50 protein-coding genes and 3 pseudogenes (1 of these 53 running past the window's edge) are annotated in these 57,671 nt (G+C 56.1%); 32 read left to right on the top strand and 21 right to left on the bottom strand.

Going from position 1 to position 57,671, the window contains the following annotated elements:
- Positions 1-280: 280 nt before the first annotated feature.
- The 4 genes from H7K56_RS07625 to H7K56_RS07610 all read left to right on the top strand — a co-directional run bounded on the left by H7K56_RS07625 (position 281) and on the right by H7K56_RS07610 (position 4,442).
- Positions 281-841, top strand: coding sequence for a non-canonical purine NTP pyrophosphatase (locus H7K56_RS07625; RefSeq protein ID WP_010618047.1), 561 nt, complete (start codon positions 281-283; stop codon positions 839-841).
- Positions 838-1,632 (top strand): SIR2 family protein, encoded by a 795-nt coding sequence (locus H7K56_RS07620; RefSeq protein ID WP_182688983.1) that lies wholly within the window; start codon positions 838-840, stop codon positions 1,630-1,632. The genes H7K56_RS07625 and H7K56_RS07620 overlap by 4 nt, the downstream gene beginning before the upstream one ends.
- A gap of 76 nt (positions 1,633-1,708) precedes the next feature.
- On the top strand, positions 1,709-2,038 hold the full coding sequence (locus H7K56_RS07615) for a YebG family protein (protein ID WP_021509064.1): 330 nt from the start codon (positions 1,709-1,711) through the stop codon (positions 2,036-2,038).
- A 463-nt stretch (positions 2,039-2,501) separates the two neighbouring features.
- Positions 2,502-4,442 carry a methyl-accepting chemotaxis protein gene (locus H7K56_RS07610; protein WP_021509066.1) on the top strand — a complete coding sequence of 647 codons (1,941 nt, stop codon included), beginning with the start codon at positions 2,502-2,504 and terminating at the stop codon, positions 4,440-4,442.
- 72 nt (positions 4,443-4,514) lie between these two features.
- Here the strand turns inward: H7K56_RS07610 and cybB are convergent, their stop codons facing one another.
- Together cybB and H7K56_RS07600 are read right to left on the bottom strand one after the other, a co-directional pair.
- Positions 4,515-5,054: a cytochrome b561 gene (gene cybB, locus H7K56_RS07605; RefSeq protein WP_031280003.1), complete on the bottom strand. Its 540-nt coding sequence runs from the start codon at positions 5,052-5,054 to the stop codon at positions 4,515-4,517.
- Positions 5,055-5,141: 87 nt separating this feature from the next.
- Positions 5,142-5,630, bottom strand: coding sequence for a MarR family winged helix-turn-helix transcriptional regulator (locus tag H7K56_RS07600; RefSeq protein ID WP_150360317.1), 489 nt, complete (start codon positions 5,628-5,630; stop codon positions 5,142-5,144).
- A gap of 110 nt (positions 5,631-5,740) precedes the next feature.
- Here H7K56_RS07600 and H7K56_RS07595 point away from each other — a divergent pair, with 110 nt between their 5' ends.
- Both H7K56_RS07595 and H7K56_RS07590 read left to right on the top strand, forming a co-directional pair.
- Positions 5,741-6,889: an MFS transporter gene (locus tag H7K56_RS07595; protein WP_150360316.1), complete on the top strand. Its 1,149-nt coding sequence runs from the start codon at positions 5,741-5,743 to the stop codon at positions 6,887-6,889.
- An 80-nt stretch (positions 6,890-6,969) separates the two neighbouring features.
- Positions 6,970-7,398, top strand: a complete 429-nt coding sequence (locus H7K56_RS07590; RefSeq protein WP_182688997.1) for a nucleotide triphosphate diphosphatase NUDT15 — start codon at positions 6,970-6,972, stop codon at positions 7,396-7,398.
- Here H7K56_RS07590 and H7K56_RS07585 read toward each other — a convergent pair.
- A complete protein-coding gene (locus H7K56_RS07585; RefSeq protein ID WP_021509071.1) occupies positions 7,395-8,141 on the bottom strand; it encodes an SDR family oxidoreductase in 747 nt (248 codons plus the stop codon). The genes H7K56_RS07590 and H7K56_RS07585 overlap by 4 nt on opposite strands.
- Before the next feature lie 99 nt (positions 8,142-8,240).
- On the opposite strand from H7K56_RS07585, the gene H7K56_RS07580 reads away from it, so the two are divergent.
- Entirely contained in the window at positions 8,241-9,185 is a 945-nt protein-coding gene (locus H7K56_RS07580) for an AraC family transcriptional regulator (RefSeq protein WP_150360314.1), read from the top strand.
- A gap of 345 nt (positions 9,186-9,530) precedes the next feature.
- Here the strand turns inward: H7K56_RS07580 and H7K56_RS07575 are convergent, their stop codons facing one another.
- The 3 genes from H7K56_RS07575 to H7K56_RS07565 all read right to left on the bottom strand — a co-directional run bounded on the left by H7K56_RS07575 (position 9,531) and on the right by H7K56_RS07565 (position 11,292).
- The gene (locus H7K56_RS07575) at positions 9,531-9,902 is read right to left on the bottom strand and encodes a RidA family protein (protein ID WP_021509073.1); all 372 of its coding nucleotides are present in this window, start codon (positions 9,900-9,902) and stop codon (positions 9,531-9,533) included.
- A gap of 10 nt (positions 9,903-9,912) precedes the next feature.
- Entirely contained in the window at positions 9,913-10,323 is a 411-nt protein-coding gene (locus H7K56_RS07570; RefSeq protein ID WP_249042702.1) for a GNAT family N-acetyltransferase, read from the bottom strand.
- A gap of 168 nt (positions 10,324-10,491) precedes the next feature.
- Positions 10,492-11,292: an SGNH/GDSL hydrolase family protein gene (locus H7K56_RS07565; RefSeq protein ID WP_150360312.1), complete on the bottom strand. Its 801-nt coding sequence runs from the start codon at positions 11,290-11,292 to the stop codon at positions 10,492-10,494.
- Positions 11,293-11,862: 570 nt separating this feature from the next.
- Here H7K56_RS07565 and H7K56_RS07560 point away from each other — a divergent pair.
- Positions 11,863-12,990 (top strand): acyltransferase family protein, encoded by a 1,128-nt coding sequence (locus H7K56_RS07560; protein WP_150058972.1) that lies wholly within the window; start codon positions 11,863-11,865, stop codon positions 12,988-12,990.
- A gap of 300 nt (positions 12,991-13,290) precedes the next feature.
- Positions 13,291-19,269, top strand: coding sequence for an autotransporter outer membrane beta-barrel domain-containing protein (locus H7K56_RS07555; RefSeq protein WP_150360311.1), 5,979 nt, complete (start codon positions 13,291-13,293; stop codon positions 19,267-19,269).
- Positions 19,270-19,285: 16 nt separating this feature from the next.
- Here H7K56_RS07555 and H7K56_RS07550 read toward each other — a convergent pair whose 3' ends face one another.
- From H7K56_RS07550 to H7K56_RS07515, 9 genes are all read right to left on the bottom strand, one after another.
- A complete protein-coding gene (locus tag H7K56_RS07550) occupies positions 19,286-20,353 on the bottom strand; it encodes an ABC transporter ATP-binding protein (protein WP_021509078.1) in 1,068 nt (355 codons plus the stop codon).
- A gap of 3 nt (positions 20,354-20,356) precedes the next feature.
- Complete coding sequence (locus H7K56_RS07545; protein ID WP_104187407.1) at positions 20,357-21,181, bottom strand: carbohydrate ABC transporter permease; 825 nt, start codon at positions 21,179-21,181, stop codon at positions 20,357-20,359.
- A 9-nt stretch (positions 21,182-21,190) separates the two neighbouring features.
- Positions 21,191-21,682, bottom strand: a complete 492-nt coding sequence (locus H7K56_RS23340; protein ID WP_249042701.1) for a carbohydrate ABC transporter permease — start codon at positions 21,680-21,682, stop codon at positions 21,191-21,193.
- The gene (locus H7K56_RS23335) at positions 21,633-22,100 is read right to left on the bottom strand and encodes a carbohydrate ABC transporter permease (protein ID WP_249042700.1); all 468 of its coding nucleotides are present in this window, start codon (positions 22,098-22,100) and stop codon (positions 21,633-21,635) included. Before H7K56_RS23335 ends, H7K56_RS23340 begins: the two co-directional genes overlap by 50 nt.
- Before the next feature lie 24 nt (positions 22,101-22,124).
- Positions 22,125-23,396 (bottom strand): ABC transporter substrate-binding protein, encoded by a 1,272-nt coding sequence (locus H7K56_RS07535; RefSeq protein ID WP_059011244.1) that lies wholly within the window; start codon positions 23,394-23,396, stop codon positions 22,125-22,127.
- 21 nt (positions 23,397-23,417) lie between these two features.
- Entirely contained in the window at positions 23,418-24,584 is a 1,167-nt protein-coding gene (locus H7K56_RS07530; protein WP_150360310.1) for a PLP-dependent transferase, read from the bottom strand.
- Complete coding sequence (locus H7K56_RS07525; protein ID WP_021509083.1) at positions 24,571-25,281, bottom strand: FadR/GntR family transcriptional regulator; 711 nt, start codon at positions 25,279-25,281, stop codon at positions 24,571-24,573. The genes H7K56_RS07530 and H7K56_RS07525 overlap by 14 nt, the downstream gene beginning before the upstream one ends.
- Before the next feature lie 334 nt (positions 25,282-25,615).
- Complete coding sequence (locus H7K56_RS07520; RefSeq protein WP_150360309.1) at positions 25,616-26,401, bottom strand: SDR family oxidoreductase; 786 nt, start codon at positions 26,399-26,401, stop codon at positions 25,616-25,618.
- A gap of 52 nt (positions 26,402-26,453) precedes the next feature.
- A complete protein-coding gene (locus tag H7K56_RS07515; RefSeq protein ID WP_150360308.1) occupies positions 26,454-27,350 on the bottom strand; it encodes a GntR family transcriptional regulator in 897 nt (298 codons plus the stop codon).
- Between the two features lie 250 nt (positions 27,351-27,600).
- Between H7K56_RS07515 and H7K56_RS07510 the strand changes: the two genes are divergently transcribed.
- The 7 genes from H7K56_RS07510 to H7K56_RS07480 are packed head-to-tail and all read left to right on the top strand — an operon-like array spanning position 27,601 to position 34,247.
- Positions 27,601-28,353, top strand: coding sequence for an ABC transporter substrate-binding protein (locus H7K56_RS07510; RefSeq protein WP_369974301.1), 753 nt, complete (start codon positions 27,601-27,603; stop codon positions 28,351-28,353).
- A gap of 20 nt (positions 28,354-28,373) precedes the next feature.
- Positions 28,374-29,108, top strand: a complete 735-nt coding sequence (locus H7K56_RS07505) for an amino acid ABC transporter permease (protein WP_058775911.1) — start codon at positions 28,374-28,376, stop codon at positions 29,106-29,108.
- Positions 29,105-29,851: an amino acid ABC transporter ATP-binding protein gene (locus tag H7K56_RS07500; protein ID WP_150360307.1), complete on the top strand. Its 747-nt coding sequence runs from the start codon at positions 29,105-29,107 to the stop codon at positions 29,849-29,851. Before H7K56_RS07505 ends, H7K56_RS07500 begins: the two co-directional genes overlap by 4 nt.
- 13 nt (positions 29,852-29,864) lie before the next feature.
- Positions 29,865-31,040, top strand: a complete 1,176-nt coding sequence (locus H7K56_RS07495; protein WP_150360306.1) for a M20 family metallopeptidase — start codon at positions 29,865-29,867, stop codon at positions 31,038-31,040.
- The gene (locus tag H7K56_RS07490) at positions 31,037-32,140 is read left to right on the top strand and encodes a mandelate racemase/muconate lactonizing enzyme family protein (protein WP_150360305.1); all 1,104 of its coding nucleotides are present in this window, start codon (positions 31,037-31,039) and stop codon (positions 32,138-32,140) included. The genes H7K56_RS07495 and H7K56_RS07490 overlap by 4 nt, the downstream gene beginning before the upstream one ends.
- The gene (locus H7K56_RS07485) at positions 32,124-33,293 is read left to right on the top strand and encodes a M24 family metallopeptidase (protein WP_150360304.1); all 1,170 of its coding nucleotides are present in this window, start codon (positions 32,124-32,126) and stop codon (positions 33,291-33,293) included. Before H7K56_RS07490 ends, H7K56_RS07485 begins: the two co-directional genes overlap by 17 nt.
- A 9-nt stretch (positions 33,294-33,302) precedes the next feature.
- Positions 33,303-34,247, top strand: a complete 945-nt coding sequence (locus H7K56_RS07480; protein ID WP_104093320.1) for a dihydrodipicolinate synthase family protein — start codon at positions 33,303-33,305, stop codon at positions 34,245-34,247.
- Here H7K56_RS07480 and H7K56_RS07475 read toward each other — a convergent pair.
- The gene (locus tag H7K56_RS07475; protein ID WP_150360303.1) at positions 34,210-35,271 is read right to left on the bottom strand and encodes a glutamine amidotransferase-related protein; all 1,062 of its coding nucleotides are present in this window, start codon (positions 35,269-35,271) and stop codon (positions 34,210-34,212) included. The genes H7K56_RS07480 and H7K56_RS07475 overlap by 38 nt on opposite strands.
- A gap of 68 nt (positions 35,272-35,339) precedes the next feature.
- On the opposite strand from H7K56_RS07475, the gene H7K56_RS07470 reads away from it, so the two are divergent.
- The 5 genes from H7K56_RS07470 (at position 35,340) to H7K56_RS07445 (ending at position 50,326) form a co-directional block, all read left to right on the top strand.
- Complete coding sequence (locus H7K56_RS07470; protein WP_150360302.1) at positions 35,340-36,548, top strand: pyridoxal phosphate-dependent aminotransferase; 1,209 nt, start codon at positions 35,340-35,342, stop codon at positions 36,546-36,548.
- 431 nt (positions 36,549-36,979) lie between these two features.
- A complete protein-coding gene (locus tag H7K56_RS07465) occupies positions 36,980-38,644 on the top strand; it encodes a ShlB/FhaC/HecB family hemolysin secretion/activation protein (RefSeq protein ID WP_150360301.1) in 1,665 nt (554 codons plus the stop codon).
- 12 nt (positions 38,645-38,656) lie between these two features.
- Positions 38,657-49,366, top strand: coding sequence for a hemagglutinin repeat-containing protein (locus tag H7K56_RS07460; protein ID WP_170264733.1), 10,710 nt, complete (start codon positions 38,657-38,659; stop codon positions 49,364-49,366).
- Complete coding sequence (locus tag H7K56_RS07455; RefSeq protein WP_058775901.1) at positions 49,366-49,698, top strand: hypothetical protein; 333 nt, start codon at positions 49,366-49,368, stop codon at positions 49,696-49,698. The genes H7K56_RS07460 and H7K56_RS07455 overlap by 1 nt, the downstream gene beginning before the upstream one ends.
- Before the next feature lie 325 nt (positions 49,699-50,023).
- Complete coding sequence (locus H7K56_RS07445; RefSeq protein WP_310736060.1) at positions 50,024-50,326, top strand: colicin immunity domain-containing protein; 303 nt, start codon at positions 50,024-50,026, stop codon at positions 50,324-50,326.
- Between the two features lie 38 nt (positions 50,327-50,364).
- On the opposite strand, the gene H7K56_RS07440 is transcribed toward H7K56_RS07445, so the two are convergent.
- On the bottom strand, positions 50,365-50,583 hold the full coding sequence (locus H7K56_RS07440) for a SymE family type I addiction module toxin (protein ID WP_058775900.1): 219 nt from the start codon (positions 50,581-50,583) through the stop codon (positions 50,365-50,367).
- 137 nt (positions 50,584-50,720) lie between these two features.
- Between H7K56_RS07440 and H7K56_RS07435 the strand changes: the two genes are divergently transcribed.
- Entirely contained in the window at positions 50,721-51,554 is an 834-nt protein-coding gene (locus tag H7K56_RS07435) for a VENN motif pre-toxin domain-containing protein (RefSeq protein ID WP_104093315.1), read from the top strand.
- Positions 51,555-51,857: 303 nt separating this feature from the next.
- On the opposite strand, the gene H7K56_RS07430 is transcribed toward H7K56_RS07435, so the two are convergent.
- A complete protein-coding gene (locus H7K56_RS07430) occupies positions 51,858-52,070 on the bottom strand; it encodes a SymE family type I addiction module toxin (RefSeq protein WP_220496543.1) in 213 nt (70 codons plus the stop codon).
- Positions 52,071-52,252: 182 nt separating this feature from the next.
- On the opposite strand from H7K56_RS07430, the pseudogene H7K56_RS23490 reads away from it, so the two are divergent.
- The 5 genes and pseudogenes from H7K56_RS23490 to H7K56_RS07405 all read left to right on the top strand — a co-directional run.
- Positions 52,253-52,513 (top strand): annotated as a pseudogene (locus H7K56_RS23490) (VENN motif pre-toxin domain-containing protein); the annotation flags it as partial.
- Between the two features lie 506 nt (positions 52,514-53,019).
- Positions 53,020-53,238 (top strand): hypothetical protein, encoded by a 219-nt coding sequence (locus H7K56_RS23510; RefSeq protein ID WP_338131965.1) that lies wholly within the window; start codon positions 53,020-53,022, stop codon positions 53,236-53,238.
- A gap of 10 nt (positions 53,239-53,248) precedes the next feature.
- Positions 53,249-53,500 carry a MafI family immunity protein gene (locus H7K56_RS07415; RefSeq protein ID WP_072208572.1) on the top strand — a complete coding sequence of 84 codons (252 nt, stop codon included), beginning with the start codon at positions 53,249-53,251 and terminating at the stop codon, positions 53,498-53,500.
- A 276-nt stretch (positions 53,501-53,776) separates the two neighbouring features.
- Entirely contained in the window at positions 53,777-54,067 is a 291-nt protein-coding gene (locus H7K56_RS23325) for a hypothetical protein (RefSeq protein ID WP_249042699.1), read from the top strand.
- 302 nt (positions 54,068-54,369) lie between these two features.
- Complete coding sequence (locus tag H7K56_RS07405) at positions 54,370-54,570, top strand: hypothetical protein (RefSeq protein ID WP_058777973.1); 201 nt, start codon at positions 54,370-54,372, stop codon at positions 54,568-54,570.
- A 39-nt stretch (positions 54,571-54,609) separates the two neighbouring features.
- Here the strand turns inward: H7K56_RS07405 and H7K56_RS07400 are convergent, their stop codons facing one another.
- A complete protein-coding gene (locus H7K56_RS07400; protein ID WP_058776388.1) occupies positions 54,610-54,828 on the bottom strand; it encodes a SymE family type I addiction module toxin in 219 nt (72 codons plus the stop codon).
- Between the two features lie 81 nt (positions 54,829-54,909).
- Positions 54,910-55,122 carry a hypothetical protein gene (locus tag H7K56_RS07395; protein ID WP_058776387.1) on the bottom strand — a complete coding sequence of 71 codons (213 nt, stop codon included), beginning with the start codon at positions 55,120-55,122 and terminating at the stop codon, positions 54,910-54,912.
- Between H7K56_RS07395 and H7K56_RS07390 the strand changes: the two genes are divergently transcribed.
- From H7K56_RS07390 to H7K56_RS07380, 3 genes and pseudogenes are all read left to right on the top strand, one after another.
- On the top strand, positions 55,117-55,911 hold the full coding sequence (locus H7K56_RS07390; RefSeq protein ID WP_104093313.1) for a VENN motif pre-toxin domain-containing protein: 795 nt from the start codon (positions 55,117-55,119) through the stop codon (positions 55,909-55,911). The genes H7K56_RS07395 and H7K56_RS07390 overlap by 6 nt on opposite strands.
- Before the next feature lie 38 nt (positions 55,912-55,949).
- Positions 55,950-56,216: pseudogene (locus H7K56_RS23505) on the top strand (TNT domain-containing protein); the annotation flags it as partial.
- A 1-nt stretch (position 56,217) separates the two neighbouring features.
- A complete protein-coding gene (locus H7K56_RS07380) occupies positions 56,218-56,634 on the top strand; it encodes an Imm63 family immunity protein (RefSeq protein WP_072208604.1) in 417 nt (138 codons plus the stop codon).
- Positions 56,635-56,691: 57 nt separating this feature from the next.
- Here H7K56_RS07380 and H7K56_RS07375 read toward each other — a convergent pair whose 3' ends face one another.
- Positions 56,692-56,925 carry a SymE family type I addiction module toxin gene (locus H7K56_RS07375; protein ID WP_058776385.1) on the bottom strand — a complete coding sequence of 78 codons (234 nt, stop codon included), beginning with the start codon at positions 56,923-56,925 and terminating at the stop codon, positions 56,692-56,694.
- Positions 56,926-57,293: 368 nt separating this feature from the next.
- Here H7K56_RS07375 and H7K56_RS23600 point away from each other — a divergent pair.
- A pseudogene (locus H7K56_RS23600) lies at positions 57,294-57,566 on the top strand (VENN motif pre-toxin domain-containing protein); the annotation flags it as partial.
- Positions 57,549-57,671, top strand: partial view of a tRNase toxin domain-containing protein gene (locus H7K56_RS23320; RefSeq protein WP_497816657.1) — the 5' end (the start) only. It continues 540 nt past the right edge of the window; 123 of the gene's 663 nt are visible here — the first part of the coding sequence; it begins with the start codon at positions 57,549-57,551; its stop codon lies off the right edge, out of view. The pseudogene H7K56_RS23600 and the gene H7K56_RS23320, both read left to right, overlap by 18 nt.

Raw genomic sequence — 57,671 nt, 5'->3', positions numbered from 1 at the left:
TATTTGCGCGTTAAGCGCGGATTTTTATATTTGACATAAGCGGCGTCAAATAGCGCTATTAACGCATTCAGGTGCAATATTTAACGCCGCCAGCGATAAGCGATGCGCTATACCGGCGAAGGCGCGCGCAGCGCGACCCGATTGTTCCTCGCCAGTGACGTCGCCGCAGAGTAGAATGACCACGCGGCGCGGCGACAGCGTGCCGGACAATAACAGCCGGAACCGCAGCCGGACACGCGTCACCAGGTTGGACTAACCCACTTTCAACATACTGATTGCAATGAAAATTCGTTTCTTATCTGCTAATGAACTCAAGCTGGCCGAGGTGCGTACCATCCTTGAGCCGGTGGGTGTCGAAGTGGTGCCCATTGCGCGCCGTATTGAAGAGATTCAGACCGAAAATGAGGTGGAGCTGGTTCGTGACAAACTGACTAAAGCCTTTTCAATCATTGGCCGCCCGCTGTTTGTCGAGCATACCGGTCTGTATCTGGATGGGCTCAATGGCCTGCCCGCCGGTCTGACGCGCATCTTCTGGAGCCGGCTGAACGCGGAACGCTTTACCAAACTGGTGAACGGGCTGGACAGCCCGGGCGTGACCGCCAAAACCGTCCTCGGCTACTGTGACGGGCGCAAAATGTACCAGTTTGAAGGCCAGCTGCGCGGCACCATTGCCCGGGAGCCGGCGGGGCCACGCGAATTTCAGTGGGACTGCGTGTTTATCCCGGAAGGGCACACCCAGACATTCGCTGAAATGGGCGAACTGAAAAACGAAATCTCGATGCGCCGCCTGGCGCTGGATCGCTTTGCCACCTTTCTGAAAACTTCGCGGGGACTGGCATGAAACCGGAACTCAAACGCGCTTACGATGCCGGCAAACTGATTCTGTTCGCCGGTGCGGGCATCTCACGCAATCTCGGACTGCCGGAGTGGCACGAGCTGATTGCACATCTGGCTAATGAGCTGGGCTACGATCCGAAGATCTTCAATACCTACGGCACCCATTTGTCGCTGGCGGAGTATTACAAACAGCGCAAAGGCTCGCTCGGCCCGCTGCGCAGCTGGATGGATCGCGAGTGGCACCGTCCGGATATCGACGTGCGCAGCTCTGAAATTCACACCATGATCACCCAGGGCAATTTCTCGCGCATCTATACCACCAATTACGACCGCTGGCTGGAGATGGCGCATGAAGCGCACAACGTGCCGTACAGCAAGGTCGCTAACGCCGCCGATCTGGTGTCGCTGACTGAAGATAAGCGCCATATTATTAAACTTCATGGCGATTTTGACGATGATACCTCCATCGTGCTGGATGAGAGCAGCTACTTTGAGCGGCTCTATTTTGAATCGCCGCTGGATATCAAACTGACCCATGACGTCATGGGTAACTCCGTGCTGTTTGTTGGCTACAGCATCAGCGATTTCAATATCCGCCTGCTGTTTTATCGCCTGACCAAAATGTGGGGCCGCACCGGGCTGGCGACCGCACGGCCTAAATCCTACCTGTTCACCAACCGTAATAATCCGGTGGCGAAAGAGGTACTGGGGCAGTGGGGCATTGAAATGATCGTGTCTGAAGAGGACGATCCGCGCAAAGCGCTGGCAACCTTCCTCGAAGAGCTGCTGGCTTAAACGGCAAGCAGAAAATCGTTGGCTAAAAAAGCTGAATGAAATATACTGTATATAAACACAGTAAATGAGGTGCATCATGGCAGTCGAAACCAAATATGTTGTGGTCAGAAAGGGTGAAGAGAAGATGACGTTTGCCAATAAAAAAGACGCAGATGCATGGGACAAGATGCTCGATATGGCCGACGCGTTCACCGACTGGCTGCAGCAACATCAGCCAGCGATGGATGAGGCCCAGGCCGAAGCGCTGGGTATGCTGCTGGCCGAACAGAAAGACGCGGTGCAACACATTCTGCGCACCAGCAAACTGCCGGACGCGGTGAAAGACAGCGGCGAAACCGCTGCTGACGACAGCGATACGGCTGTGCCGGAAAAAGAGAAGAAGGTGCGTGCGGTCAAAGCCGCCTGAGGAACCGCGCGTTCGCTTTGTACTGCTGCTGAATCCGGGCCAGCCTCTGTGCTGGCCTGGGATCCATGCAAAGGATCAGTGCGTGAAAAGAGAGAAGGTGCCTGAGTAGTAACTGACCATCCACGCCACATACACCAGCCAGACCACCATTAACCCTGCCAGACTCAATTTACCTGCCATGTTGCATTCCTCTTGTTATGCGGCGCGTTACGCCCGTACGCAATAACCTGACAGCACAACGAAGTGGCGATCTTGCGCCAGATCAAATTCCCTCTTTTTTACTGCATCGTCTTAGCGTTTTTAATGGCGACTCAACGCCGCAACAGCGGTTGATGGTTTTCTGATCTGACCTGCCAGGCCATCAAGTTCCCGGATTGTGCGCCGATAGAGTGATTACAGGGATGCAGGTGCACAGGGCGTGATTCTTTTTCAGTAATAAAGTGTCAACACCAGGAGCGCCGACATGGCCACAACCGTATCTAATAAGAAAAAAATGAGCACCCGCACACAAATGCTGCTGACGGGCGCCTTAACCATCACCCTCGGCTTCGCCGTGACTATCGGCGTGCTCAGCTGGCAGTCCAGCAATGAGCAAAAATCGCTGGCGGAAAGTTACTTACAGCAGATTGCGCAGAGTCAGGCGCTGCAAATCCAGCAGGAGCTGAGTTACGCACGCGATGTCGCACACAACCTCGGCCACAGTCTGATTGCCCTGCCGGCTGCCGGCGTGCAGGACCGCAAAGTGGCCGATAAGCTGCTGGTCTCTGCACTGCGTGATAATCCGGACTATCTCTCTATTTCGGTCATCTTCGAAGAAAACGCGTTTGACGGACGCGATGCTGAGTTTGCCTCTCAGGCTGGCGCGGCACCTAAAGGACGTTACGCCTATTTCGTCGATCGCGACCAGGGCGGCAATTTTGCCCTGCATCCGCTGACCTCAATCTTTACGCCTGGCCAGGGCGATTACTATCTGCTGCCGCAGAAAAGCCAGAAAGATACGCTGATCGAACCTTATAGCTATGCCTATAACGGTGTGCCAACGCTGCTGACCTCGGTGGCCGCGCCAATTATCAGCCAGGGCAAACTGTGGGGAGTGGTGACATCCGATATCTCACTGGCGTCACTGCAGGAAAAAGTGAACAGCATCAAACCGTGGGAAGGCAGCGGTTACGCCATGCTGCTCTCCAGCGCGGGCAATGTGGTGTCTTATCCGGACAAAAGCCAGACCAGCAAAGCCTGGAAGGGCGACACACATAATTTCAGCAGTACGGTCACCGAACAGCATGACGCTATTCTGGGCGAGGATGCGCTGGTGGCCTGGCGGCCGGTGGTGATCGGTAACAGCGATCAGAAATGGTATCTCGGCGTGGTGGCCCCGGTGAGCAAGGTGATGGAAGCGGCGCACCGTCAGCTGATTAACGCGGTGATTTTAATGGTGATCAGTATCCTGGTGGTGTGCGCACTGCTTGGGCTGGTATTTAGTCGCAAAGTGCTGAAGCCGATTGGCGGTGAGCCACTGACCGCAGCCACCATTGCGCTGGCGGTGGCCGATGGCAAACTGGATAACGCTATCCCGCTGAAAGCGCGCGACAGCAGCAGTCTGTTCTTCGCCTTGCACACTATGCAAAATCAGCTGCGCGAGATTGTCGGGCAGATTCAGGATGCCAGCGCGTCGGTACGCCAGGGCGCAGGTGAAATCGCCAGCGGCAACCTCAACCTCGCGTCACGTACCGAAGAGCAGGCGGCCGCACTGGAACAAACTGCCGCCAGCATGGAGCAGATTACCGCGACGGTAAAACACAACGCTGCTAACGCGCATCAGGCGACGACGCTGACCGATAACGCGACGCACATCGCCAGCCGCGGTGAGTCACTGGTGGGCCAGGTGGTGCAGACCATGGCGCAAATCGACGACAGCGCGAAGAAAATCGGCGACATCACTGCCATTATCAACAGCATCGCCTTCCAGACCAACATTCTGGCGCTCAACGCCGCGGTTGAAGCGGCGCGCGCCGGGGAACAGGGACGCGGTTTTGCCGTGGTGGCGTCGGAAGTGCGTAATCTGGCACAGCGCAGCGCCAATGCGGTGAAGGATATCGCTGCGCTGATTGAAGAGTCCGGGCAGCGTGTCGGCAGCGGTGTGCAGCTGGTGCAGGATGCCGGTAAAACCATGCAGGAGATGACGCAGGCGGTGAACTCGGTGCGCACCATTATCGGCGAGATTGTTACCGCGTCAGACGAGCAGGCGCGCGGCATCAGCCAGGTAACGATCGCGGTAAACGAGATGGATGGCACCACCCAGCAGAACGCCGCGCTGGTCCAGCAGATGTCAGCCGCCGCCAGTTCGCTGGAAGACCAGGCGGCACAGCTGGCGCATACCGTGGGACGTTTTCACCTCAGCTGAGGTCGGTGACCGATCGCCGGCACGCTGCGTAAATCAGGACGGTCGCCACGTCAGGCGACCGTCTTATTCCTTTCATCCGTTTCGCCGTGACGGCATCATGCGCAGCAACGTATTGTCTTTAATCAGATAATGATGCACCAGCGCGGCCGCCGCGTGCAGACCAATCAGCCAGTAGCCGTATGGCGCGAGGGTTTCGTGCCAGTCGCTCAGCATATCGGCAAAGTCGGGATCCGGGCTGGCGCTGACCGGCATCGGAATCGCAAAAATCCACCAGTTACGGCCCATGTAGAAGCGCGAAAGGATGCCGAGAATCGGCAGTACGATAAAGAACAGATAGATCGCCAGATGCATCAGATGCGCCAGTCCGGTTTGCCAGTGCGGCGGCTGGGGTTCGATTTTCGGGCTGCGATGGCGAAAACGCAGCACAATGCGTGACAGCATCAGCAACAGCACACAACTGCCGGCGCTGAAATGTCCGACGATCATGGTATAACCTTGCCAGGATCCGCGCGTGAATAAGCCGCGAAACTCCATGGTGCAGTAAGCGGTGGCCACCAGTACCAGCGTCAGCCAGTGAATAAAGATTTGCGCAGGGGCATATTTGTTACGCATAGCCAGTCCGAAAATTAGCGGTGTGGGATGCTTAACATAGCGAAAAACGCGCTGAATTAATTCATTTTTTGCCACATCCCGTTCGGCTTACTGTTCGGCTGCCTGCAACAGCTGACGCAGCAGGGCGGCAAGCTGCTGCGTCTGCCGATCGTCCAGCGTGGCCAGCAGCGCGTTCTGCGTTTGCGTATGCACCTGCAGCGCCTGCTCAATCTTTGCCAGGCCGGCCGGCGTCAGCATCACCAGCGTGCTGCGCTTATCATCGGCATCGGCAACACGCGCAATCAATCCCTCTTCTTCCAGCCGGTTAAGCCGGTTGGTCATGGCACCGGAGGTGACCAGCAGCGATTTGTAGAGCTGCGTGGGCGACAGCCGGTAAGGTGCGCCGGCACGCCGCAGCGTCGCCAGCACATCAAATTCGCCGTCGCGAAAACCAAAGGGCGCCAGCGCCTCAGCGCGCTTTTTCGCCAGAAGCTTCATCAGGCGCAGCATGCGGCCAAAAATCGCCATGGAAGAGGCGTCCAGCTCCGGCATGGCGCTGGCCCATTGCGTAACGACAAAATCTACGTGGTCAGTCATGTTAATTCTCATCAGTTCACGGCGGGCAATGTGTCGCTTTGTGCGCACCCGCTATCGTTCTTCCGCAAAGTATCTTAACGTTAAGATACTTTGGCGTATGGAGACAGAATGTGAATCGTACCTTACCTGCTATTGGCATGTTTGCTTTACTGGTTTTTGTGGTGGCGCTGAATTTGCGTCCGGTGATGGCGGCCATCGGACCGCTGTTCCTGCAACTGCAACACGATGCAGGGCTCAGTGCCACACAGCTGAGCCTGCTGACGACGCTGCCGGTCATTATGATGGGGCTGGCGGCGCTGGCCGGGCCGCTGCTGCTGCGCAGGCTGGGTGAAGCGCGCGGCATTACCGCTGGCCTGATAGTGCTGGTGCTCGCGGGTGGCGCGCGTGGCGTTGATCACAGTGCCACCATGCTAACCGCCAGCGCGCTGCTGGCCGGCTGCGGCATCGGGCTGATCCAGGCGCTGATGCCCGCGCTCATCAAACGTCACTTCGCCTCGCGTGCCGGTACGTTAATGGCACTGTTCACCACCGGTATTATGGCCGGAGCTGCAGTGGCCGCAGCCAGCGCCGCACCGCTCGCCAGCCATGCCGGACTGACGATCGCCCTGATGCTGCCGTCGCTACCGGCGCTGATCGCATTGATACTGTGGCTGCGCCTGCAGCCTGTGACCACGAGGGTAAACACGCCACCGGCCGGCGGCGTACACCGCACGCCGCGCGCCTGGCTGTTGATGCTGTTTTTTGGCATCGGCACCGGTGCTTACACGCTGGTGCTGGCGTGGCTGCCGCCATTTTACATGCAACACGGCTGGCTGCCGGCGCAGAGCGGCTACGTGCTGGGCGCATTAACCCTGACCGAAGTCGCCGCCGGATTTATGCTCTCCGCGCTGATTCATCGCTGCCGCGATCGCCGCTGGCCGCTGCTGGTGGTGCTGGCTTCCATCCTGCTGGGGCTGTTCGCACTGCTGTGGCTGGGCGGCGAACGCGCCTGGTTGCCGACGCTGCTGCTGGGTTTAGGGATCGGTGCGCTGTTTCCGCTATCGCTGATCGTCACACTTGATCATGCCCGTACGCCGGAAGAAGCCACTGCGCTGCTGTCGTTTGTGCAGGGCGGCGGCTATATGCTGGACGCGCTGATGCCGCTGATGGCGGGCATTGTGCGCGATCGCGCGGCATCACTCGACAGTGCGTGGCAAATCATGGCGGCGGGCGTGTTGCTACTGATGCTGATGGCGCTGCGACTTAAACCCCAGCGATAACGGCAGGAAACCATTGTCAGACGGAATACGCTGTTTTATAAACCGTGCAGAGTGAGAGTATCGATAAATCAGGAGCAATGATGTCCCCGCAGGTCGGTGTTGGCGTATTAATTTTCCGCGATGGCAAGCTGTTGCTCGGCCAGCGTAAAGGCAGCCACGGTGCCGGTGACTGGTCGGCGCCGGGCGGCCATCTGGAGTTTGGTGAATCACCGGAAGCCTGTGCACGGCGGGAAGTGCTGGAGGAGACCGGTTTACTGCTGCACAGCGTACACAACGGCGCCTTCGTCAGCGATGTGTTTCCGGCGGTCAACCGCCACTATATCACGCTGTTGATGGTAGCGCCGGACGCCAGCGGTGAGCCGCAGCTGCGGGAACCGGATAAGTGCGCAGGCTGGCACTGGTTCGCGCCTGAGGAGCTGCCTGAACCGTTGTTTGCGCCGCTGCAAAGCTGGCTGGCGCGCGACGGTCTGGCGGCACTGCAGGCGCTGGCCCAGCGTAAAGATCGCTAACCGTATTGCTTCATCGAGGCTTCGGCATCTTCTCCGGCCGGGATGCGCATCGGTGCGGCGGGATCGGTCGCGGCACGCCACACGGCAGCGGCAACGTCCTGTGCTTTAGTGGTTGGCTGGGGCTGCTGCATGCCGGCGATGATGCCATCAAACATCGGCTGGTAAGGTTCAAGCAAGGTGTTTTCCATGCGCGGCCGGGCGTTTTTGCCAAAGTCGGTGGTGGGTGCCAGCCCGGGCAATACCAGTCTCACCTGAACATTAAAGGGTTGCAGTTCCAGCGCCAGCGACTCGGTAAAGGCGTTGACTGCCGCTTTGCTGCCGGTATAAACCGCCAGCAGCGGCAGGGATTTCAGCGTCACCGTCGAGGTCACATTGATCACCATGCCACTGTTTTTCGCACGGAACTGCGGGATGACCGCCTGCGTCATGGCGATGGTGCCCAGCGTGTTGGTTTCGAACACTTCCCGCACCGAGGACATCGGCGCGCCTTCCAGCGAGGTTAATAATCCGATGCCGGCATTGTTGACCAGCACATCAATCTCTCCTGCTTCAGCCAGCGTTTGCCTGATGCTGGCGGCATCGGTGACATCCAGTGGCAGCAGGCGCAGATGGGCGGATTCGGGAAACAGTTCGGCGCGCGGGGTGCGCATGGTGGCGATGACTTTCCAGCCGCGCTCCAGAAACCAGAGCGCGGTAGCATGACCAAAACCAGAAGAGCAGCCGGTGATTAAAATTGTTTTCATGGTTCACTCCTGCATTGCGTTGGGTAAGAGCTCACTATAGAGTGCCACTACCGGACTCACTACAACGTACAGTCCTGGTTTCATTTGCAGGAGTCCATTATGATCGATCCGCTCGCCGAAATGGTGTCACTGTTACAGCCCGGGGCGGCTTATTCCAAACGCGCGCGTGCCAATGGATTATGGCGTGTGCAGCGCAGTGAGACCGGCCAGCCGTTTTACTGCGTGGTGCTGGAGGGGCGCACCCGACTAGAAATGAAAGGTCATCCTCCGGTTGCGCTTGAGCAGGGGGATTTTGTCCTGATTCCGGCTGCGTGGGAGTTTTGCATGACCAGCGAGCAGCCACCGGCCGCAGATGCGCCTGATTCGATGCCGGAGATGCTTGCGCCGGGCGAAGTGTGGCTTGGCGATCGGCAGCAGCCAGCCGAGGTTCAGACGCTGATTGGTTACTGCCAGTTTGCCGCACCCGACGCGGAATTGATTGTCTCGTTACTGCCACAGTTTATTCATGTGCGTGGCGTATCGCGCCTGACCACGCTGGTGCAGCTGGTCAGGGATGAGTGCCGTGCACAGCGTCCGGCACGGCAGATCGTGCTGGAACGTTTGCTGGAATTACTGCTGATCGAGGCGCTGCGCGCAATGCCCGCGGCGAATGCATCGCCTGGCGTGATGCGGGGACTGGCCGATGAGCGGCTGGCCGGGGCGATTCGCGCCATCCACGCCAGGCCAGCCCATGGCTGGACGGTGCCCCAGCTGGCGAAACACGCGGCGCTATCGCGCTCGGCGTTTTTCGTACGTTTTCGCGATGCAGTGGGCATGGCGCCGATGGCGTATCTGCTGACGTGGCGCATGGCGCTGGCTAAAAATCTGCTGCGCAGCAGTCGCCTGTCAGTAGCCGACGTGGCTGAACGGGTGGGTTACCGCTCGGCCAGCGCCTTCAGCATCGCTTTTACCCGCTTCACCGGCCAGACGCCGAGCGGCTTCGCTGGCGCGGAACGGCGCAGCGGCACCGCAGAAGCTGAGCCAGCAATCGCCCGGGTAAGTTAACCACGCCCGGAGCAGCGGCCAGCGTAAGACGTGTCGCCATAAAACGTGCAATGCCGTTCAGTTCAAAAATACCCTGTTAATGCCGGTGCGCATCAATGCGCACTCTACAAAACAGTGCCATACCCTGTCAGGTCACCATTTATGGTGACCTAAAACACGTTACAAAACTGTGCCGTTACCGCCAGGATTGCCATTTATGGTGACGTAAAACACATTACAAAACCGTGCAATTACCCTGTAGGGTCGCCATTTATGGCGACCAGGGAATACTTGTGTAGGCAACAGGTAACCATACAAGAATCGTTTTAAATCAAAGCATCGTTAAAACAAAGAATTACAACTTCATCACAGAGCAATAATTGCTTCAATTTCGATTTTCAGATCGGGGCAAAACAGCTGGCTAATCTGCACCAGTGAACTGGCGGGCAGGTGTTCGCCATAATGCCGGTAAAGCACGTCGCGCAATGCATTTATATCGGTGAAGGAGGTGACAAAGATTGTCACTTTTATCAGGTTTTTCAGTGATGTGTTTTCCTGCGCAGCCAGTGTATGTAGTTGCTGAAAAATCACTTCTGCCTGCGCAGCAATATCCGCCTGCTGCGCCGTTGTTGCGAAGGCAGTCAGACCCGAAACGTAAAGCGTGTCGCCATGCTTCACGGCGTGCACGTAAGGCGCTTTTACTTCGCCCAGCTCTGGATAGTTTTTACGTACCAACACCTTCTTTTCCTTAAAAGATTTCCCTTCGCATCACGCTAACCTGTTCTGACGACACGATGCGCTGCTCGATTTCCTGCCAGCCATAGCGACGGTAAAATGCCTGCTGATCCGGCGTATACAGCCACAACTCTGGCATGTGGCGCTGGCGAGCTTCTTCAATTAAACGCAATACCAGAGCAGAGGCCACGCCTTTACCGCGGTGTGCCGCGACAGTCAGTACTTCGCCCATCCAGAACTGGCGTTCATGGATGTCATCAAGCTCGTGAAGAATCGTGCTGGCAGTGGCAAGCACTTCATTTTCTGCATTCAACGCGACCAGCGTAAACGTTTTTGCCGGATGCGCGTTGCGCATCAGCAGGCGTTGACGTATGGCGCTCCGGTCGCGCCAGTGAGAAAACCCGGACCACTCCTGATGAAGCATAGTTGCCACCGTATCCAGCAACTGCGGGCACTGGCTCAGTAAACTGATATTCATTGTTATCCCTCCGCGACAACCCGAGGGATAACACAGCGTGGTGGTAAAGACTACCGTTAATATGTCGCTACACTATCGCGTTAAGCCGTTTTCACCGGTCAGCCAATCACCGGCTTAGCGTTTCGCCACCTGCTCGCCATCCGGGGTTTTGCCATGCCCGGCAGCAGCCAGCTCGGTATTAAAGTGGGAGACCAGCACCGAAAAAGTTTCCTCTGCTTTCATGCGGTACAGCTGTTCGGACGGATGAATACAGTCGGGTGACATCAGCGACTGCCAGTCTTTCATCTGCAGGATGCGCTGATACTGACGCGCCAGCGGCACCGATTCTGCTTTAGCCAGCGCGTCCAGTTTGGTGACGTAAGGTGCAACGTGCCATTTCTCCGCGCGGCCACAAATCGGGTGCGGCTCCTGTAATATCACCTGCTTACCCTCTTCACGGGCAATAGTAATCAGCTGTGTCATCACCTGGGTATATTTATCCGGGCTAACCTGGTAATCCTTTTCTATATCGCGGAAATGGAAATGGCGTGCATCGTTGGTGGCAAAATTCAGCAAAATGATTTTGGCCGGCGATTTCTTCATCTCTTCGCGCCAGCTTTTATTATTCTTGTAGAAATATTTGCCATTTAACAGGTCCATGGCCTGCGATGAGGACGCGCCTTTATTCACTACGCGAATGCCATCGCCATACTTCTCCTGTAGCCACTGGTTAATCAGAGCAATCTCATTGTCTTTAATATAAATTGCGCGCAATTTGCCATTTTCCTTTATCGCCATGGCACCGCGCGTACTGGAACCGCCATAGGCTTCAATAATAAAGTTATTATCGGGCTTGCCGCTTTCGGCGAATGCGTTATTGCACAGACAGGCTGTGGTAATCAGCAAAGTGACGATGCCAGATAGCGCTCGTTGCATAACAAATTTCCGCCTTTTGATACTCAAGGTTACATGGAGAATCGATTGTTTACTGTAAGTGAATTACCTTAACAGGGGAGATTGCGGGTCAACAATCCGAAAGCACGGTTGCGGGGTGAAAATTAGGTCAACTCTGAGACAAAAGCTGCCCGCTGAATAAAAGTCATTTAAATACAGTTACATAAAATCAAACCTTACCCAACAGTCACTCTTCAGCCAGAAAATCCCGCATTGACGCCTGCTTAAAACATCATGGTTGCTTCAGGACATAACGCCGTTTGATTAGCGAATTTTCGCACTGCGAGTCGAACTGGATAATCCACAACCTGTTGTAAAGTAGCGGGTTTTCGCTGTTTATCCGGCGGTTAGCAGCGAATAGGCGCTGCCTGACGATAACTTTTACCATCAGAACATTCTGGCTTAAGCTTTATGGCCATTGCACAGTGACATTCTTTACACTATGGCGAAATTCCGAAACGTTTCTAAACATAATGTATACAGATTAATCCGGTGTTAGCATTCTGACTGAATCATTATGATTGCGTTACAACTCATTTCAGGATGTGCAATGTGAAAACAGAATCCTTTTTATCCAGCCGCAATATTGGCCTGGATCTGCTGCGTGCCGGCCTAATTCTGGAAGGGGTGTTATTACACGCCTCACGGAGTTTACCGGGTGAGAATGGCTGGTATTATGTCGCGCAGCGCGATCCCTCGGAAATATTCACGGCACTGCTGAGCATGGTGCACACCTTCAGGATGGAAGTGTTCTTCTTTCTTTCGGGCATGTTCTCCGCGCTGATTATTTTGCGCAAAGGGCAGAAATTCTTTACGGATAATCGCCGTAAGCGCGTCCTGATTCCGCTGATATCAGCCTATCTGTTTATTCCGCCGCTGATGTATTTTATCGCGGGACAGATGAATAACACCCCGCTGAGTCTCGAAGGCTGGCTAAACAGCTATACCATGATGCACCACCTGTGGTTCCTCGTGTCGCTGTCGGTGATGTCGCTGCTGGTACCCGGCGCGTTCTATCAGTGGAGCGCCCGTCAGCTGGGCAAAATGTCGTTGCCAATGCTGATCGCCACGCTGGTGGTTCTCGGTAACGCCTGCTTCGTGCTGAAGTTTCTGGTGAAAGGCCGCGGTGAATTTGTCGAGCTCATCCCGGTGACCGCACGCTTCCTCGTCTACTACACCGCCGGTTTTGCGTTATACGTCAACCGCGAGAAAATTGCCCGGTACGCCAACAGTAAACTGATGAATGGCTGGCTGGTGGCCGCGCTGGTGCTGGCGGTGTGGGCCGCCTGCTATGTCGTCGCGCACAACCACATCACCGGGGTGATGAAATATGTGCCGGTGATGCTGGGCAGCGTGCTGTCGGTGATGCTGTCCTACTGGCTGGTGTTTAGCTTCGAACGTATCAACGTGAAAGAGAGTCGCATTCTGACGGCGATTGTGGATTCCGCGCTGATCATCTATTTGCTGCACTATCCGGTGGTGATCATTTTCTCATGGCTGCTGGATGTCTGGTTACCGGATAACCTGTCAGTCCTGTATGTCCTGATCGATTTTGCCCTCGGCATTGCGCTGAGCGCGGTGTGTTACGCCATCGTCAAACGTTCACGCTTCGCCTCGTTCATGTTTGGCCTCAAGCCGAAAGATAAAAAGGTGGCGGTGCCGGTCGAAGCGCGACTGTAATTGTCATCATGCCCGGCCGCCACTGGCGTGCCGGGTATTATTTCCCGCCATCTGATTTTTGCCATTTTCCGCATTTTTAGTTCCAGATAATTATCTCAGGCCGTTAGCGCAATTCCTAAAGCTTATCGCCGTCATCACAATTCCTTAAGTCAAACTGGACGTTTTAAGCTGATCGCGGTAATACTCATTTCAACGGATTTCCAGCCGTAACCTATTACGACAATATATTTCGCTTCGCTATTTTCCCGCACTGCGCATTCGCTGTGCGGCATTTGTCTTTTCTCTGGTGAGGACAATAGTGTGTTTAAATTAAATCCCTTGTTACTAAGCCTGCTTGCTGCGCAGGGCTTAATGCTGCCTGCCACACCGGTATCGGCGGTGGTATTAAAACCTTTCACTCCCGAGCGCAACGACAATAAAGTTGGCGCTTATTGCTTATGTAATGGTTCCACCCAGACGCTGAGCGGCGTGCCGCGCTTTACCGCTGGAGAAAGTGGCATGAGCAGCGTCACGCTGGGTGAACTACAAAAGGTTGGGCGTATTATTAATGACAATTTAATCGGCGAGCCCCGCCTGCAACTCGGTGCACAAAATTATGCTATTGGTATTCCGGATGAAGAAACAGGCAGTTATCGTGTCTATCAGGTTTATAACAGTGCGGAAATGATTGCGCCGGCGGAAATTAATGGCGCTACGGTAGTGCCAGATTATTATGATGTGAACGATAAACAATATATTGATGCGCGCGTGGCGACAGTCACTAATGGCCGGTTAAATATCAATATTGGTCAGCAAGGCGCAGCCGCTAACGCCAGCACCAATCGCTGGTCAATGGCGGCCAAACAGAGTCAGTTATTTGCCAGCAGTAATAACGGCCAGATTAACTGGGACAGTAATAACCGCATCCGCTTTACCGCCGCCACGCCGCCGTACGGTGGCGATCGGCTGGCATTTGATGCCGGAGGCGTGGTGACCTACGCCGGTCTGTTTGATGTCACGCTTAAGGATGGCAGCAGCAACGCCTATTACGTCAGTAACCTCAATGAATTGCGTAACTATAACGACTGGCTGATTGACCAGATTAGCGGCGGCAACCTGAGCCCGGAAAGTTATAACGCCGCGCTGAACCAGGCGTTCAGCCTGCGCGACGGTCGTGTGGTTTACCGCATGAGCACCGGTAATTACGATGATGAAGTGGCTGCCGCACTCGGCGATCAGGTGGTGCTGAGCGCCGATGGCGCGAAAGCCAGTGTGAAAATCAATCGCGGCAAAACGCTGGAAGTGGCCAACAGCGCCAGCGCCGTGATGCGCGCCAGCAACGGTGCAACGGCGATTATCGCCGGAAAACTGGCGACCAGTAACGCGCTCTCATCCGAAGCGGGCGCGCTGGAGCTGATCAGCGGCGCGCGCGGTATCAATAATGGTGTCATCAACAGCGGTTTTTTCAACGCCGCCAATGGACGCGGCGTGGCGGAGGATTCTCTCGGCTATGCGGGCACAGCGGTGTCCGCGATTTATGACAGTGAGTTCCGCAATAATGGCGTGCTCAATGTGCATATCGGTGATGCGCCGTGGGGCACCGCCGGCTTATTCCTCGGCAGCAGCAGCGCGGTCAACCACGGCAATATTAACATCGGCATTCACAATGTAGCGAACGGCTCCTCAGCAGCGGCGGTGAGTTTCAGCGGCGAGGGCAGCTTCGTCAACGCGCGCGATGGCACGATTTACCTCGGCCGCACGCCGCAAAATCACAAGGGCGACGTCACGCAGGATGTCGCGGTCAGCCTCGGCGGTGGCATCAGCGCCATTTCCGGTCTGCTGGATTCCCGCGCCATCAATAATGGTCGCATTGTTATTGGCTCAAAAGTCGAAAACGCCGTTGGCATGCGCATCGAGGCCGGGCCCAACGCGGTATCCCTGAATAACGGTGTTATCGACGTCAACGGTATGGCGCAGGCGCTGCCGCGTGAAAATATCGCCATGCTGGCGATGGATTCCGGCAGCGGCGGCCAGGTGGGCAACCGCGGTACCCTCAATCTGAATGGCTATAACAGCACCGGCCTGAAAGTGATCGCCACGGCGGGCAATCAGGCGCACGCCTTCTCCAGCGGCGCGATCAACGTGGCGGGTGACGCCGACCGCTTTGGCGGCACCAACAATACGGCGGTGTGGGTAACTGGCGAACCGGGCGGTCACGCCAGTGCCGATATCACCGGCCCAATCCGGCTCAGCGGCAAAGCGGGCATCGGGATTCGTGCTGAAGGCCAGGCAACGGTCAACGTTAGCGCCCGCGCCATTCCCACCTCTTACGGCAGCGACAGCATGCTGGATAGCGGACAGATCAGTTTCTACCGTATCGGCCCGGATGCACGCATTAATCTGCCGGCCAACGGCCGCTACAGCGCCTCCGTGTGGAACGGCACGATTTTTCGCGTCGAGCAGGGAGCGGATTTTGACGGGCGCGGCCTGACTTTGTCGATGAACAGCCCTTTTGCGACCGGTGTGTACGGCAGCGGTGCCGGCACTGACATTAATACCCACGGCGCGACGCTGAACATCGCCAGCTTTGCCAGCGGGCTGACCATTACTGATGGCGCCCGCGCCACCATTGATGCCGCAACGCGTATTCACCTCAACGGGTCTGATGCCCGCGTCGCCATCGCTGACGGTAATCGCTATACGCTGCAGGGTAACGTTGTTAACCCTAATACGCAGTTCGATCCGAACACTTTACTGATCAATCAGGCAGCGATAGACGGCCGCGCCAATAACCAGCAGCCGTTTACCGTGATGAATCATGCGCGGCTGGTGAATCGCGGCGCTATCTCCCTGCGGGGGGAAGGCGTAACGGGTATCTACGCGCAGTATGGCGCAACGGTCGACAACCGCGGCGATATCAACATTTTGCGTAACGGCCGGGCGCTGTTCGCCGATGGTTATCCAGGCGCCGGCGACGGCAAAACCCTGACGGAGATTAACAATAGCGGCACGCTTAATCTCTACAGCGGTCAGAGCACCCAGCAAACCACCACCTTCGGTGCGGTCTCGTATCACCAGCTGGGGCGGATTAACCAGAACGGCACAATTAATCTGTACGGTGATAACGTGGTCGGCGCGAAAGCCTTTGCCGGCGGTCGTATTACGCTGGGCGCGAACAGCCGTGTGGTGTTCCACGACGCACAGCAGATCGGCTATCAGGCTTTTGATCCCGGCTCACGCCTGATCGTCAACGGCAGCCCGATTGATGTCAGCAGTCGTAACTCGACGCTGTATGAAATCCGCAACGGCGCGTGGCTGTACAACCAGGGCTTTGGCAACGTCACGCTGAGCGGCAGTGACAGCACCGGCATCGTGGCCAGCGGGACGGATGCGCTGGTATCCAGCACCGATGTTTATCAGGTCACCGGTAAGGGTGCCACCGTGCTGCGCGCCAGCGATCGCGCGCAGGGGATTATTACCAGCCTAATCGCGCTGAACGGCAAAAACACCCTCGGCGCGCAGGCGTCGGGCGATGGCACCGAGGTCTACGCCGCCTCGCTCATCACCGGCACCGGGCACAACGCCACGGCGTTTGATGTCAGCGGCGACGCGCGCCTGTTTAATCAGCAGCAGGGCGTAGTGGATTTGCGTGGCCGCAACAGTACCGGGGCCCGGGTGCACGATGGCGGTAACTTTATCAACCGAGGCACGGTTAGCGTCGCCAGCGGCACCGGCGTGGATGTCAGCAGCGGTTATGGCCAGTATGTACCGGTCGACAGTACCTTACGTGTGAATGACGGCACCGCCGCGCTGCGCGTGGGCTCCGGCGGCGCGATGAAAATTTACGGCGACGGGCAGGGGGCCAGCACGCTGGCGGCTTACGGCAAAGCCGATGGTTTGCTGCTCGACAGCGGTGCGCAGCGCTTTGAAGCCAACGACATCATCATCGGCGCTTACGGCAGCGGCACTGCGCTGAACAATCGCGCCGGCATCAGTGATATTTCGCTGAGTAATGTGCGCTTCGAGGCTAACGGTGGCACCGGCATTCGCTCTGCCACCTCGTTCGATCCGGCGGGTAGCGCGCAGATTCACGTCGGCGCAGGCGGTACCGGCTATCGTTTTGAAAACGCAGATGGATCGACCACGGGCAACGATTTAGTGATTGGGCGCGACTACCGCATTGAAGTCAACGGCAGCGGCACCGGCGTGCGTGCCAACACCCGTGGACGGGTGATTGCTCAAGGCCTGATTGATATCCGCGATGCTGATGGCGGTTCGGCGATTGTCACCCGCAGCGCCAGCCAGGTGATCAACCAGGGCACCATCCGCTCACAAAGCCGCGTCGCACCGCTCATTGATTTGCGCGGCGGCGAGACGGTGTTTATCAACCAGGGCACGCTGGATGCGCCGTACGCCGATCAGGTGGTAGTGGCAGGCGGCGCGACCCGTGATGTGGTGGCACTGCTGGCGGGCAACGTCACGGGCGAAGTGAACACCGGTAACGGCAGCGATACGCTGCTGGTCACGGGCGGCACGCTGGATGGCGGCCTGAGTATGGGCGACGGCAGTGCGAATCAGGCGACGGTGCAGGCTATCAGTCTGAACCAGACCCGTCATATCACCAGCGGCGGCGCGGATAGCACGCTGAATCTTAGCCAGCTCAATGCGCGCGGCGGTTCGTTCCGGCAGGACGACCTCACCAAAGGCACCAACCTCGGCGCGGGCTGGAGCACGCTGAACTTCATCGATACGCAGTGGACGCTGAGCGACAACATTAAACTGGCGCACAGCACCATTAATATCGATGCCGGATCCACACTGTTCGCCGGCGATGGCGTCAACGCGCGGCTGCAGGGGGCCAGCAATGATTCGCTGGTGGTAAATAATGCCGGCACGCTCGACCTGACCAACGGTGGCAATGTGGCGGCAAATACCCTGACCGTCGAAGGTAGTCTGGCCTCCGCGCAGGGCCGTCTGAAACTCAATTCGACAGCCACCCACAGCGACGTGCTACGTGTTAACGGTAACGCCAGCGGCACCATCTGGGTAGATGACCGCCTGCAGGGCGGCGGGCTGCTGGACAGCAATCGCGACAATGTCATCGCGGCCAGCGAAGGCGTCTCGCTGGTGCAGGTGACCGGCAGCGCCAGCGCCGACAGCTTCAGGCTGAGCAATGGCTATGTGGCAGCCGGGCCGTGGCAGTATGGTCTGTACAGCTTTGCACCGGGCAGTAGCGCAGGCGGCAACGTATGGGACTATCGTCTGGCAAACAACTTCATCTGCAGCGATGGCTCGCTGTGCCAGCCGCAGGCGGGCAGTGCGGTTAAGGCGGTGCGTCCGGCGGTTACGCCGCAGGTACCGTCCTGGATCTCCGCACCGGTCGGGCTGGCGTACTACTCGCTGGCAGTCACTGACGATCTGCATAAGCGTCTCGGCGAACTGCGCCAGCAGCCTGAGGACAACGCAGAGATGTTTATCCGTTACCTTGGCTCGGATTTACAGTATCACAGCAATCGCGGCCTGGACGCCTGGGGATATGATTTCGACCTCAACTACAGCGCCGTTCAGATCGGCGGCAACCTGCTGCGCGCCGATGGCGCTGAAGACAGCGTGCGCGGCGGTGTCGCCTATACGCGCGGTAACACGCGTATTCGCCCGCATGCCGCTGACGGTTACAGCTCCACCAGCTTTGATAGCGATACGTTGTCACTTTATGGCACCTGGCTGCGCAGCAGTGGCTGGTATGTGGATGGTTCGCTGAGCTGGAGCGACTACCGTGGCGAAACCGACATTGCGCGGCAGAAAGCGGTCGCCAAACCCAAAGGGCACGGCTGGACGGCGTCAGTCGAGTCTGGCTATCCGCTGATGCTGGCGGGTGATGTGCGCCTGGAACCGCAGGCACAGGTTAGCTGGCTGCGTATGAACATGGACAGTTTTACCGATGCTGACGGCGCGCGCGTCTCCTATAACGATTACGATCAAACCATTGGCCGGCTCGGCGCACGTGTGGCGCGCAGCTGGCAGGACAGCAGTCAGAACCAGTACACGCCGTATCTGCGCGCTAACTATTATCGCGGGTGGGGCGGTACGGCGCAGGTCAGGGTCGGCGCCAGCGACAGCGACCTGAGCCAGAGCTTCAGCAGCGGCAAATTTGGCCAGATGTGGGACGTCGGCCTCGGCGGCACGGCGACGCTGATCAACAACGTGGCGCTGTATGCCGAGGCGGATTACCGCAAAGAGATTGCCGGCAACGGCGTCAAAGGCTGGCGCTACAATGCCGGGGTACGCTGGTCGTTTTGATCGCTTAAACGTGCAATTACAGGCGGCGCTGTGATGCGGCGTCGAACAGCATCGCACGTTCGCTGTCCAGCGTGACCGGTAAAATATCACCGGCACGCGCGCCGGAACGCTGGGTGGTAAACAGCATAACCGGGTGGCCAAACAGCGAACCGTGAATCAGTTCGGACAGGCCGGTCGGCTCCACCAGCGACACTTCAAGAGGCAGCGCATGCTGCTCACCCGGCTGCGCCAGACTGATGTTTTCCGGCCGGATGCCGTAAATAACGTCGCGGCCAGCGGCCTGTGCCGCCCAGTGCGTATTCAGGGGCAACTGTGCGCTGTCGCTGATACGCACGCCGCTGGGGGTCATCACGCCGTTGATAAAATTCATCGACGGGGACCCGATAAAACTGGCGACAAACTTATTGGCCGGTGTGTCGTACAGCTCCAGCGGTGTGCCCACCTGCTGAATGACGCCGTGGTTGAGCACCACGATGCGGTCAGCCAGCGTCATGGCCTCAACCTGATCGTGGGTAACATAAACGATGGTGTTGTGCATTTGCTGATGCAGTTTTTTGATCTCCACGCGCATCTGGCCGCGCAGTTGCGCATCGAGGTTGGAAAGCGGCTCATCAAACAGAAATACCTGCGGCTGACGCACAATGGCGCGGCCCATCGCCACGCGCTGCCGTTGTCCACCCGACAGCTCTTTTGGCCGGCGATCAAGCAGGTGTGTCAGGCTGAGAATCTCCGCCGCTCGCCGGACTTTCTCCTCAATCTCAGCACGCGGTCGTTTCTGAATTTCAAGGCTGAAGCCCATGTTGCGTGCGACCGTCAGATGCGGATAGAGCGCATAGCTCTGGAACACCATCGAGATATCGCGGTCTTTCGGCGCCACCTCGTTCATCAGCTGACTGCCGATATGGATATTGCCGCCCGTCGCTAATTCCAGGCCGGCAATGGTGCGCAACAGGGTGGATTTACCGCAGCCGGACGGGCCGACCAGCACCACGAACTCACCATCTTTAATGGTCAGATTGATGTCGCGCAGAACCTCAACGTTGCCATAGCGCTTTTCAATTTGCGCCAGCGTAATTTCAGCCATTATTTACCCCTTAACCGCACCGGCGGTGAGTCCCTGAACCAGGTAGCGTTGAATGAAAGCGAAGAACAGACAGGCTGGAATTAACGCCAGCACGGCGGCAGCCATCATTTCGCCCCACGAAACGGCGAATTTGGAGACGAAACTGAGCAGCCCGACCGGAAAGGTCATGACTTCGTTTTTGTTGATCAGCATCAGTGAGAACAGCAACTCACTCCACGCGGCGGTGAAAACGAAGCCGAGCGTTGCCGCCATGCCCGGCAGCGTCAGCGGCATCAGCACGCGGTACAGCGCCTGAAAGCGGGTGCAGCCTTCCAGCATGGCGGACTCTTCGAGATCTTTCGGGATGGCATCAAAAAATGACTGCATCAGGAAGGTAGCGAACGGGACATTGAAGGCGCTGTAAATCAGAATCAGCCCCAGCAGACTATTCGTCAGTCCCAGCGGGGCCATCACCCGGTAAATCGGCGCAATGATCATCACCAGCGGAAACATCTGCGTAAACAGCAGCAGGGCCGCCATCACCATCTTGCCGCGAAACTGAAAGCGGGAAAAGGCATAGCCGGCACCCGCAGCAATCAAGGTGGTGAGCGCGGCAGTGCTGCAGGAGACAATGAGACTGTTAATAAAAAACGTGGGGAAATCACTGTCGGTCAATACCTTCGCAAAGTGGCTCAGGGTGAAACCGCCAGGTAACAGCGTCACGCCCTGACTGAACAGTAACCTGTCCGGCGTGACGGCAATTTTAATGATCCAGTACAACGGAAACAGCGCAAACAGCAAATAGGCGGCGATGCTGAGACGATGACCGATCAACGGTAACAGGCGCATGCAGACTCCTTACTTAAGTAACTGATGGCGGATGCGCAGCAGTACCAGCGCATAGCAGGTCATCAGCAGTAACAGACACACCGCCATCGCCGAGGCATAACCAAAATCCAGTTTGCGATAAGCGGTGGTGAAGATGTAACTGGAAAGAATTGAGGTTGAACCGGCCGGACCGCCGTCGGTCATCACCACGATCAAATCGGCAAAGTTAGCGATCCAGATGGTACGCAGCATCACGGTAATGGCGATCATCGGGGCGAGAAACGGCAGGGTGACTCGGCGAAACTGCTGCCAGCCGCTGGCACCGTCAATGGCTGCTGCTTCATACAAATCTTTGGGAATCGACTGCAGTGCCGCCAGTAAGGTGATGGCAAAAAACGGGATGCCAAACCAGACGTTAGCAATCACCGGCCCCCACATCGCCAGTTGCGGATCGGAAAGAATATTGTAGGGTTCACTGAGAATGCCCACGTCGCTGAGCCACTGTGGCAGCGGACCCACCACCGGGTTGAGCAGCCAGGCCGGAAAGAAACGCCGGCACCGCCCACGGTAAAAACACCAGCGCCTGCACCCAGCGGCGAAAGCGAAACTCGCGGTTAAGCAGCAGCGCCAGCGCGAGGCCGAAAAAGAACTGCAGCAGCAGTGAACTCAGCGTCCAGTTAAGGGTATGGCCGAGCGCGCGAAAGAAGCGGCGATCGTCGAGCATCTGCGCAAAGTTCGCCCAGCCAACCCAGCCGCTCTCCAGCGGATTGAGCAGGTTCATGCTCTGAAAAGCGTAAGAAATGCCGATCGCCATCGGCACGAAGATGAACAGGGCGATCAGCAACAGGCCCGGTGACAGATACCACCATGGCTCAGCAAGCCGGGTCCAGCGCCAGCGGCGACGTGCCGGGCTGGCAGGAAGAGAGATTTCAGGCATCATTTCAGGGCTCCGGTTTACGCGGGATTACTGGCTGGCGAGCCAGGCTTTTTGCTCTTTACTCAGATAGCTGGCCCAGTCCTGCACCATATCTTTGGTGTCGTTTTCGCCCAGTAACGTCTCCTGGCTGCTCTCTTTCACGATCACTGAATTGAAATAGCCCCAGCCTTTGAGATGGGTCGGCATGGTGAGCGGCACATAATTTGGATCGTTCAGCTCCTTAAACCAGCCGGCAAACTGCGGCGTCTGATAGAACGGGTCCTGTTCCGCACCTTTATAGATGGGTAGCGTGCCGACAAACTTCGCCCACGCCAGGTTGTTGGTTTTATTACTGAGGAAGGTAATCAGCGGCCAGGCGACATCGTTTTGTTTACCCTGTTTGAACATCGCCCAGCCGGTATAGCCGATGGTCGGGAAGGCTTTACCGGACGGCCCGACCGGCATGGGCGCCACGGCAAAATCCTCAGCCGCCATGCTATTTTTAATCGCGATCAGCGCGTCCGGATCCTGATCGAGCATCGCGCATTTGCCGGAATAAAAGCCCGAGACAATCTCGTTAAAGCCCCAGTTCACGCTGTCTTTAGGCGCGCCGCCTTGCTGATACAAATCGACCAGCAGTTGTGCCCCCTTTATCGCCCCCGGCTGGGTTAAGGTACTGTTGCCGTCTTTATCAAAGAAGGCAGGCGAGCCATTCATCGCCGCCATAAACATCATCCACGCATTGGTTCCTCCGACACCGCCGCGCATGCAGTAGCCGCTGATACCGTTACCTGACTGACTAATACGCTTCGCGTCGCTGGCAAACTCGTCCATGGTTTTCGGCGGCTCACTCAGTCCTGCCTGCTTAAACAGCTTTTTATTCCAGAACAGCGCCCGCAGGTAAAAACCGTACGGTACCATGGTGGCTTTGCCGTTCGCGGCCCGCGCCATTGCCAGCGTTTTGTCCGTCAGCTGGGCGCTTTCAGGCCAGCTTTTCAGGCGGGGTTCCAGATCCTCCAGCATATTGTTGCTGGCGTATAAGCCTTGCCAGGTATCGGGCATCTCCACCACATCCGGAACCTGTCCGCTCTGTAACATGGTGCCCAGTTTTTCAAATGCCTGACCCCACGGCAGCGAAATCAGCTCAATCTCGGTACCAGGATGCTGCGTCTTGTATTCGTCGAGCATTTTTTGCAGAAGCGCGGTACGTGGCGGGCTGGTAATAACTTCCACCACGGTGAGTTTGGCGGCGAGGCTGCAAAAGGCGCTGCCTAAACCCACGGCGAGTACCAGGGCTTTCAGGGCGAAACGTGTTGTCATGGCTGGTTCTCCGGAGCGTGATTAACGGTGAGTGGCGGCAGCAAGTGCCTGATTCAGATCGGTCCAAAGATCGTCGGTCTCTTCGAGGCCAACAGAGATACGGATCAGGCGCGGCGAGACACCAAAATCCTGGGCTGAATTAAATTCACTGGCCTGATTAATGACCGAAATCGCCGGCATCACCAGGCTCTCGAAACCTCCCCAGCTAACGCCCATGTGGAACAGTTGCAGGGCGTTGCAGAATTGCGGTATGTCGACCTGTTCGGTCACGGCAAAGGAAAACAGCCCGCTGTAACCGCGCAGCGTGGACCATTCAGGAGGATTGAGCCCGGGATGGTAAACCGCGCTGACCTGCGGATGGTCACGCAGCTTTTCCGCCAGCTGCAGGGCGCTTTGCTGATGTTGCTTCATGCGCAGCGGCAGCGTGCGCAGGCCACGCATCAGCAAAGACGCTTCGTTCGCAGACAGTTTGCCGCCAAGGAACGGACTAATGTGACGGGCAATGTTGTTGATGTGCTGGTGGCTGGCAATCACCAGGCCGGCCACTACATCGCTGTGGCCGCTGATGTACTTCGAGGCGGAGTGCACCACGATGTCGATACCACACAGCAGCGGCTGCTGGAAAATGGGCGAAGCCCAGCTGTTATCAATCAACGTGACGACGCCCGCATCGCGCGCCAGCGTGGCCAACTGCCGCAGGTTCTGTTCACTCATCACCCAACTGGAGGGACTTTCCAGATAGAGCAGGCTGGCACCGGGCAGCGCGGCGGCCATCGCCGCTTCATCGTCGCCATCAACAAACTGCGTCGTGATACCGAAACGCTGACAAAAGCCGCGCAAAAAGCGGTAAGTATCGGGATAGACATGATTAACGCAGACCACTTTCGCACCTGGCTGAACCACACTCAAAATCGCGTTGCTGATGGCGGCCATGCCGCTGGCAAAGGCGAGGCAGGCGTCACCGCCTTCCAGCGCGGCAACTTTATCCTGTAGCGCTTTGACCGTCGGATTATCAACGCGGGAATAGAGCGGCTGGTCGCTCTCACCGCGAAAGCGGGCGATCATGCTGTCGTAATCGCTGAAGGTAAACAGCGAGGACTGATAAATCGGTGGCGTTACGGCGCCCTGTTCGTGGCGCTGGTCGTGGGTCAGCAGTGTTTGTTGCGCAATAGGTTTAGCGTTTGGCATGGATCACGTCCTTCATGTCGCGTTCGGTGATATCAAGAATCTGGTGGCAAAGGGCGCGCGCGGCCTGGCTGTCGCGGGCGCGGATGGCGTTAAACAGTTCACGGTGCAGGGGAAACGAGTCTGAAAACAGCGCCTGCTCCGGCGGGGACTCGAAAAAGGCATGCAGCGTGTCGTAGACGCCGTTAAGCATCTGCAACAGCAGCGGATTACCGGCGGCGCGGTAAATGCTGGTGTGGAAAGCCCAATCCTCCGGCCCGGCGGAACCGATAGCCAGGTGCACACGCTCCATCTCTTCCAGCCGCCGTTCGATTTCCAGCAGGTCGTCGGCGCTGGCGCGCTGCGCGGCCAGCACGCAGGATTCGGACTCAATGATGCGGCGCACTTCCAGCGCATGAAGCATGTTGGCGGAGTCGTTTTTAAAGCGCAGAGAGAGAAAGCTGTCATGCAGACCGACTTCCGCCTGCAGAAAGGTGCCGCTGCCTTTTTTGCGCACAATGATGCCGAGTGCTTCCCAGCGCTTGAGCGCCTCGCGCACCGTATTACGGCTGACGCCCAGTTTCTCCGCCAGCTCGCGCTCCGGCGGCAGGCGACTGCCCGGCTGCGCGCCGGCATGCGCCATGTAGCGCGTGAGCGCATCAAGAATCAGCGTATCGCTGCGCGTGGGAATGATGGGATGGAGTTCAGCCGGGTCATGCATCGCTTTGCCTTAATTGGTCCAACATCTCTACCAAAGACATAGCAACCCGCATGCCAGAATCATGAAGCTTTGATTCAGCAGGAGATTTAACGCAGTAATAAGCGCAGATTATGAGATCTGCTGGTGCAAAACCCGCCAGGGTGCACCGTGGTGTGGCGGTGCGGTGGTCTTTTTTTGATTAACCGGGGTGTGAATTCAGCAGATGCAGTGGCACAGCGGCAACGCTCAGCCAGCAAAACCGTTAGCGATGACGTTAAGGTAAAAGAAGAGCATTGTGACCGGTTAAATGGGCAGTCGTCATTGCATGCCCATCTCTTAAAACCGCGATCAGCGGCTAAACGGCATCGATCAGGCCGCCGTCGACGCGGATCACGCTGCCGGTAATGTAGCTGGCAGGCTCACTGGCGAGAAAAGCGGCGGTGGCGCTATATTCGTGTGGCGCGCCGTAGCGGCCCATCGGTATGCTGCGCCGGCTTTGGGCCGCGACGGCAGCGGCGGTGCTGTTTTCGCGCTGCGCCTTCAGCGCATCAAGCTGACTGACGCGCTCAGTATCAATGCGTCCCGGCACCAGGACGTTAACCGTTACACCATCCGCGGCTACCTCGCTTGCCAGCGTTTTCGACCAGCCCAGCAGGCTCATGCGCAGCGCATTGGACAGCGCCAGATTGGGGATAGGCGTGACCACGCCGGACGAGGTGGAAGTGATAATGCGTCCCCAGCCGCGCTGGCGCATGGCCGGCAGCACCTTGTCGCTCAGTTGAATCAGCGCGTCCACCATCACCGCAAACTGCTGTCGCCAGAGTTCACTGGCGGTACCCGCGGCTTTCGCGGGTGGCGGCCCACCTGAATTATTCACCAGAATATCCACTGCGCCCCAGCGCTGGCGAATCGCCTCCAGCACGCTGTCAAAGGTGTCGGGTGCCGCCAGATCCAGCTGGAACGCCTGCGCCTCACCGCCGTCAGCGATAATGCGCTCCACCGTTGCCTGCAACTTGCTGCTGTTGCGCCCGGTGACCGCCACGCGCACGCCCTCCTGCGCCAGTGCCAGCGCTATCGCCTGACCCAGACCGCTGCCTGCACCACATACCAGCGCCACGCGCCCTTGTATTTGCAAATCCATCACTGCCTCCTGATTGTATTTTCAGGATCGTAATGTGCAAAAATAGTGCCGGTTATGCGCCTGGTTTACGCATCTGTACCTGATCGAAGGCGAATTGCAGATGCGTTTTTATCAATTCGGCCGCCTGTTGCGGTCGGTTTTCACGCAGCGCGTCGATAATGGCCACGTGCTCTTCGCACCACTCTTTCACCCGCCGTTTGTTTTGGTAGCTGCCAAATTCCAGCAGGCGGCGCAGGCGGTTTTGCTGTTGAATCGCCTGCAGCACAAACAGATTGCCGCTGGCTTCGGCCAGCGATTCATGAAAAGCGGCATCCGTCTCGAAAATGTCGCGCGCCGGTACCTGCGTGAGGTCCGGATGGGTAATCAATCGCAGATGCTGTGCCCGCAGGCGCTTCAGCATGGCACGGTCCGCGCGTAATTGCGGGCTGAGCAGGGCGGCTGGCTCGATCATCAGACGAAATCCATAACTGTTGCGCAGCGCGACTTCCGAGTTAAGCGTTTGCTGAAAGCGCCAGCCGTGTCCCGCATTGCGCGCGATTAACCCGTCCTCCGACAGCTTGACCAGCGTGCGTGTCAGAATGCCGCGATCAACGTCATAGCGCTGGCTGATTTCCGTCTGGGTGAACGATTCGGGCAGGGCACCGGCAATACGATCGCGTACCAGTAACTCGTACAACGTCTGGTCGCTGCTCTGCGGAGGTTCAATGTCCAGCTGCTGTAACTCATCTGCCCCTTTTAGCAGAAAAAATCCCTGATTGGGCCGCGCTTCCACTGCGCCCAGTCGGGTCAGTTCTTTAAGTCCTGCCCGCACCGGCGTGCGGGAAACGCCCAGCGCGTCTGCCAGAGGTTGTTCACGTAAGTGCTGACCTGGATCGAATCTTGCTTCATAGATCAGGTCAAGTAGCTGACGTGCAATACGACGGCTGCTGGCGGAGGAGTCAGGCTGCATAGAACGGGATTTCCTGAAATGTATTATTGTCGACTAAAGGTACAATAACATGTTGAGGTAAATGCTGCGATATAAAGCAATACATGCACGATAAGCGTGCAGAGTGCACCAGGAGAAGACGTTTTTTTATCACCATGATTGTATTTTATGAATCATAAAAACCAATTTAAACGTTTACCAGGAGACACAGATGATCAGCAATTCATTTCGCTCTACCGGTCGGTTGCTGGCGCTTGCCACGCTGGCCCTGATGCCCATCATCAGCCAGGCGGCAAGCGACCGCGTTGCCCCAGGCAAACTGACCTACGGCACCGCAGCCACCTTTATGCCGTTCGAGTTTGTGAAAGACGGCAAGCTCACCGGTTTTGATATCGAGCTGATAACCGCGCTGAGTAAGACGCTCAATCTGCAACCCGCAGCCATGCCAATGGAATTCAAAGGGCTGATCCCGGCACTGCAGGGCAAACGTCTCGACATCATTAACTCAGCGATGTACGTCAATCCGGCGCGTGCGGCGCAGGTGGATTTTGTTCCTTACCTCAAAATCGGCAGTCGCGTCGTGGTGCGTAAAGGCAATCCGGCCGGCATCACCGGGCGCGATCTGTCGCTGTGCGGCAAAAACGTGGCGGTCACGCTTGGCGGTATCGAAGAGAGCCAGGCGCGCGTGGATAACCAGAACTGCCTCGCCGCCAAAAAAGCCGCGATCAATGTCATGACGTTCCCGGCGGCAACGGACTCGGCAGTGGCTGTTGCGCAGGGGCGCGCCGATGCGGAATTCCTTTCAACGCCGGGTACCGTTGCGTTGTTTAGCGAGAAGCCCGGCGTGTTTGAAGCGGCAGGCGCTGAGTTTGAAGCCGATACCCACATCGCTTTTGCGGTCCGTAAAGGCGACAGCGCCACCAAAGCGCAACTGGAACAGGGACTGCAAAACCTGGTGAAAGACGGCACTTACAAGCAACTGATTGAGAAATGGAACTTCCCGGACTCCGTTGCCATTTTTTAATCCGCTGACCGGAGAAAGCTATGTCGATCGATTTAATGTGGCAGTACTTCCTCTCCCGCGAATTTCTGCAGGGCGCGTGGATGACGCTGCTGATTACTCTGTGCTCGCTGTTGTGCGGCGTAGTGCTGGGACTGGTGCTGGCGCTGCTACAGGAAGCGCCATTTCGTGCCGCGAAAGGGCTGGCGTTTTTTTATCTCTGGCTGTTTCGCGGTACGCCGGTGCTGTTCCAGATCATCTTTGTCTACAACGTGTTGCCTGGTTTCGGTCTGCGCTTCTCCGCGTTTACCTGTGCTGTGCTGGCGCTGTCGCTTAATGAGGGCGCCTACATGGCGGAGATATTACGTTCCGGCTTACAGGCGGTAAAAAGCGGCCAGCGCACCGCCGGTATGGCGCTGGGAATGACCCACGCCCAGATCATGCGCAAGATTGTCTTGCCGCAGGCCGCGCGCATCGTGCTGCCACCCATGGGCAATCAGATGATCAGCATGCTGAAGTCCAGCGCGCTGGTATCGGTGATTGCGGTGCAGGAGTTGTTGCTGGTGGCGAACCAGACCGCCAGCGCCAGCTTCCGCTATTTCGAGGCGCTTTGCGCGGCGGGGCTCTATTACCTGCTGCTGACCTCGCTGTTCATGCTGTTTCAGTCGTGGCTGGAGCGCACGCTCGACCCGAAACTGCGGCGTGGAAAATGGCAAAAGGCCCGGGCGCGCCACCGTCGGTTAACCAAAGCGGCGGATACCGCAGGAGATCTGTCATGAACGAGACAAAACCACCGCTGCTGGAGTTGATTGGCATCGACAAGAGCTTTGGCCGTCAGCCGGTATTGAAGAACTGTTCGCTTAGCGTTCAGCGTGGGGAAACGGTGGTGCTGATTGGGCCTTCCGGTTCCGGCAAATCTACGCTGCTGCGCTGCGTCAATCTGTTGTCACCCGCCGATAGCGGCGATGTGTTCTTCACCCGCCAGAATATCAGCCGGGGAGAAGTGCCGCCGCACCAGTTGCGCCAGCGTATTGGCATGGTGTTTCAGAACTACGAGCTGTTTTCCCATCTGACGGCGGCGGAAAACATCATGCTGGCACCGATGACGGTACTCGGCGTCAACCGCATCACGGCACGCAAACAGGCAGAAGCGCTGCTGGCGAAGGTGCGTATTCACGATCGGGCCGATCATTTCCCCGACGAATTGTCTGGCGGTCAGCAGCAGCGCGTGGCCATTGCCCGGGCGCTGGCGATGAAGCCGGAACTGATGCTGTACGACGAACCCACGTCAGCGCTCGATCCGGAGATGATCCGCGAAGTGCTTGATGTGATGGCGGAACTGAGCGCCGAAGGCATGACCAGCATGGTCGTCACCCATGAAATGGGGTTCGCGCGCCGTGCCGCCAGTCAGATTCTGTTCATGGAAGAGGGCGAAATCCTGGAGCGCGCCAGCGCCAGCGACTTCTTCAACCGCCAGATTAGCGAACGCGCCCAGCGTTTTCTCGATCAAATCCTACATTAACAGCGGAGCCATAATGACTATTCACCCGGTCGACAGCGTGCGCATGAAGCGCGACCTCGCCACGCTGGTTGCCATCAATACAGAAAATCCTCCCGGTCAGGAGCGCGAAGCGGCAGAGTGCGTGGCCGGCTGGCTGCGCGAGGCCGGTTTTGACCTGTCGTTCAGTGAATATGCGGCAGGGCGCACCAACGTCATCGCGGTTCTGCACAACGGCGCCGGACCCTGCTTCGCCTTCAATACCCATCTGGATACAGTGCCTGCCGGCAGCGGCTGGCGTAGCGATCCCTTTACCCTTACCGAGCGCGAGGGACGCCTGTACGGTCGTGGTGCCTGCGATGCCAAAGGACCGCTGGTGGCGATGGTGGAAGCGCTGCGCCTGCTGGCCGCCAGTCGCCACCGCTGGTCCGGTACGCTGATGGGGGTGTTCACCGCCGATGAAGAGGTCGCCAGTGAAGGCGCGAAGTTTTATGTCCGGCAGGCACCGCCGGCCATCGATTTTGCGGTGATTGGCGAACCCACCGGCAACGCCACGTTTTCTGCCCATAAAGGCAGCCTGCGACCGCGCGTCAGGGTGAAGGGCGTAACGGCGCACTCGGGCACGCCCGAGCTGGGGATAAACGCCATCTATCAGTCCGCCAGGTTACTGGGCCTGATTGAGCAGTCGCATCAGCAGCAGGTGCGCTGTCGCTGCCACGCGCTGGTGGGCAATGCCAGCCTGACGGTGACGCGCATCCACGGGGGGCACGCTGATAACGTGGTGCCGGACAGCTGCGAGCTGCTCCTCGACCGCCGCATGGTGCCTGGTGAGGACGAGCAGGCGGTGAAGGCCGAACTGCAGCAGCTGCTTGACCACGCGAAAGCCACTGCCGGCGTTGAGGCGGAAATCATCGCCTGGCAGGCCACCACGGGCGGGGCCACCGAGACCGACAGTAACGAAGCGATTGTGCAGCACAGCCTCGCCGCCTGTCGTCGCCATGGGCAGGCGGAACCGGGCCCGTTTGGTTTTCAGGGGGGATGCGATTTAGTGCATTTTCGTTCGCTCGGGGCGAAAGGCGTGGTGATCGGACCCGGCAGTCTGGCGGTGGCTCACAAGCCAGATGAGTTCGTGCCTGTTGAAGAATTTATTGCTGCCGCAGCCATCTACCTCGACGTGGCACTGGCGATGCTGCCGCAGGAGTCTGCAACGTGAAAGCAACGCTTTGGCGCGGTCAGCTGCGCTATGACGCAGTCACGCTGCACACCGCGTCCTCGGGCGCAATCAGCGCGCTGGATACGCTGTGGCTGCGGCTGGACGATGGCACGCGCTGCGGCACGGGCGAGGTGCGGCTCAACATTCAGTACCTGCATGGCTACAGCGCCGATCGGGTGCTGGAAAATATCACCAGCGTCCTGGCAGCCTGGAACTGGGCACTGGCGCCGCAGGCGATGCTGGAGCGTGTGCATGCGGATGGGGCGGGACTGCTGGCGCCGGCCCGCATGCTGTTCGACATGGCGCTGCATGATTTACTGGCGCAGCAGGCCGGCGTAAGCCTTGCGCACTGGCTCGGTGCCGCTGCGGCCAGCCCCGGCTACCCGACCAACCAGACGCTGTTCTGGGGCAGTGAAGCGCAAATGCTGACGCAGGCTGAACAGTACGTTGCACGTGGCTTTACTCAGCTCAAACTGCGTACCGGCGTGGCGGATGTGGCGACCGATCTGGCGCGGTTGCACGCCCTGCGCGCCCGCTTTGGTGAGGCCATCACGCTGGCGATTGATGTCAACGGTCAGTGGTCTCTGGCACAGGCGCACGCCGCTTTTCCGGCGCTGCAGGCGCTGAATCTCAGCTATGTCGAACAGCCGCTGGCACCGGCTAACGATGCCGCACTGGCGCAACTGAGCGGTTATGGCGTGCCGATCATGCTGGACGAGAGCCTGAATAGCCCGGCAGCCATCGATCAACTGATGGCGGCGAACGGCGCGCTGTGGGGCCATCTTAAGCTGGTGAAGCTGGGCGGCATTGCGCCGACGCTTGCGGCAGCACGGCGCCTGCAGGCGGCCAGCATCCCTTTCATGATAGGTCAGATGAACGAAGGCCATGCGGCAACAGCGGCGGCGCTGCAGGTGTGTCGCGCCGTGCAGCCGCGTTTCGCAGAGCTGTACGGTGCCGATGGCCTGATAAACGATGCGGTGAGCGGCCTGCATTATCAGCAGGGCACTGTCTTCATCAATGATTTACCCGGCCTGGGCGTGCAATTTGATGCCGCGCGCGCCACTTTTCTCCAGGAGTCTGGTTATGCAACAGCTGAATAATGTTATCCAGGGAAGTGAATCCGCCTTTAGCGCACAGGAGTACGCACAACGCATCCAGCGCACCCGCGAACGTCTCAATGCGGCCGGCGTTGATGTGATGATTGTGACCGGACCAGAAAATATCTTCTGGTTAACCGGTCAGCAAACACCGGGCTATTACACCTTTCAGGCGCTGGTGCTGCCAACAGAAGGGGATCCGGTGTTTGTTATCCGCCAGCTCGAATACTTTAACTTTATCGCCAACACCTTTATCTCAGATGCCGCCATCTATCAGGATGGCGATAACCCGGTTGATTTTCTCGTTGCCCTGCTGCAGCAGCGCGGCTGGCTTAGTAAGCGTGTCGGGCTGGACAAACGCGGCTGGTTTTTGCCGATAGCCGTGTATGAGGCGTTACAAAGTCGCATCGGCAGCCTCGCCGATACCGCCGGGGTGATTGAGCCGCTGCGCGCAGTGAAGTCGCCGGCGGAAGTGGAAAAGATCGCCCAGGCGGCGCGCTATGTTGACGCCGGCATGCAGGCCGGTATGGCCGCAGTGCGTGCCGGGGCGGATGAAAATGCGCTGGTCGCGGCCATGATGGGAGCCGCCATCGCGGCCGGATCCGAATATGTCGGGATGGAGCCGCTGGTTTCCAGTGGCCCACGCAGCGGTGTGCCTCACGGAACCTGGCGTCGTCGCGTGTTGCAGGATAATGAGCCGGTGTTTCTGGAGATGGCTGCCGCGCACGATCGCTATCACGCCGCGCTGATGCGCTCGGCATGGCTGGGGCGGCCCCCTGCTATTGCGCTGGAAATGGAGAAAGTGTGTCAGGAGGCGCTCCAGGCGGCACTGGATGCCATTCGGCCGGGCGCAACCTGTGCCGCACCGCACATAGCCTGCCAGCAGGTGATCGATCGCGCGGGCTTCACCGATAACTTTAAAAAACGCACTGGCTACTCCATTGGTGTCTCGTTCGCGCCGGACTGGGGCGAGGGCGGCATTCTCAGCCTCTACAGTGGCGTCAACACCGAACTGCAGCCAGGCATGACCTTCCATATCCCCCCGGCGCTGCGCATCTACGGCGAGTTTACGGTTGGCGTTAGCGAAACCGTGGTGGTGACGGAAACCGGCTATCGCCAGCTCGGTTCGCTGGCTCGCCCATTAACCTGCTTATAAGGAAACCCGATGAAAGACATCAGCGAATGCCGTGAACGCCTGCGCGGTATCTTTAACATTACCGTGACGCCCTTCAGCGCCAGCGGCGACATTGACTTCGGCGCCCTGCGCGAAAATATCGAACGCGTCATCGGCCTTGGCTACGACGGCCTGTTAATTGGCGGCACTTATGGCGAATTTCCGGTGATGTCAGTGCCAGAACGCCGTGCACTGTTTCACGCCGTAATGGACTGCGTGCAGGATCGCGTGGCGGTGATGCTGTGCAGCGCCAGCGCAGACCCGCGTGATGCCCGCGAGCTGACGCAGCTGGCCGGGGATCTGGGCGGTTTGCCGATGGTCACCGCGCCTTTTGTCAGCGAAATTACCGACGCGCAAATTCTTGCCTATTTTGCTGAGATGGCACCGCTGTCGAAAACCGGCATTCTGGTTTACAACGCGCCGGGCATTGGTATCACCCTGTCACCAGCGCTGCTGGAGCAACTGGCGGCGATACCGGGCGTGGTGGGGATCAAACAGGGCGATCTGAATCCAACCGCCATCGATCAGATTGCCAACCGGCTGCGCGGCAAACTGCGTCTATTTTGTGCCTCCGATCTGGCCTTTGCCGGCCCGATGATGGCCGGATTCGATGGCATCAGTACCACCAACAGCGGCGCGCTGCCGGAGCTCATCCTTGCCTGCTATCGTGCGCTGGAACAGGGCGATGCCGCCACCGCGCGCGATCTGCACCAGCTGTGGTTTGACTATCGCACGCTGGCACGCCAGCACGGCCAGCCGCAGCTGGTGAAAGCGGCAATGGCGCTGCGCGGTTTCAATGGCGGCACGGTGCGCGCACCGCTGCAGCCGATCTCGCCAGACGCGCTGGTCGCGCTGACCAGCGTGATGCAACGGCTGGCCAGCGACGGACGCAGCGGGGTTACGCTGGCGTCACCAGCGCCTGCAGAAAGGCCGTAAACAGCGGGTGCGGTGCATCCGGGCGCGACTGTAGCTCCGGATGCCCCTGTACCCCCTGCCAGAAACGGTGATCGGCCAGCGCAATGCCTTCGATGATGTCATCAGTCTGGGCGGTAACCTGCACGCCGCTTGCCAGCAGCGGCGGCAGCAGTTGCGGATTAAAGCGATAGCGATGGTTGTAATGCATAAGGTTAAACGGCTCTGCGGCCGGGTATGGCAGCAGACCACAGCGATGGCGACCATCGGCAAAGGGAATAAAGCTGTGCACCGCGGCCTGCGGTGCCACTTCTGCCAGCATGGCCTGGCTGAGCTCTGGGTGACGTTGTAACGCAGCCGTGCACATGCTCTGCATGCCGAGGCACAGGCCCAGTGTGGGAATGTTGCGTTGCCGACTGGCATGCGCCACGGCGATTTGACCGCGCACCGCTGCCATCGAGGCACCTCCCGGTAGCAGAATGCCGTGCACCTCGTCGAGTTCGGACAGCTCGTTTGTCAGTGCGGCGGGAGCGAAAAAGTGAATATCCACATCGAGCGCCAGCGCCCGGGCTGCGGCGTAAAGCGCCTCGAGAGTGGCCGGATTGCTGTCACGCTGATCGTGCTCGCGCGCTATCAGACCAATACGCAGCGCGTGGCGGCCGGGGGGCGGTGCAGTCAGGGTATGTTGCAGCAGGGTGTCGCTGCCATCCTGCAGCCGCATTGTCGTCTCACAGGAAAGCGCCTTGAGGCGCTGGCCTGGCAGATGAGCAATGCGCGCTACATCCGCCTGTGCCACGACGATTACGGCTTCGTTCGCAGGCAGCAGGGCAACATCGCTGACTTCGTGCTGCAGTGTATCGCTCCGATACAGTCCGCTGGTGACGCAGTAACCTGCCGCCGCGACATGCTGATGGCTATCGGGGAAATCGCCGGTGAAATCCGGGCGCAGGCTCCATAACGGTAACGCCAGCTGATTAGCATACAGGCTGGCAAGCAGCCCAAAGCGCGCCGGAACGCGGGCATCATCAACAATGAAAATAGGTAACACGGCACTCTTCCTGCTGGGATGGGGTGATTAATTGTATTAGTTGATTCAGGATATACAAAAGAGGATTTATGAATAGTCAGCTACTGGCTCGTCGCATGCAGCGCGTCCGTCCATCTCCTACCGCCGCGATTTCCGATCGGGTGCGTGCGCTGGAAGCCGCCGGCAAGGCGATAATCAACCTCGGCGAGGGAGAACTCGATTTTGCCACGCCGGACAGCATCAGCTATGCCGGTATTGCCGCCATCGTGCAGCAGCAAACCAAATACACCGCCGTCTCCGGTACGCGCGAACTCAAAACAGCGATTGCCGCCAAGTTTGCCCGTGATAACCAACTGCATTTTACCGCTGAGCAGATCATTGCCGGCAGCGGCGCCAAGCAGCTGATTTTCAACGCACTGCTGGCTACGCTGGATGCTGGCCAGCAGGTGATCATTCCTGCCCCTTACTGGGTTTCCTATCCGGATATGGTGACGCTGGCGGAAGGCGAACCGGTGATCGTGGCCTGTGACGAACAGCACGACTGGAAGCTGCAGCCGCAACAACTGGCTGCCGCGCTGACGCCGGCAACGCGTTGGGTGATTCTGAACTCACCGGGTAACCCGACCGGTGCGGTTTACAGTGCGCAGGAGTTACAGGCGCTGGCTGAGGTGCTGACCGATCATCCCCAGGTGTTAATCATGGCGGATGATATTTACGAACCGTTACGCTACGACGCCACGCCATTCAGCACTTTTGCCGCGGCGGCCCCGCAGCTGGCTGAACGCACGCTGACAGTTAACGGTGTCTCAAAAAGCCATGCCATGACCGGCTGGCGGCTCGGCTATGCTGCCGGTCCGGCATGGCTGATTGACGCGATGCAGATTCTGCAATCGCAGAGTACCTCTAATCCCAGCAGCATCTCGCAGGCAGCAGCGGTTGTCGCGTTGCAGCAACCGGCCGAACTTCTGGCAGGTTGGCTCGCTACGCTTGATCGGCGACGTCAGCAGGTGCTGACAATGATCGCCACCAGCAACGGCCTCAGCGCCCGGGCGCCGCAGGGAGCATTCTATATTTTTGCCAACTGCCAAAAGTTACTGGGATGCGTGACGCCGCAGGGGGAACGACTGGAGGACGATAGCGCGCTGGCCAGCTGGTTGTTGCAGGATGCACAGGTTGCGGTGTTGCATGGATCGGCGTTTGGCATGCCGGGTTATTTACGCATTGCCTATGCGGTTGACGATGCGTTGCTGGAGCAGGCATGCGCGCGGCTGAAATCTGCGGTGGCAAAACTGCGCTGATGTCCGCCATGAGGGATTGATACGCGATCGGATGCAGGCATGCATCCGCCCGGTCGCCAGCAATGGCGATCCGGTGAGGCAGGTGCGTGGTTTCAGCAACAGTAAAAGTCCGCATGGCGCAACACTGCGGCGTCAGCGCAGATTGCCGTGGCGCTTATCAATATGGCACCGTTTCCTTACCGGGCTGGCCTCATCTCATTCAGCCCGCTTAATCTGGCGTCATGCCGCCATCGCGCGATATTAATGATTTAATGGCCGTTGCTGATTTTCTGTTGTTTATTTGCGTTAGGTAAAGTTGTTTTTATCACTTAATTAAAACTGCGTCATGTTTATTGTTTTTTCTTATTAAGCGGAACTGTCTGATTGTTTAGGTGATATTCTGCGCACAGAAGCTTACAAAACCTTTACAATTAATTTTACTTAAGTCTTTGATGATGGCAAAAATAAGGATATTGCTGGCGCTGTCTATTATTATAGCGTCAGGCCAGATTATCGCTGCCCCTTTGACACCTGGCGACCGCGATTATCTGCAAAACCAACAACAGCAGCGACTGGAACAGGATCAGCAGCAGCGCGATGCACTATGGCATGCTGTGGCACCGCTGAATGCGCCGGACGCCTCCCCGGCGGGCCCCGGCCCCTGTTTTCCGATCCAGCATATCCGTCTGCAGCACGTCACGCTGATATCCGATCGTCAGCAACAGGCGCTGACGGCACCTTATATCAATCGCTGTCTGAATTTGAGTGAAATTAATGCGCTGGTACATGCGGTCTCTGACTGGTATATGCAACGTGGTTACATTACCAGCCGGGCGTTTTTAGCCGAACAGGATCTGTCGCATGGGCAGTTAATTATTCCGGTGCTGGAAGGAAAACTATTCGCTATTCGCCTCGACGGGGCGCAGCCGGCGATGTTAAAGATGGTTTTTCCTCATATTGAAGGAAAAATACTTAACCTGCGCGATATTGAGCAGGGTATGGAGCAAATTAATCGCCTGCGCCGCACCCCGGTACAGATTGAAATTCAGCCTGCGCCGCAGCCCGGTTATTCAGTGGTGAACCTGACGACAGCGGCAGAATTTCCGCTCAGCGCCGCGCTGGGATTTGATAATAGCGGACAAAAAAGCACCGGTGTCGGTCAGTTAACCGCATCGCTGACCGGCAACAACCTGTTAGGGCTGGCGGATCGCTGGTTTATCAGCGGCGGTCGCAGCAGCCCATTCAGCGAGTGGCGTGACGCGCAGAATGTGCAGGCGGGTGTCAGCGTGCCGTATGGCTACGGCCTGCTCGACTACAGCTATAGCTGGAGCAGTTATCACAGTCATTTTGATAACAATGGTTTCACCTGGCTGAGTAACGGCGACAATATTGCGCATCGCCTGAATGGTTCATGGGTGCTGTTTCGCAACGGTGAAATCAAGACCAGTTTGCAGCTCGGCCTGAACCACTACACCAGTCACAACTATCTCAACAATACCCTGTTGCAGAGTAGCAGTCGCAAAATCACCAGTACCCAGATCGGATTCAACCATACGCAAAAGGTGTTCGGTGGCGTGGCAACGCTCAACCCAACCTTTAGCCGCGGTATGCCGTGGTTTGATGCGGAGAGTGATGCCGACAAAAGCGGGGACTTACCGCGGGCGCAGTTTCGCAAGTGGAGCCTGAGCGGCAGCTTTCAGCGACCGGTTTCGGACAGGTTATGGTTGCTCAGCAGCGTATACGGCCAGTGGTCACCGGATCGGTTATACGGCAGCGAACGCCTGACGCTCGGCGGCGAAAGCTCAGTCAGGGGTTTCAAAGAACAATACCTGTCAGGCGACGCGGGTGGCTATTTGCGTAATGAACTGGATTACACCCTGTTCACCTTGCCGTTGGTCGGTGACGTCAGCGCCCTGGCGGCGGTGGACGGCGGCTGGCTGAAGAGCGATGCGCAGAACAGCGAGTCTGTGGGCACGATATGGGGCAGCGCCGTGGGGATCAGCACCCGCAGCCGTTTCTTTTATACCCAATACACGGTCGGTTTTCCGCTCAGTTATCCCGGCTATCTGCAACCGGATCACGTTAGCATTTATGCCCGGGTCGGGCTGGTTTTTTAAGAGGCAATGATTATGGATGATCGTCAACCGGTTTCCCTGTTTCGTCGCGCGCTGAGCTACTTCATTTGTTATCTGGTGGCGGTACAGCCACTGCTGCCGGTTGTGGCCGCGGAAATTACCCCGGTTACGCCGGGCACGCGCATGGATGCCGCGGGTAACGGCGTGCCGGTGGTCAATATCGCCACGCCGAATCAGGCAGGTGTTTCCCATAACCAGTACCAGCAGTACAACGTCGGGCAGCAGGGGCTGATTCTCAATAATGCCAGCGGGCAACTTACTCAGACCCAACTGGGCGGACTGATCCAGAATAACCCTAACCTGCAGGCCGGGCACGAAGCCCGGGCGATCATCAATGAAGTGGTGGGAGCTAATCGTTCGCAGTTGCAGGGCTATACCGAAGTCGCGGGTAAAGCCGCGAATGTGATCGTGGCCAACCCTTACGGCATTACCTGTAACGGCTGTGGCTTCATTAATACGCCCAACGTGACGCTCACCACCGGAAAACCGCAGCTGGATGCCAGCGGCAATCTCGCCGCGCTGGAAGTCACCAAAGGCGACGTGACGGTTGAGGGCAAAGGGCTGGATGGCAGCCGCGCTGATGCGGTATCGCTCATTGCGCGCGCCACTAAAATTAATGCGGATATTCATGCCAGCGATCTCGCTATCACGGCGGGTGCCAACCGCGTTGCGCAGGACGGCTCGGTTACGCCAATCGCCGGAGAAGGGCCAGTGCCGTCAGTGGCGGTCGATACCGGTGCGCTTGGCGGCATGTACGCTAACCGGATTCATCTGGTGTCGAGCGACAAAGGCGTCGGGGTCAACATCGGCAACCTGCTAGCCAATCAGGGTGATATCACATTAAACGCGAATGGCACCCTGACGCTGGGGAATGCCAGCACCAGCGGCAAGCTGCTCGCGAATGCCCGCGATATGCAGCTGCAGGGGACGCAACAGGCGACCGGTGACGTAACGCTGAACAGCCAGGGCAATGTGCAGCTCCGTAACAATAAACTGACCAGCGGCGGCAATCTGCGCCTGGCGGCAAGCGACGTCACGGCAGATCAAAACAGCACCGTTGCAGCTAACGGTGACATCAGTGTGACGGCGCAGACGCTGATGAATAACGGCCTGATTCAGGCGCAGAAAAACCAGACTATTACGGCAAATACCTTACGCAACCAGGGACGCTTACAGTCGGCAGGCGGGCAAACGCTCAACACCGCATCGCTGGACAATCAGGGATTGATCGGGTCTTCGCGTGCGCTGCATATCAGTGCCACGCAGCAGGCGCTGAATGGCGCAACGGGGACGTTACTCGCCGGTGACGAGCTGGATTTAGCGGGTGGCGATTTCACCCTGAACGGTTCTGTAAGCGGTAAAAACGGCCTGACGCTAAGCAGCACCTCATTGCAAACCGCAGCAGACGCCCGGCTTAGCAGCCAGCGCAACATCAATCTCAGCGCCCGTCAGCAAATACTGCAAGGCGAGATTGCCAGCGGGGGTAGCCTGATGTTGAACGGCGATACCCTCACGCTTGGCAGCACAGGCAGACTGCACGGTGACGGTGACGTCTCACTGACGGCCAGCCAGCAGGCTACGATCGGTGGTCAGCTGGACGGAGATAATGTTCAGCTGAGCGGCGGTGCCTTGCACCTGAGCAAAACCGGAATGCTCACGGCTCAGCAGGACCTTAGCCTGACCAGCGCACAGCAGCAGCTGGATGGACAAAGCCGTGCGGGTGGCAATGTCACTTTACGTGCAGACCGCCTCAACGCACTCAGTGAGGGCAAGCTATCCGCCGGTAATGACATTGCATTACAGGTTAATGATCAAAGCCAGTGGGCTGGCACGCTGATTGCCGGACGCGACCTGGCTTTCAGTGCAACTGACTTCGTCAATAGCGGTACGCTGGCGGCGAATGGTAATACGCACTTTAGTTTTGATCATCTGACCAACGCGGGTCTGCTGCAATCGCTCGGCCAGCAAACGCTTTCTGGCCGCGTATTAACAAATAACGGTACGGCACAATCTGGCGCCGGGCAGCGGCTGGATGTCGGCCATCTGGATAACAACGGTCTGCTGGGCGCGCAGGGCGACTTAACGCTGAATGTAGATCAGTTTACCGCTGGCGATGACAGTAACACCCTGACAGACGGCGCTCTGCGGGTGCACTCCAGCCAGGCTTACCTCGGTGGAACGCTGAGCGCGAAGCACAACCTCGATTTCCAGACTGAAAAACTGACGACCCGCGCAGGTTCGTTACAGACCAGTGCGCAAAATATTCAGCTCAATGGGCAAAATATTGAGCTGAACGGCACGCTTTCCGCCGACCAGGCGCTGACACTGAATTCGCAACAGTTAAGCAGTGGTGACAATGCGCGCACGCAGGCCAAAAGCGCCATCGCGCTCAACGTTGCCGACCAGGCCGATCTGGCTGGCCAGTGGTTTACACCCGGGCAGCTGACTTTGCAGGCGGGTACGCTCAACAACCGGGCGCAGACCGGCGCGCAGGATCTGACGATTGCCGCGGGCATTATCAATAATGCGGGCACGCTGAGCGCCAATAATCGCCTGGATCTGACCGCTGACTCATTACAGCAGCAGGGCACTCTTAACGCGCTGGGCGCGATGGCGATCCGCAGTGATGCGTGGCGCAACCAGGGGCAAACCTCTGCGCGAACGCTGGATATCAGCGTGAAAAACACGCTCGATAACGCGCCTGCGGGCTCACTGCTGGCCTCAGATGCGTTGACGCTGAACACTTCCGCGCTGAGTAACGCAGGTAACCTCAGTGGACAAACCCTCGAACTTGATACCGAACAACTGACTAACAGTGGGCTGATGCAGGGCAATCAATCGGTCACGCTGCGGAGTAATGCGCTTAATATCCTGCAATCCGGGCAAATTCTGTCAGGCGGTGCGCTGAAAGTGGACGCTGACAGCACACAAAATGCCGGACGTTTGCAGGGCAGCTCGTTGCAACTGCGCGGCAATACGCTGAATAACAGCGGTATCGCCCTTGGCAGCAAAGGGCTTGATGTTGCGTTGCAGCAGACGCTGGACAACGCAGGTAGCCTGTTGTCGGACAGCGCCGCTACGCTGCAAAGCCGCGAGCTTAATAACAGTGGCAAGCTGTTGAGTGGTGAACAACTTTCGCTGACAGGCGCGCAGTTGCGTAATCAGGGTCAGATGCAGGGCGATACGCTGGCGATTCAGGCGGACAGTGTAAGCAACAGCGGCAATCTGATCGGTTTAAAATCCCTGGTGTTGCAATTACAGCAGGATCTGACCGATGCCCAGTCGGGCCGGTTACTGACTCAGGGCGCGTTGAACGTGAATGCGCAACGTATCAACCAGCAGGGCAGCTGGCAGGCGAACAGCATTGATGCCCGCGCCAGCCAGATTGATGTCAATGGCAGCATCCAGTCCGCAGCGCGCACCAGCCTTACGGCGACCGGCAATCTGCACACGCTGGCGCAGGGTAATATCGTTTCCAGTGGCCTGGCGGCCATTCAGGCGGCGAGCCTGAACAATGAAGGCAAATGGTCGGCAAAAAATCTGCAGCTGCAGGGCAATTCGCTGCTTAATCAGGGAAGTGCTACAGCAACAGACGAGCTGACGGCTAACCTCAGCGGACAGTTGCAGCAGCTAAAAGGCGCTGCTTTGCTGAGCGCGGGAACCAGCACCCTGAAAGCGGGCTCGATTGATAGTGCCGGTGATATCGAAGCCAAAAATCTGGTGATAAACAGCGGCAACCTGACTAACCGTGGTCAGCTGTATGCCCAGCAGAACCTGAATGGCAACGTTGAACAGGCGATTGCGAATCAGGGCGGGGTTCTGCGCAGCCAGGGTGCTCTGCAACTCAACGCGCAATCTTTACTGAACCAGGGACAGATTCAGGGCGATGGCATTACGACGATAACGCTAAGCGACAGCCTGAATAACACGGGCAGATTGCTTACCGGTGGTCCATTGACGCTGTCGGCACCGACGGTACTGAATAGCGGCCTGGTGCAGGCGCAGGGGCTGGCTTACAGTGGTAACAACCTGGTGAACAGCGGGACTTTTACCGGTCTGGGTGATAGCCTGGTGAATGCCAGCCAGATGACCAATCAGGGACAGCTGCAGGGCGATAATTTACAGGTGCGCGGCGGTGTGTTGCACAACAGCGGTAGCGTATTCGCCAGCCGTGCGCTGGCCCTGACCTTACAGAATGCTGATAACCAGGCAACCGGCAAACTCTATAGCGCAGGCGATCTGACCCTCAATACGCCGGTGCTGAATGCGGCCGGCAGTCTGCTGGCGCTGGGCAATATGACCCTGCAACTGGGATCGGGGTTCACGCAGAGCGGCACGCTGGCAGCGGGTAAAGCGCTGAATCTCAGTACACAAGGCGATCTCACCGTTCTGGGGACGCTGCAGGGCAACAGTCTGCAACTCAGCAGCAATAATTTCATCAATAATGGTCAGCTACGCAGCGGCAGCGGCGCGTTGAACGTCGATGCCAGCAACATGACGCTTAATGATAGCGGAAGCGTCCAGGCTGGCGGGGATATGCGTCTCACCAGTCGCGGCCAGTTAGTGAATTATGGCTTCGTCGGGACAGCAGGGAATTTGCTGATGACAGCAGGCAGCCGGATAGAAAACCGTGCGCTGCTGTATGCCGGGAATAATATGCAACTGCTGGCCAGCAGCATTCAAAATAATCGTGGCGATATCCTGGCGAATAATAACCTGTGGCTGCAGCGTGATGCGGCGGGTAACGCCAGCGATGAAGTGATCAATACCTCAGGCAATATTGAAACCTCGCTCGGAGATATCACCATCCGTACCGGGCATCTGCTGAATCAGCGTGAGGGGATGAATACCTCTGTAACTTCAGCGTCCGCTACGAATGCCCCCGCCGGATTGGGACAAGCCACCATGAAAGTGAAGCTTGCTCAGCTTGATGACGATGAGATCGGCGTTTATCACGGCATGCATGGTTATCAGACGGGGGGAAGTAATGGTAAAGGAAACGGCCACACCGAATACCGGCCTTACACCACGCTGGCACCGAAACTTAGTACGGCGGTTCGCAAGTTTCTCGTAAGTTCTACCACCGTCACGGCCAGCGCGACTGGCGGTGCAGGTCGAATCGCTGCTAACCGGAATCTGGTAGTGACAGCCGATGCCCTCGACAATCAAGCCAGTAATTTACTCGCCGGTCAGGATATCGTGCTCACCGGCAACAATCTGAATAATCAGTCCTGGGAAAACAGTATTCAAAGCCAGTATCTGGTCTACAAATATGGCAATCCTAATACGGGACGGATTGATACTAACCTTTACGGCGAAGAAGATACTGCACCTTCGATCATTGCTGATTTACGTAACGGGAATTCACATGGTGTGAAATACGAGAGTGGCCTGGGCTCCGAGGTGGTTTATACCCTGCAGGGCGCACCCGTTTATGAAACCAGCCAGACGGGAGAAGGTCTGCGTGCCGTGATTCAGGCTGGCGGCAACGTCAGCGCCCGTTTTACGAATAACCTGAGCAATACGGATACCGTGGCTAACGCTGGCAGCATGGTGCATGCTATTAGCAAACCGGGTATCGCAGGAACTGCGCCACTGCAATCCGTAGGTGGCGTGCAGAACCAGCAGCTTGCCGCCGGGCAAACTATCGCCGTCGGGTCTCCGCAGTGGAAGGATGCGCTGACAGGCGCGCTACAGCAAATAGGTAATCAGGGCGCGGCGTTAACTGATTATCCACTGCCTGCCGGTAACAACGGCCTGTTTGTCGCCAGTAAAGATCCTGCCAGTCCCTACCTGATTACCACTAACCCACAGCTGGCAGAGGTCGGTAAAACCGACGGCAGCCTGTTTGATGGCCTCAATGCGTTTCTCAGGAACCCGACTTCCGGGGCAGTTCAACAATCGGCTCAGGCGGTAACGCAACCGGCGCTGAGCAGCAGCCCTCGAGTCGAAACGGCGGCAATCTATACCGACAAAGATAAATTCCTCGGTTCTGCCTATCTGCTGAATCGTCTGCAGCTTACACCCGATAAGGATTATAAATTCCTCGGTGATGCCGCGTTCGATACCCGCTACGTAAGTAACGCCATATTGAGCCAGACCGGGCATCGCTATGTGGGGGGTACCGGCTCCGATCTGCAGCAGATGCAATACCTGATGGACAGCGCGGCCCGGCAACAGGCGGGCCTGGGCCTGCAACTGGGGGTTAGCCTTTCGCCGGAACAGGTTGCGGCCCTGACCACGAGTATTGTGTGGTGGGAAAAAACCACGGTTAATGGTCAAACCGTGCTGGCTCCGAAACTCTATCTGGCGCCAGGCGACAGTGAGATCGCGGCAGGTAGCGTGATTGCTGGTCAGGCGGTGAAACTGGATGCCGGGCAGATCAATAACGACGGTAGTACTATCAAAGCCGAGACGCTGCTGTCAGCCAACAGCAATAGCACACTGAATAACCTGCACGCCGGTTTACTGGCTTCGGGCGGCGATCTGCAACTGAACGCGATTGGCGATATTAATAGTATCGGTGCATCGATTTCGGCCGAAACCGTTTCGCTCGCATCGGCGGCGGGAAATATCAATAACGTTACGCAGGCTCAGCAGTGGAGCAGCCTGGCGCTTAACGGCATCAAAAATGCGCCCGCGTTAAGCTTCAGTGATACCCAGTTAGGGGATGTGGCCAATATCTCAGCCAGCAAAAATGCCAGCCTCAGCGCGGGTGGCAACATCAATAACACGGGCGCGACGCTCGCTGCTGGCGGTGATTTACAGTTGGGTACGCGGGGCGATATCAATATCGCCGCCAATGCGCTCCATACCGATCGCCTTAATAAAAATGGCAGCGCGGTGGTGACCAGCAGCCAGGACGGTAGCGTAAGTGCGGGTGGCGATCTCACCGCGCGTGCCGGTCACGACCTGAATCTGAGCGGCAGCACACTGGTGTCAAAAGGCGATACGACGCTGGCCGCCGCAAATGATATCAATCTGAATACGCTGGATAACAGTAGCCATCAGACGCAGGGCAATAGCAAAAACGACAGCATTAACGCTACGCGCAGTACCATCCAGAGCAGCGGAAATTTAGCGTTGAGCGCCGGTCGCGATATTAACTCGCAGGCAGCGCAGCTGATGGCCGATTTAAACGCCTCCCTGAGCGCAGGGCGCGATCTGAACCTGAATGCCCAGCAGAGTCGCGTATACAGCGAGAGCCGGGGCGGCAAAAAAGTGACGATCAACGAGCAGGTTCGTCAAACCGGCAGCGAAATCAGCAGTGGCGGTAATATCGTGCTGGCCGCAGGGAATGACATCAACAGCGCAGCCAGTGAGATTACGGCAAAACAGTATATCGCCGCGCGAGCCGGGCATGATATTAACCTCACCACGGCCACCGAAAGCGATTATAACTATCGCGAAGAGACGAAAACCAAAAAAGGTCTGTTCAGCAAGAAGACCACCCACACCATTCAGGAAGACAGCGCTACGCACGAAAAAGGCACGTTGCTCAGTGGCAACAATATCTCCGTAAGCGCGGGTCACGATCTGCTGGTAAAAGGATCGCAGGTCGCGGGTGATGATAACGTGGCGCTCAGCGCCGGTAACAATGTCGGGATCTCTGCCGCTACCAACACGGAGTCGAGCTGGCGTTTTTCCGAGACGAAAAAAAGTGGCCTGATGGGAACCGGTGGGCTGGGTATCAGCATCGGCAGCAGTAAGTCGCTGCACGATCTGAAGGAAAAAGGCACGACGCAAAGCCAGAGTGTCAGTACCGTTGGCAGCACCGGCGGGAACGTTTCAATCACCGCAGGCCAGCAGTTGCAGGTGCAGGGGGCTGATTTGATTGCCGGCGGCAACATGGCCCTGAAAGGTGACAGCGTAGCAATCACGCCCGGCCACGATGTACGTACGCGCGACGAACGTTTTGAGCAGCGCACCAGTGGACTGACGCTGGCGCTTTCAGGCGCAGTAGCCGAGGCAGTTAACAGTGCGGTCTCTGCTGCACAGTCCGCCAAAAAAGAGAGCGATGGGCGTCTGGCCGCATTACAGGCAACCAAAGCGGTGCTTTCCGGTGTTCAGGCGAACCAGGCCAGCCAGCTTGCGCAGGCCAATGGCGATCCTAACAATGGCGTTGGCATCAGTATTTCGCTGACCACTCAAAAATCAAAATCTCAGCAGCATCAGGAGTCCGACGCCGTCAGCGGTTCTACGCTGAATGCCGGGAGAAACCTCAGTATTGATGCCACTGGTAAAGGCACTAGTGCCAGCAGCGGTGATTTGCTGATTGCCGGTAGCCAGCTCAAGGCTGGTGGTGATACGTCACTGCACGCAGCGAACGACATCAACCTGACGGGCGCGGCAAGTACGCAACAAACCAGCGGTAAAAACAGCAGCAGCGGTGGCGGTATCGGGCTAAGTTTCGGCGTGGGCAGTGGCAGCGCAGGACTGAGTATTTTCGCCAGCGTTAACGGGGCGAAAGGCCATGAAAAGGGGAATGGCACCGTCTGGAGCGAAACCACCCTCGACAGCGGCGGTGTTGTCGACATCAGTAGCGGTCGTGACACCACTTTGACTGGCGCGCTGGTTAACGGTAACAGCGTGACTGCTGACATTGGTCGCAACCTGTCTATTACTAGTCTGCAGGATAGCGATAACTATGATTCGAAGCAGATCAGTTTTGGAGCCGGCGGCAGTTTCACTTTTGGCTCAATGACCGGTTCCGGTTATATCAACGCCAGCCAGGATAAAATGCACAGCAATTACGACAGTGTGCTGGAGCAAAGCGGCATTTATGCCGGTCAGGGCGGGTTTGATATTAACGTTGGCAGTCACACCCAGCTCAATGGTGCGGTGATAGCCAGCCAGGCTGACGCGGATAAAAACCGTCTTGATACCGGCACGCTGGGCTTCACGGACCTGCATAATCAGGCAGATTATAAAACCCAGCACCAGGGGATTGGCCTCAGTTCGGCGGGGAACTTCAGCGGCCAGTTCAAAGGGAACATGGCCGCCAGTATGCTGGCGGGCGCAGGCAGCAGTGGCCACGCAGAGGGAACAACGCAGTCAGCCGTTGCCCAGGGATCGATAGTGGTGCGCGACCAGGCAAATCAGCAGCAGGATGTTGCTGCACTTAGCCGCGACACCGAGCACGCTAATGACAGCATCAGCCCGATTTTCGACAAAGAGAAGGAGCAGAAACGCCTGCAGACGGCTCAGCTGATCGGTGAAATAGGCAGCCAGGTTGCTGATATCGCCCGGACGCAGGGGCAGATTGAGGCGACGGAAGCAGGTAAGAAGGAACTGGCAAAAAACAACATAAACCAGCCGGATGCCGACGCTCCTGCGGCTGAAAAGAAAGCGTATCAGGAAGCGCTGGAAAACAGCAGTGATTATAAGAAGGCCATGGCACTCTGGGGCACCGGCAGCGATATCCAGAAGGGGATTCAGGCGGCGACTGCGGCGATTCAGGGTTTGGCGGGTGGCAATCTGGCGCAGGCAGCCAGCGGCGCAGCGGCACCGTATCTGGCCGAGCAGATACACAAATATACCGCCGACAATCAGGCCGCAAAAGCAATGGCTCATGCAGTGGTAGGTGCGGTAACATCGTGGGCGGCAGGCAACAGCGCGGCAGCAGGCGCGACCGGTGCGGTCAGCGGAGAGCTGATGGGTCAGTTGATCATGCATTCGATGTATCCGGGTAAACAGGTCAGTGACCTGCAGGAGTCGGATAAGCAGATCATCAGTGCACTGAGTACACTGGCTGCAGGTCTGGCAGGCGGCGTGACCGGCGGCAGTAGCGCCAGTGCGCTGGCCGGCGCTCAGGCAGGGAAGAATGCGGTTGAGAATAACTCGCTGGGTGATATAGCGCAGGCGCAGTCTGAAGGTAAAACGCTTGAGCAGAAGGCCGGTGAGTATGTTGAGGCGGAAAACGAGCGCTATAAGAAGGAGAACTGTGCCGGATTAAGCGCGGAAGCCTGCTCGGTGAAAATGTACGACGAGCGGCGTGAATCGCTGAAAGAAACTCTTGCCGCCGGTGCAGATTTTGTGCCGGTGGTGGGTGATATCAAGAGCTTTGCGGAAGCGCAGAGTGCGCTGGATTATCTTGCCGCAGCGTTAGGGTTGATACCGGGCGCAGGGGATGTGGCGGGCAAGGCCATTAAAGCGGCTGAGACAGCGCTGAACAAAGGGGAACTTGCTGAAGCCTCGAAGCTGATCAATAAGGCCAGCGATGAAATCGTTGCAGTATCAGGTAGTAAGGGAAACTGGAGTAAAGAACTGAATAATCCCCTGCCAAATAAAACGTATAAAGTTGATGCTAATAAAACTTATGTGACCGATAATAATGGCCGGGTAGCGTCTGTTGAAGCAGATCTGTCATTATTGACAAAAGACCGTAATACATACCAACAGTGCAAAGCTGGTAAATGTGGGGTTGCAGGGGATGAAGGTGGTCACCTGATAGCCAGCATTTTTGGTGGTATGGGTGAGAAGCTTAATATTGTTCCAATGAGTGGTAATCTGAATAAGGGTGCCTGGAAACAAATGGAAAATACGTGGGCTTCTGCCCTGAAAGAGGGTAAGCAGGTGAATGTTAAGATAGATCCCGTTTATTCTGGAACTGGTGGTCGCCCTGAAAGCTTCAACGTTATCTACTCTATTAATGGTGGTCGCCCAATAGAAAAAACCTTTATAAATGCACCGGGAGGGAAATAATGAGAAATGATCAAGAGATTTATAAAGATATCGGTACTGTTTTATATAGTATCGCTCCCGACAAAGCTAAGAAGATCATTATGCGTGCAGAATTGTCACCGGAAAATGATCATTGTGAGTATGAATATGATTATCTTGATGATGATGATAAAACTCAATGGTTAACGGCAGGTGGAAGGGCGAATACAGATATCCTTCATTATTTAGTAGAGCTTCGCAACTACTATATTGAAAACAATCTGACCAATGGCCGCCCTGCGTGGCATGGATGTAAAGTGACTCTGGATGTTGAAAAAATGAAACTAAATATAGACTTCCGCTACGACGATTAGCCATCAATGATCCCGGCTCTCAAGCCGGGATCTTCCTATTTTTAGCCGTCAAATCCACCCATAATGCCCGTTCCCGCGCTTGATCACCGGCAGATCGCCGGTGTAGTTCAGCGCGCCAGGGAACGCCTTAAGTCACTGCTTCATCTTCGGCCTGTTGACGGAGACCACGCCACATTTAGATAACACAAGTACTTATGAACATGGCAAATACTTGTTAGTTCCAGAATTGAAAGTATTTTTTAACCCGCAAAAAATAATGTAGTTGTGGTTGATATAACAGGTAATTTTGTCAGTGGATGGAAGCTTGATCCTCAAACGAAAAAGTATGATAACGTTATGGATAACGAGATTTAAGATGAGTCAATCACTTAAGAGCTACATTGACAGTTTTATATCCAAGGACATAACCGCTGGCTGCTTTGTGGACACTTATATGATTAAGTGGAAAACAGAACGTGATAATGAATTACTTGCACAGGATGATGATAATTTAAGTGAGTTACTCTCCAGCGTATTTTGTATTGCTGATATGTATAACCCAGATAATGATCGTCAAGAATGTGAATTTAATGAAGGTCAACTTTGGTGTGAAATAAATAAGCTAATAGCCGCTTATACAGATAACTAAAAGGAAATCCTGGCCATTGAGCCGGGATTTTTACATTATCACTCAGCTGCTGCCAGCCGGATAATCATCTGTCCCGGTTCAGTGATCCCCTCGATCTTCTGCCTGGTCGCAAATCCCAGCTCTGCCATCCAGTGCCCGCGCAGGGTGATCGACGGTGAAGGCCGGTGCTTCAGGTGATCACGAATATATCCCACGGTATAACGTCTTGATTTAGTTGAGGGCGTGTCGGTTTCTGACTTAAGCTGGGTGCCAGCCATAAGCAGCTCCTCGTTAATTGCTTGCGGTCAGCGGGCTGGGATATTCGAGCACCTCAGTTCCGCGCCTGTTAGCTAATCCGTTTACCCATCACGTTATCGAGCATCTCAGAAATAAACTTCTGCTTCGCCATTAGCGTCTGTCGGATCGCATCGATCTGCCTTTCCAGCCGTGGCACCAGTGCAATGGTTCGTGTGATAAGATCGCGGGCGGCGTGACCGGCGGCAGTAGCGGCAGTAGCGCCAGTACGCTGGCCGGCGCTCAGGCAGGGAAGAATGCGGTTGAGAATAATGCGCTAAGTTTGGGTACGGGTATGACCAGTTCAGGCTCCGCTGCGCAGTCATGGAATCAGTATTCAGAGGAACATAACCTTACACCAGAGCAGAAACAGGCAGGATTGGATAAACTGACGCAGGGTGATTTGCCTGACGGCGCGAATATAACCAAGGTTATCGTGAATGGATATAAGGACGGCGTGTTGATAGCAGGAGCAGCTTATTTAGGTCCGGCTGCATCGGTAGGTAAAGTAGTCGGTGGTGCAGTCATCGCGGCAATGGCTAATGGTACGTATCAGTGGTTTGATATCAACAGTGAGAAGAATCAAAGCCTGCCTGAAAATCAGCAAACAACCTGGGACTACTGGGGCAGTGCTTCTGCGGCTGTAACCGGCGCACTGGCTCCGGGACGTGGACTATTGCAGAACGTAGGAATAGCTACGACTGGTGCGGCATTGAGCAATGGAGCTGATATTGGGGCGATTGGTATCGCCGCAGGTAGCGCTGGATTGGGATGGGGATTTGGTGAATATGCACCAGGGGTTGTTAATTCGTTAACAGGAAAGGATGCACCTGGCTTCATATTTGATGCTATAGGCTCGCTCGGGACAGAATTTTTAGGTGGATATACACAAAATCTCTTAAATACATTAACTCCACAAAAATCTTCTGAAAAAGAAAAGGAGGAGAAAAAATGATCGCATATATCAAATTACTAATTTACTCTTGTGTTTTTTGTATACTGATTTGTTTTATTTTGGGGGCTGGATCATCGATGATTATATATATCAAAAATGGATTTTTTCTAATTCCCGATGGACAGCTAAAGAGAGCTATTGTTTTTGGAACTATTGCAGGAACAGCGATTACATTAGCTACAATAGTTTTTAATCTGACAGACAAGTTCAATACGCGAAAATCTCCCCCATCAGATCCTAATTGATCTTAACAAGAAATCCCGGCCAGTGAGCCGGGATTCCATTTTTATCAGTCAGTTATCCTTAAGCAGCCAGGCGGATAATCAACTGTCCCGGCTGAGTGAGCACCTCGATCTTCTGCCCGGTCTCAAATCCCAGTGCCGCCATCCAGTGGCCCTTCAGGATAATAGACGGTGAAAGCGTGAACTTCCTCTGATCCCGGACATATCCCACGGTGTAACGTCTTGATTGAGCTGTGGGCGTGTCGGTCTCTGGCTTATGATGCGTGCCAGCCATAACCAGCTCCTTGTTAATTGCTTGCGGTCAGCGGGCTGGGGTTTCGAGCACCACGGTTCCGCGCCTGTTAGCTGTTCCGTTTACCCATCACTTTATCCAGCAACTCAGAAATAAACTTCTGCTTAGTCATTGGCGTCTGTCGGATCGCATCGATCTGCCTTTCCGGCCGAGACATCCGTTCAATGGTTCGTGTGATACGATCGCGGGCGGCAGGAACCAGTGCGGCAGCAGACGCGACCGGTGCGGTCAGCGGAGAGCTGATGGGTCAGTTGATCATTCATTCGATGTATCCGGGTAAACAGGTCAGCGACCTGCAGGAGTCGGATAAGCATATCATCAGTGCACTAAGTACCCTGGCTACAGGTCTGGCAGGCAGCGTGACCGGCGGCAGTAGCGCCAGTGCGCTGGCCGGCGCTCAGGCAGGGAAGAATGCGGTTGATAATAACTCGCTGAGTCTGCCTAAGGAACTGAATGATATTGGCTTATCTCAACAGTCCCTTGCGGCCAGCATGATCCATAATGGCGCTTCGCTGGATGAACTTACGGCGGCGCTGGTTAAAAACTCGCAGGGTCAAATACCTGAAGGGCAGGATGCCGTTAAAGGATTGCTGACAGCATGGGCAGAGTTCTTTGGGGTCCCGGTCAGTGCATTGGCGGCTGACGGAGAAATGACGCCACAACGGGCAGCAGAAATCTTGGCAAGTGGTGTACCTACGAGTGAAGCCAAGCTGGCGCAGTACGTAGTTGCTAAAACCTTTTTGTCTATTGCTAAAGTTCAGATCTTGGACTATCACCTTCAAACCAGAAATACGTTGATATCCTTTCACCAGAAGCCAAACAACATATTTTATATGGGGATAGCCCTACGCAAGGGGGACATCTATATCCTGGAAATCCAGGAAAAACAGTCTTTCCTCAAAGTTGGTCAGCAGATAAGGTTGTCCATACTGTGGGAGGCATTGCTACCTCCCCCGATACTCAATGGTTTGCTCAGACCGGAACTGGTGGGGCATATACAAACGCAGGAAGGCCGGCAAGGTGGGTTGCCTGGGAAGAACGAGATGGTGTCAGAGTTCGTGTGGTATACGAGCCCGCTAGTGGGAAAATTGTAACAGCGTTCCCGGATAATAATCTGACTCCTCCAACTTTAAAGCCTATTAGAAAATAGTGTGGGTGAAATGGATATTAATGACGAAATTAGAGAATTTGGTGAAGGATTAAAAGATCGTCTGGAACCTTCGTTAGTTGACTTTGCCCTTGGGTATCTTGGGTTTTCAGAGAATGTAATAGCATTCGAAACGCTATGTGATCATATTGCTGATCATGATGTTGTGATCAGTAAAGGTGAGTACACGCAAGTGCTTAAAATAGTTAATGATCTTGGTCTGGAAATTGATAGTAGGTATACATATATAAATCCAGAAAAATAACCGCTAAAACGTACAAATGCTCCCAACCCAACGTCTGGAGCATTTTTAAAAATCCTTACAATGCGCCAGGTGCTCTTGGCCAGCGGTAGCATGTGAAGAAGAAAAAGGCGCGTCGGAGCTACAAGTTGTCGCGCCGGAAGTACGCCGGTAAAAACGATTCTAACTAACAGAAAGTAAAGGGAAAAATCGCCTTCGTCACCATACTCCACGCCAGAGAGTGTTGTTGTTGAGAATAATGCGCTGACTATCCCTGCGCCTCCAGTTCCTGTTCCGGGTGTGCCTGCTGATCCCGGCGACCAGGTTAAACAGGATGTAGATAAGAAAAAAGCTTCAGGTCTTGAAGGTACAATTAAAGATCTGGGTGATGCGCTGGACAAGGCAACGCAATCCTCCTTCGGACGAGCTTGTTCTTCGGAAAATGGCCAAGAGCAGAATCAAGCAAATATTGGCAAAGATTTGTCGGATGCTGATAAGCCGAATTGGGTGGAACGGGGTCCGGAACGCCTGGCGATTGGGAGCCACAGGATGAGGAAAATGCACGGAATAATGAGGCTCATAGTGCTGTAAATAGTAAAAATCTTAATGCCGAGTTAACGGGAAAAGAAATTGCCGATGGACATGCTTTCGAAAAACATGTTATTCAGTAAATTGAATTCGCTAATCTGGGAATAAAGACAAAAGAACAGTTTTCTCAACTCATTGAGAACGTTGTAAAATCCAACTTCTGTCAAAGAGCTAAGTGGCGGAGGGTCAGCTTATTGGGATCAATCGACAAACACCGTTGTTATACGAAACCCCAAACCTGGCGATGGTGGTACTGCATTCAGACCAGTGAACGGGAGAGCCTACTTTGATAGCTTGAGGTAAATATGGAACTATTATCTGTCACAATGAAAACTGCAGAAATTAATATAACAGAAGAAGAGTTGCTGATATTAAATTCAGCGTTGAATGAAATCTGTAATGGTATTGATATTGCTGAGTTTGAAACAAGAATAGGCTCTGATAGAAATGAGGTTGTAGCCTTGTTAAGTAAGATTGGAAACATATTAGATCAAATGGTCTCTTAATGACCAAATCCCGGCCATTAGGCCGGGATTTTTACATTATCACTCAGCTGCTGCCAGCCGGATAATCATCAGTCCCGGTTCAGTGATCACCTCGATCTTCTGCCCGGTCGTAAATCCCAGCTCAGCCATCCAGTGGCCGCGCAGGGTGATCGACGGTGAAGGCCGCTGCTTCAGGTGATCGCGGATATATCCCACGGTATAACGTCTTGATTTAGTCCTGGACGTGTTGGCCTCTGACTTATGATGCGTGCCAGCCATAACCAGCTCCTCGTTAATTGCTTGCGGTCAGCGGTCAGCGGTCAGCGGGCTGGGGGTTCGAGCACCACGGTTCCGCGCCTGTTAGCGGCTCCGTTTACCCATCACGTTATCCAGCATCTCAGAAATAAACTTCTGCTTCGCCATTAGCGTCTGTCGGATCGCATCGATCTGCCTTTCCGGCCGAGACACCCGTTCATTGGTTAGTGTGATAAGCTCGCGGGCGGCAGGAACCAGTGCGGCAGCAGGCGCGACCTGTGCGGTCAGCGGAGAGCTGATGGGCAGCTGATCATGCATTCGATGTATTCGGGTAAACAGGTTAGCGACCAGCAGGAGTCGGATAAGCAGATCATCAGTGCACTGAGTACCCTGGCTGCAGGTCTGGCAGGCGGCGTGACCGGCGGCAGTAGCACCAGTGCGCTGGCCGGCGCTCAGGCAGGGAAGAATGCGGTTGAGAATAACTGGCTGAGGGTGCAGGAAGCCGACAGAAAGAAACAGCTGGAGACGAAGCGCGACTATCTAAAACAGGAACTGACACCGGCTGAAGCGAAAGAGCTGGCGACGATTAATCAGACAGATAAAGCGCGTGATGAAGCGATAAAAGCGGTCTGTACGGATGGTAATAAAGGTGGTTCAGCCTGTGGTGCGCTGATTGGCCCGGCTCAGGAAGCATTTAATAAATATGGTGAAAATGCGACCTACTCATTGTTGTACAGGGATTTATATCCACAGGATGTGAAAAACCTGGAAAGTGTTTTGCAGGGACTGGATGCAGGCAGTATCAGCCGCGACCAAGCCATAACAGCAATAGCACAGGCGTCCGGTATGAGCTGGGAAACAGCAGCAGGCCGTTATGATATAGCAATGCAGACTCAGGAACTGGCTGCCGCTCTGGCGGGTGCTTACGGGCTGAAGAGTGTAATTAAGGATCCGACAAAAAGAGTTCAGCAAAAAAACTATCTCAACCTTCAGCCGGAAGAACGGCAGAGCCAAATAGAGTTGCTGCTGATGAGGAAGCTTCAGGGTGGTCACAGTACGATAAATACCGTAATGAAAGCGGAGACTGGAACTGGCCTGCAAAATTAGGTTTTGCCGAAGAACCAGTTAAAACAACGCTTCCTGTAGGCACTCATTTAGATAGGTATGGCAAGACAAATGGTTCTTTCCTGGCACCACAAGGTACGCCCCAGGAACAGCGCGCTTTAGCCCCTGGCTCCTTAGCGGATAAGTACCATGAATACGTTGTCATAAAACCGTTGCCTGTTATTCAAGGGAAAATAGCCCCTGCTTTTGGTGAACATGGCGGAGGTATTCAGATTCCGCCTAATATGCAGGAACGAGTAAATGTACAATGGTTGTTAGACAACAAATATATTGAGAGGGTTAATTGAAATGCTGTTGAGTATTAATGATCTTCAAAAAAAAATAGATACGCTGGTTTTGATATTAGGTTTTCCAGTTCACTCTGTTAACCTTTGCTCAGCACCTATTGATGATGGAACGCCTTATATTTCATTTGAAAATGGAAAGTATAATTATATCTGTACCGAGAGAGGATATGAGTTTTCTAGAAAGGTTACAGATTCAACAGATGAGTTACTTTATTGGATTGTGTATGATTTTATATATGATGTAGCAGTCGAGTACGAATTAAATAATCGGATTCCCGGTAAAGATAGTCGGCGTATTTATTTTCCAAAGATTATTGAGCTTATGAACAAAATCAACATCGACTGGGGAATAAAATCTCGAAAACATTTTGAAGAAATTCTTGCTGCCAGTCCTTACGATGATAGCCTCTACTTATAATCTTAACTCAATAAATCCCGGCCTTAGTGCCGGGATTTTAATCTACAGAACAGTTAATTACCCTTCATTCGCCAGCCGGATGAGCAGTTGCCCCGGCCCGGTGATCACCTCGATCTTCTGCCCGGTCGTGAAGCCCAGCTGCTCCAGCCAGCGGCCTTTAATGGTGAGCTGCGGCAGCGGGTTCGGCTGGCTCCGGTTAGGCCGGTAGCTGACCCTGTAATAATGCGCCTGTAGTCCGCAGGCAGCGGTTGTGGGTGTGCGGGTCTCTGACTCATGATGCGTGTCAGCCATGATCAACTACTTCTTAGTTGCTCATGGTCAGCGGGCTGGGGTGCTCCAACACCTCAGTGCCGCGTCTGTTAATTACTCCGTTTTACCAATCGCTGCCGTAACGCTCTGGAAATGCTCACTTCTGAATTAGTATCGTGCTCTGCCATGATTAACCCTCTCGTATAATTGGTTGTGGTTAGCGGGTTAGCGGGTTAGCGGGTTAGCGGGTTAGCAGGTTAGCGGGTTGGGATGTTGGCGCACCTCAGCTCCGCGCCGGATATCTACTCTGTTTAACCAATCACATCGTCCAGCATCTCAGCCACAAACTTCTGCCTCGTCATTAGCAGTTGCCTGATCGCATCGATCTGCCTTTCCAGCCGCGGCACCGTGCAGTTGTTAGAATGATAAGATCGCGGGCGGCAGGCAACAGCGCGGCAGCAGGCGCGACCGGTGCGGTCAGCGGAGAGCTGATGGGTCAGTTGATCGTGCATTCGATGTATCCGGGTAAACAGGTCAGTGACCTGCAGGAGTCGGATAAACAGATCATCAGTGCACTGAGTACCCTGGCTGCAGGTCTGGCAGGCGGCGTGACCGGCGGCAGCAGCGCCAGTGCGCTGGCCGGCGCTCAGGCAGGGAAGAATGCGGTGGAGAATAATGCGCTGACTATCCCTGCGCCTCCAGTTCCTGTTCCGGGTGTGCCTGTTGGTCCCGGCGACCAGGTTAAACAGGATGCAGATAAGAAAATAGCTTCAGGTCTTGAAGGTACA

The organism is Pantoea dispersa, assembly GCF_014155765.1.
Taxonomy (GTDB): Bacteria; Pseudomonadota; Gammaproteobacteria; order Enterobacterales; family Enterobacteriaceae; genus Pantoea; species Pantoea dispersa.
The sequence above is the reverse complement of the archived record's forward strand: the minus strand, read 5'-3'. Positions and strand labels throughout refer to the sequence as shown.

What these genes read in the sequence shown, in the direction of transcription:
- H7K56_RS07565 (WP_150360312.1), bottom strand. Translation starts at nt 11,292, where the DNA reads ATGCAACGAGCGCTATCTGGCATCGTCACTTTGCTGATTACCACAGCC.
- H7K56_RS07505 (WP_058775911.1), top strand. Translation starts at nt 28,374, where the DNA reads ATGTCGATCGATTTAATGTGGCAGTACTTCCTCTCCCGCGAATTTCTG.
- H7K56_RS07395 (WP_058776387.1), bottom strand. Translation starts at nt 55,122, where the DNA reads ATGCATGATCAGCTGCCCATCAGCTCTCCGCTGACCGCACAGGTCGCG.
- H7K56_RS07570 (WP_249042702.1), bottom strand. Translation starts at nt 10,323, where the DNA reads ATGCTTCATCAGGAGTGGTCCGGGTTTTCTCACTGGCGCGACCGGAGC.
- H7K56_RS07550 (WP_021509078.1), bottom strand. Translation starts at nt 20,353, where the DNA reads ATGGCTGAAATTACGCTGGCGCAAATTGAAAAGCGCTATGGCAACGTT.
- H7K56_RS07465 (WP_150360301.1), top strand. Translation starts at nt 36,980, where the DNA reads ATGATGGCAAAAATAAGGATATTGCTGGCGCTGTCTATTATTATAGCG.
- H7K56_RS07495 (WP_150360306.1), top strand. Translation starts at nt 29,865, where the DNA reads ATGACTATTCACCCGGTCGACAGCGTGCGCATGAAGCGCGACCTCGCC.
- H7K56_RS07390 (WP_104093313.1), top strand. Translation starts at nt 55,117, where the DNA reads ATGCATTCGATGTATTCGGGTAAACAGGTTAGCGACCAGCAGGAGTCG.
- H7K56_RS07380 (WP_072208604.1), top strand. Translation starts at nt 56,218, where the DNA reads ATGCTGTTGAGTATTAATGATCTTCAAAAAAAAATAGATACGCTGGTT.
- H7K56_RS07530 (WP_150360310.1), bottom strand. Translation starts at nt 24,584, where the DNA reads ATGCCAAACGCTAAACCTATTGCGCAACAAACACTGCTGACCCACGAC.
- H7K56_RS07470 (WP_150360302.1), top strand. Translation starts at nt 35,340, where the DNA reads ATGAATAGTCAGCTACTGGCTCGTCGCATGCAGCGCGTCCGTCCATCT.
- H7K56_RS07375 (WP_058776385.1), bottom strand. Translation starts at nt 56,925, where the DNA reads ATGGCTGACACGCATCATGAGTCAGAGACCCGCACACCCACAACCGCT.
- H7K56_RS07455 (WP_058775901.1), top strand. Translation starts at nt 49,366, where the DNA reads ATGAGAAATGATCAAGAGATTTATAAAGATATCGGTACTGTTTTATAT.
- H7K56_RS07440 (WP_058775900.1), bottom strand. Translation starts at nt 50,583, where the DNA reads ATGGCTGGCACCCAGCTTAAGTCAGAAACCGACACGCCCTCAACTAAA.
- H7K56_RS07480 (WP_104093320.1), top strand. Translation starts at nt 33,303, where the DNA reads ATGAAAGACATCAGCGAATGCCGTGAACGCCTGCGCGGTATCTTTAAC.
- H7K56_RS07585 (WP_021509071.1), bottom strand. Translation starts at nt 8,141, where the DNA reads ATGAAAACAATTTTAATCACCGGCTGCTCTTCTGGTTTTGGTCATGCT.
- H7K56_RS07590 (WP_182688997.1), top strand. Translation starts at nt 6,970, where the DNA reads ATGTCCCCGCAGGTCGGTGTTGGCGTATTAATTTTCCGCGATGGCAAG.
- H7K56_RS07515 (WP_150360308.1), bottom strand. Translation starts at nt 27,350, where the DNA reads ATGCAGCCTGACTCCTCCGCCAGCAGCCGTCGTATTGCACGTCAGCTA.
- H7K56_RS07430 (WP_220496543.1), bottom strand. Translation starts at nt 52,070, where the DNA reads ATGGCTGGCACGCATCATAAGCCAGAGACCGACACGCCCACAGCTCAA.
- H7K56_RS07520 (WP_150360309.1), bottom strand. Translation starts at nt 26,401, where the DNA reads ATGGATTTGCAAATACAAGGGCGCGTGGCGCTGGTATGTGGTGCAGGC.
- H7K56_RS07485 (WP_150360304.1), top strand. Translation starts at nt 32,124, where the DNA reads ATGCAACAGCTGAATAATGTTATCCAGGGAAGTGAATCCGCCTTTAGC.
- H7K56_RS07510 (WP_369974301.1), top strand. Translation starts at nt 27,601, where the DNA reads ATGCCCATCATCAGCCAGGCGGCAAGCGACCGCGTTGCCCCAGGCAAA.
- H7K56_RS07500 (WP_150360307.1), top strand. Translation starts at nt 29,105, where the DNA reads ATGAACGAGACAAAACCACCGCTGCTGGAGTTGATTGGCATCGACAAG.
- H7K56_RS23335 (WP_249042700.1), bottom strand. Translation starts at nt 22,100, where the DNA reads ATGATGCCTGAAATCTCTCTTCCTGCCAGCCCGGCACGTCGCCGCTGG.
- H7K56_RS07620 (WP_182688983.1), top strand. Translation starts at nt 838, where the DNA reads ATGAAACCGGAACTCAAACGCGCTTACGATGCCGGCAAACTGATTCTG.
- H7K56_RS07415 (WP_072208572.1), top strand. Translation starts at nt 53,249, where the DNA reads ATGGATATTAATGACGAAATTAGAGAATTTGGTGAAGGATTAAAAGAT.
- H7K56_RS07600 (WP_150360317.1), bottom strand. Translation starts at nt 5,630, where the DNA reads ATGACTGACCACGTAGATTTTGTCGTTACGCAATGGGCCAGCGCCATG.
- H7K56_RS07445 (WP_310736060.1), top strand. Translation starts at nt 50,024, where the DNA reads ATGATAACGTTATGGATAACGAGATTTAAGATGAGTCAATCACTTAAG.
- H7K56_RS07405 (WP_058777973.1), top strand. Translation starts at nt 54,370, where the DNA reads ATGGAACTATTATCTGTCACAATGAAAACTGCAGAAATTAATATAACA.
- H7K56_RS07535 (WP_059011244.1), bottom strand. Translation starts at nt 23,396, where the DNA reads ATGACAACACGTTTCGCCCTGAAAGCCCTGGTACTCGCCGTGGGTTTA.
- H7K56_RS07625 (WP_010618047.1), top strand. Translation starts at nt 281, where the DNA reads ATGAAAATTCGTTTCTTATCTGCTAATGAACTCAAGCTGGCCGAGGTG.
- H7K56_RS07525 (WP_021509083.1), bottom strand. Translation starts at nt 25,281, where the DNA reads ATGCATGACCCGGCTGAACTCCATCCCATCATTCCCACGCGCAGCGAT.
- H7K56_RS07545 (WP_104187407.1), bottom strand. Translation starts at nt 21,181, where the DNA reads ATGCGCCTGTTACCGTTGATCGGTCATCGTCTCAGCATCGCCGCCTAT.
- H7K56_RS07615 (WP_021509064.1), top strand. Translation starts at nt 1,709, where the DNA reads ATGGCAGTCGAAACCAAATATGTTGTGGTCAGAAAGGGTGAAGAGAAG.
- H7K56_RS07610 (WP_021509066.1), top strand. Translation starts at nt 2,502, where the DNA reads ATGGCCACAACCGTATCTAATAAGAAAAAAATGAGCACCCGCACACAA.
- H7K56_RS07400 (WP_058776388.1), bottom strand. Translation starts at nt 54,828, where the DNA reads ATGGCTGGCACGCATCATAAGTCAGAGGCCAACACGTCCAGGACTAAA.
- H7K56_RS07580 (WP_150360314.1), top strand. Translation starts at nt 8,241, where the DNA reads ATGATCGATCCGCTCGCCGAAATGGTGTCACTGTTACAGCCCGGGGCG.
- H7K56_RS07460 (WP_170264733.1), top strand. Translation starts at nt 38,657, where the DNA reads ATGGATGATCGTCAACCGGTTTCCCTGTTTCGTCGCGCGCTGAGCTAC.
- cybB (WP_031280003.1), bottom strand. Translation starts at nt 5,054, where the DNA reads ATGCGTAACAAATATGCCCCTGCGCAAATCTTTATTCACTGGCTGACG.